The sequence below is a fragment of the Hymenobacter mellowenesis genome (genome assembly GCF_030581005.1).
Classification (GTDB): Bacteria; Bacteroidota; Bacteroidia; order Cytophagales; family Hymenobacteraceae; genus Hymenobacter; species Hymenobacter mellowenesis.
This window is the reverse complement of the sequence record NZ_JAUQSX010000007.1, coordinates 57672-115342: the sequence shown is the minus strand read 5'-3', so window position 1 is coordinate 115342 and position 57671 is coordinate 57672. Positions and strand designations below refer to the sequence as shown.

The window sequence follows — 57671 nt, the reverse complement described above, 5'->3', positions numbered from 1 at the left end:
GGGATGGAAATCCTGGCCGTTGTTCACGCCGCTGGTCCCGCGCTGGGGCTGGAAATTGCGCCAGCTCCAGGCCAGGGTGTAGCCAATCCAACCGGTGGTTTTGCCGGTTTTCTTTTCCAGGTAAATTTCGTTGCCGTAGCTCCAGCTTTTGCCAAAAATGAATTCCGCGTCCAGCTCCGGGTTCACGAAAAGCTGGGCGCCGTCGCGGAAATCAACCTGGTTGCGGCCCCATTTGTAATACACCTCGTTGGTGAGCAGATACTTGCCCTGGCCCAGCAAAAAGCTGCCGCCGGCACTCACCTGCTGCGACTGTTGGGGCTTCACCGACAGGCGCGAAGGGTACCAGATATCGGTGGGTAGCGTGGCGCCGGAGTTCGTCACCAGGTGCACGTATTGGTACATCAGGGCATAGTTCACCTTGAACGACGTGCGGTCGTTGAGGGCGTAGCGGGCGGCGGCGCGGGGCTCCAGACCACCGTACTGGTCGCTGCCGCTGCGGAAACCGGTGAGGCGCAAGCCGCCCTCGAGCTGCAGTTTGTCGGTGGCCTTGTAGTTGTCCGACGCATAAAGCGCGCCTTCCAGGCCGTAATAATTTACGTCGGAACCAAAGTTTACGCGGCCGTCGCCGGAGTTGGCATCGAGGCGCCCCACGCCGAAGCGGTGCTGCGTGGCCAGCGCGCCGGCCTTGATGAGGTGGCGGTCGGAGGGCGTGTACTCGAAATCGGTGCGGGCCGTGTAGTCGCGGATGCTGGACCCCAACCCGAAGGTGAACGTGTCGAGCTTGTTGGTGAGGTTGTACTGGTAATCGGACACCGACACGCTGGTGTTGGCAAACAACTTAGACGAGAAAACGTGGTTCCAGCGCAGCGAGCCGATGGTGTTGCCCCAGTTAAAATTAAAATTGAAGCCGCCCGTGCTGCTGAATCCGAATACGTCGCGCCCTAGGTAGCCGGTCAGAAACAGGTGGTCCTTCTCGCCCAGCGTGTAGTTCGCCTTGGCGTTCATGTCGTAGAAATAGTAGTCGGGAATGGGGCTGTAGTCCTCTTTTCCCTCGTTGGCCTTGTTGAGCGCGCGCGTGAAAATGTCGAAATACGTGCGCCGGCCGCTCACGATGAACGAGCCCTTGCCCTTGTTGATGGGCCCCTCGTAGGTGAGGCGCGACGAAATGAGCCCGATGCCGCCCGTGGCCACGTAGTGCTGCCGGTCGCCTTCGCGCAGCTTCACGTCGACCACCGACGACAGCCGCCCCCCAAACTGCGCCGGAAAGCCCGATTTGTACAGGTCCACGCCTTGCACCGCGTCGGAATTGAACACCGAAAACAGCCCGAATAAGTGGTTGGGGTTGTACACCAGGGCATTGTCCAGCAGCACCAGGTTCTGGTCCGACGAGCCGCCGCGCACAAACAGGCCGCTGGTGCCCTCGCCGCCGCTCTGCACGCCGGGCTTGAGCTGCAGGGTCTTTAGAATATCGACCTCGCCAAACAGCGCCGGCAGCAGCTTGGCCTCGCGCATGCTGATGTGCTCGACGCCCATTTGGGTGGTTTTCAGCTTTTCCCGCAGCGTGACAGCGCCTTCCACCACCACTTCACCCAACTCGTTGCCGCCTTCTTCGAGGGCGAAGCTCAGGCGCTGGTTGCGGGTCAGGTTGAGGTCACGGGTCTGCTGCACGTAGCCGATGAAGGCGATTAGCAACTGGTGGCGGCCGGCGGGCAGGTTCAGGCTGAAATGGCCCAGGGAGTCGGCCGCGGTGCCCGTCCCGAGGGCCGGCACTGCCACGCTGGCCCCGGGCAGGGCCTCACCCCTGGCACTCCGAACGGTGCCGCTGACGGTGAAGCGTGCCGGCTGCTGCGCCCGGGCCAGGTGCGGCCCCGCCCAGCTAAGCAAAACAATAAGAAACAGATAACGCGCAGAATAAGAAAGACCCATAGAGTAGCCGAGAGGATAGCGCAAAAGTAGCCACCTCCCCAACGCTGAGGACAGTCAGATAGTTTGCCGAGGGCCAGGCTGCTGGCCAACGATTAGTTTTTCCCCACGAATGGTTGCAGCGCCTGCGTGATTTGGGCGGCCGGCACCACGCCCGCCTGCCGCCACACCGGCTGCCCCTGATGAAACAAAATCAGCGTTGGAATGCTCTGGACGCGGTATTGCTGGGCCACGGCCTGATTCTTATCCACGTCAATTTTGATGACGCGCAACTTGCCGCCGTGCTGGGCCGCTACCTGCTCCAGAATGGGCGCCATGGTCTTGCACGGACCGCACCAAGTGGCATAAAAATCGACCAGCACCGGCATGCCGGGGCTGTTGATGAGTTCGGGGAAAGACTTGCGGGGCATGGATAAATCAGAAAAAAGAACAGAATAAGACCAGCGCTTTAAACGAAAAAGCCCGGCGCACGGCCAGGCTTTGGGGGAAATTCGACGGTGGATGGCTCTTATTCGGTTTTCTTAATCACCGTCACGTCATTAGCCACTTCCGGAAACACGAAGCGGCCGCTCACGGCTTTCACGCCTTTCACGCGGCATTCCCAGGTGTAGCGGCCGGGCGTGGCGTTGGCCGCTTCGCCGCTCTCGGTCTTGAAATAGTCGGGGTCGGAGGGGTCGGTGGGAAACAGCACGTCGATGCCCGTTTGGTTTTTCACCAACTGCTTCACCAGGAAATAGTCCTTGCCGGTTTTCTCGTTGTGCACCACAAAAGTGGCCGTGTAGGGCCCCAGCTGGCCGTATTTGTCGAGAATGCCCAGCTTGATTTGGGCGGTGGTGCTCACCATCCAGGTTTGGGCATGGGCGGAGTGGCCTGTGCCCAGCAGCCACAGCGCCACCAGCGCACCCACTGCCCGACGGGCCAGGGGCATGGCAAATTGGAAGCGTACAGTTGTTATCATGTAGTAATAAAAAGAAGCGGAAAAATGCAAATGAGCAAACCAAGCTGATTGATTATAGCAATGCAAGTAAGCTCAATACACGCCAAGGTAACGCCCTGACAACAAATCCGCAACTTGTGGCCCGCCGCCGCTGTTCAATTTCGCAAGCGAAGAATCTCCGTTGAATTTGTTTGTTGCACGTCATGGCAAGACAACGCTCCCGGCCCCACGCCTGGCCCACGCCCAATACCAGCCCCCAGCCCCAATGCGGCCTTTGCGAGCGCACCGTGCAAAGCACCTCGCGCCACCACTTGGTGCCGCGCGAGGAAGGCGGCAAGTACGGCCCCACGGTCGACCTGTGCCAGCCCTGCCACAGCAGCGTCCACCGCTTCCTGAGCAACCGGGAACTGGCCCGACTCTATCCCACTGTGGAAGCCCTGCGCGCCGCCGAGGACCTCCAGACCTACCTGAACTGGATTCGCAAGCAGCGCGTGGAACGCATCACCAACCGGCGCGGCCGCCGTTGAGCGTACTCTGAAGCGGTGCTTCGGCTCGGCCGCATCGTCCAACGCGCCGGAGTACAGCTTCGGGGTACAAACCAGTTGTCTACAGCACCGCGCAGTTGGTTTCGTTGCCCATGATGCCCACCAAATGCACCGTGCTATTGCCGCCCGCCCCGGGCCGTACCCGAATCTGGGTGCCAATCCGGTCCTTGAGGTCCGAGACGTGGGAAATGATGCCAATCATCTTGCCCGAATGCTGCAGGCGCTCCAGCGCATCGAGTGCCGTGTTCAGTGCTTCGGGGTCGAGCGTGCCAAAGCCTTCGTCAATAAACAGCGACTCGATGCGGGCCTTGTGGCCGGCCAATTCGCTCAGGCCCAGCGCCAGCGCCAAACTCACCAAGAAGCTTTCGCCGCCCGAGAGCGAGGCCATGGGGCGCACGGTATCGGCTTGGTCGTGGTCGATGATTTGTAGCTCCAGGTTGCGGTTGGGCGTCTTCAGGATGGTGTAGCGGCCCGTGAGCTGGCGCAGGCGCAGGTTGGCCAGCCGGGCCAGGTGCGTGAGGGTGAGACCCTGCGCAAACTGGCTGAACTTGTCGCCCCTCGCCGAACCAATCTGCTCGCTCAGGTCCTGCCAGCGCTGTTCTTCCTGCTGCCGCAAGGTCAGCTCCTGCAAGCCGGCCGACAGCAGCTGGCGGGCGTCGTCGTCCTGTTTCAACTGGTTGCCCACGGCGCCCAGCTTCTGCTGCAGAATGTCGTCGGCCGCCGACAGCGCATTCAGCTGCGCCGCAAGCTCGGCGGCGGTGTGCGGCGTGAGGCCGGATTCGGCATGGTGAGTGAGTTCGGCGGTGAGGTCGTTGAGGCGGCGGGCCGTGGCGGCCCGGGCGGTGAGGTGGTCCTGGCGGCGCTGGGTCAGGCGCTCGGCTTCGGGCGCGGGCAGGAGCAAGGCGCGGGCTTCGGCAGCCGTGGCGATGCCGGTGGCGGCGAGGGCGGCGGCCAGCTCGGTGTGGCGCTGGGCGAGGGTGGCCCGGTGCGTGGCCCGCTGCGCACGCGGGTCGAGCTGCCGGTTTTGCTGAATTTCCAGGGCTTTCTGCTGGTCGGCCAATTGGGTTTGGGCACGCTGGGCGGCATTGGCCAGGCGCTGGGTGGCTTGGCGGAGCTGTTCGGCTTCGGCGGCGGGGTTGGGGCCGGTGTAGTGGGCCTGACGAGCAGCCAGCTGCTGGTCAATAACCTGCTGCTCGGTTTTCAGCGCATCAGCGGCGGCATTGAGCTGGGCGGCCTGCTGCGCCAGCGCTTCGGTGCGGGCTTTGTGCTTGCTGGTTTTCTCCAGCAGCGTTTTGCCGAGCTCGTTCAGCGTAGCTACCTGCGCCTCGTAGTGGTCGGCCCGCTCCCGAAGCGTGGCCAGGATGCCATCGTAGGGCGGCTGGCTGGGCAGCTGCAACCGGTGCGGCGCCAGAAAGTCGCGAATGGTGCTTTGAAAAATATCGGCCTGGTCCTGCCAATACAGCAACTCATCGGCCAGCTTGGCTAGGTCGGTTGCGGTGGTTTCCTGCCGCTCCAGCAGGCGCGGAATCTCGCGCTGAGCCGCCGTGGCGGCCTCACCTTCCTTCAGGTACTGCTCGCGGAGCTTAGCCAACTGCTCGTCCAGCTCCGCCACCCGGCGGCGCGACGCCACGGCAGCAGCCTGCTCACGGGTCGCGGTTTCCAACAGGGCGCGCACGGCGGTGGGGTCGGTGGGCTGGAGCGGGGCGGGGGTGAGTGCGGCGGCCAGCGCAATTGCCTGCTGCCGGGCCAGGTTTGCCGCAGCCAGAGCTTCAGCCCGCAACTTGTGGCGCTGCTGCTGCTCAGTTTGGCAGCGGGCCAGGGCGGTAGTGGCATGGCGCAGCTCTTCATCGAGCTTGGCCAGAGCCTGCTGCTGCTGCGTCACGCGCTGCTCCTGCTCGTCGGCTTCGGCGGCAAAATCGGCGGTGAAAGCGTGTTCCAGCGCGCCGCACAGCGGGCAGGGCTGGCCGGGCTGCAGATGCTGGCGGTGCTGGTTGAGGTCGGCCAGGGCCTGCTGGGCGCGCAGCTCGCGCCGGTAGCTTTCGAGGAGGTTTTGGCCATCGGTCCGGCGGATTTCGAGGTGGCGGGTGGTGGTTTCGGCCGTGGTCAGGGCCGGCGCTTCCTGCTCAATCTGTGCGGCCAGCGTTTCGGCGCGGGTGTGGTGCTCGTGCGCGGCCTCGGCCTTCGGAAGCAGTTGTTGCAGGGCCTGCTGGTGAGCGGTGAGGTCGTCGGCGCGCTGGGCCAGCTCCGCCGCCGTAGTGCCCAGCAGCAAGGCGTCGCGCTCGGTGCGGCAGGGCTTGCCCTCGTCCTCAATGGCCTGTTTGCGGGCTTTGGCGTCGGTTTCGAGGGTTTGCTGGCGGCGCAGGTCGGCGGCGGTCTGGTCCTGGCTTTTGCGTAGCTCGACGCGGCGGGCGTCGCGGGCAGCTATTTCCTTCTGCGCGCCCTGCAGGTCGATGATTTCGCGGTCGAGGGCCAGCACCTGGTTTTTCAGGTCCACCTCGGCGCTGTGCTCAATGAGCCAGCGGTCCAGCGTCGCATTTTGGCTTTGCAGGGCTTCAATTTCCCGGCCCTCCCGGCCCAGGTCGTCAGCCGTTTTCTGATGCGCTAGCTGACTTTGCGCGTGCGCATCACGCTTCAGCTGGAGCTGGTGCCGCGCGGCGGTAATGGCCGCGTCCTGCTGCTGGGCCAGGCTGAGCAGCGGGCGCAGCCGGTCCTCCTCGGCTTGCGCCCGGGTGTGGGCCGCGGTGGCAGCAGTATGGGCGTTGGCGGCCGTTTCGGCGGCCAACGTCAACTGAGGGAGGGCTTCTTCCAGCTCACGGAGCTGCTTTTCGTCGGTGGCTACTTCCTTTTCGGCTGCCTCAGCCAACTCCAACGGCTTGTCGACAGCCGCGGCGCGGAGGTGGCCATCGAGCCGGACAAACTCGGGCTGCAGGGTTTCGTCGTCGCGGCGCAGGCGCTCGGCTTCGCGGGCGGTTTCGGTGAGTTGCCGGTCGAGTTGGTCGAGAATGGTGCGCCAGGTGAGGCACACGGTTAGCTCCTGCTCTTCTTCGTGGTGTTGCTCGGCGGCCTCGTTCAGCACGTCAAGCTGGCGTTCCAGCTCGGCGCGCTCTTCCTCAGTCAGCAGGCGGGTGGCATCCAGCTTGGCGCGCAGAAGCTTGGTTTTCAGCTCCTCTTCCTTCGCTTTCTCGAAGGCCGCCACGCTCAGCCGCGAGTAGATGCCCACGTTGGTCATCTTTTCGAGCAGGGCGCTACGCTCTTTTTCGGGCGCGTGCAGGAAGCGCGCAAACTTGCCCTGGCTCAGCAGCACCGACTGTTCAAACTGCCCAAAATCCAGCCCCGACAGCTCGCCCACCCGTTTCGGCACCGCTTCCTTGCCGCTGATGACGGCCACGTTTGATGGGCTGAGAACCAGCGTCATCGCATCGGGGTTGAGGGCGCCTTTGTCTTCGCCGCGCACTTTGCGCTTCACTTCCCAGCGCGAGCGGTAGCGCACGCGGTCTATCACGCCGGTGTCGGCGTTGGTTTCGTGCACTTCGAACTCTACTTCCGAAAACGCGTCCTTGGCGTGGCGGCTCACCATTTCGCCCACCTGCCGGTCGTGGCGCGGCACCCGGCCGTAGAGGCCCACCGAAATGGCGTCGAGCAGCGTGCTTTTGCCCGCGCCGGTGGGCCCCGTGATGGCAAACAGCCCCGTATCGGCCAGTGGCGTTTCGTCGAAGCGAATCAGAAACGGACCGGGCAGCGAGTTCAGGTTAGCAAAACGGACGCTGATAATTTTCATGCGGATAATTCTCCCAAAATACTTTCCCGAAGGTACGGCAGCCCCCGGCAGCATCGGCCTGCAAAAGGCCGCCCGCCCGGTTTGGGTTCCTGCAAGTCACCTGCCGCTCAGACCAATCATAACTCTGCCCCGCGCCCCACCGTTGAGCAAAGTGGTGGTACTAGCGGCTGGCAACGGGCGACGGGCCGACCGCAAACAAGCCACCAAAACCAACCAAATGATTATGAACTACATCCGACGCGGGGCCGGCAAGCCCCTGCTGCTCCTGCACGGCATTGGGGGCAGCTGGCGCTCCTGGCAAACCATTATCGAAGATTTGGCCGCTGAGCGCGAAGTCATTGCCGTCGATTTGCCAGGCTTTGGCAACACGCCGCCGCTGGCCGGTCCCGTCACCATCGGCACTCTGGCCGATGCCGTGACGGACTTTCTGCGCGCGCAAAACCTGCTCGGTATCGACGCCGTGGGCAGCTCCATGGGTGCTCGACTGGTGCTGGAGCTGGCCCGGCGGGGCGGCGTGCTGGGCGCGGTGGTGTCGCTCGACCCTGGCGGCTTCTGGCAGGGCTGGGAAATTCCGGTCTTCTACCACAGCGTAGCCGTTTCCACCAAGCTGGTGCGGGCCCTGCAGCCCGCCATGCCTTTCCTCACCGGCAACGCCGTGACGCGCACGGCGCTGTTCGCCCAGTTTTCGGCCCACCCGTGGCAGCTGCCCGCCCACGTGGCGCTCGATGAGATGCGCAGCTTCGCGCACGCGCCTTCGTTCGATGAGCTGCTGCGTAATCTGGCCTACGGCGAAGTGCAGCAGGGCGCACCCGCCGGTAGCATGCGTACGCCGCTGGTAATCGGCTGGGGCCGGCAGGACCGGGTTTGCCTCACGCGCCAGGCCCCGCGTGCCCTCGAAAAATTCCCCGACGCCCGCCTCTACTGGTTTGAAAATTGCGGCCATTTTCCGCAGTGGGACCAGCCCGCCGAAACCGTCCGCCTGATTCTGGCCGCTACCTCTGGCGAGGATTTCCGCGATGCAGATATTGTCCGTCAGCCAATGGGCGCCGTAACTAAAAAGCCAATTTCAGTAGTGGCTGTGGCAGCAGGCGTAGCCGCGTTGGTGCTGGGCGGCTTATGGCTGGTGGGGAGGAAACGGACTGAATAGGAACGCACTTGGCACGTCATGCTGAGCGCAGCCGAAGCATCTCTACCACAGTAGTAATCATTTACTCTCGCGGTAGAGATGCTTCGGCTGCGCTCAGCATGACGTTCTTTTTGCGCTTAGGGCTCTAACGAAGACTCTCTCACAACGCCTCGCCGCCCCAGGCTAGCGGGTCGGCCTCGGCCAGCAGCTGACGCAGCTCGCCAAACGTGGCCGTGAGGGCCGCGGCGCGCTCCGGCGGCAGACTGGCTACGCGCCGGCCAAACACCTCGTCCACCGTCAGCTCGTGTAGCAAGGCCAGCGGGATGGCGTTTTCGGCCAGGTCCGGCGCTTCGGTGGCGCGCTGGTGGCGGACGCCTTTCGGGGCCAGCACCTGGGCTTTTTGAAGTTGCAGTACGGCCTGCACGCGGCGCTGCACCTCGGCCGGCGTTTCGTCGGAGCGCACCAGTACATCGGCCCAGGCCACTAGCTGAAACGCCGAGTTGTCGTAGGCCAGAATGTCGGCCTCCACCTCCTCCAGCGTGCCGTGGAAGCGCTGCAGGCGCCGCGTCACGGGCACCGGCAGGCTGGTGATAACCGGCGCGCCCGCGCCCTTGAACTCCAGCAGCAGCACCTGCTGCTTGTCGTTGGCCTCGGTGAACGACAGCGGCACCGGCGAACCTGAATAGCGGATGTGCGCCTGCCCGCCCACCAGCTGCGGGCGGTGCAGGTGGCCCAGCGCCACGTAGTCGAACGCCACTGGGAAATGCTCGGCCCCAATCAAACCCAGTCCGCCGATGTGCACGTCGCGCTCGGCACCTTCGCGGGCCTCGCCGCCGGCCGCGTAGAGGTGGCCGGTAGCCAGCACGGGCACGTCCTGCTCGCGCAGCCGGAGCACCGAGTCATGGTTGGCCAAGGCGGCGTAGTGGTCGGCAATGCTCTGGCGGATACGGATTTGGCGGTCGTCGAGGGTTTCGCCGGCCACGGCCAGCCGGATGTCGCGGTCGCGCAGAAAGGGCACGGCGCACACCACCAGTCCCGGCCGGCCGTCGGCCGCGTTCAGGTGCAGAATCTGCTCCGTGGGGTCGGTGGGCACGCCGCCTACAACGTGGATGCGCAACTGCCGTAGCAACTGCCGCGAAGCGTTGAGCATGGTGGGCGAGTCGTGGTTGCCGCCCACCACCACGATGTCGCGGCAGCCGGTGGCCTGCATCTTCACTAAAAAGGTGTAATACAGCTCCTGCGCCGTGTACGACGGCGTTTGGGTATCGAAAATGTCGCCGGCAATGACCAGCACGTCGATGGCTTGCGTTTGCACCGTGAGCAGCAGCCAATCGAGAAAAGCCTGCTGCTCGGTGGTGCGCTCCTGCCCGGTGAGGAAGTGCTGGCCGAGGTGCCAATCGGCGGTGTGAAGGACGCGCATAAGGTAGAGTGAATCTCAAAGATACCCACGCGGCTAGCAATGAAAAAGCCCCGGCACCTCCTTGGGCCAGTGCTTTTTCAAGCACTCTCAACGGAATGGTTACTCATTCAATCCTTTGCCTTTGAGAATTTGGGGCGTGCATTTTTCAACTCTGGCCGCACGGGTCTGGGCTTGCTTGGGAGCGGCAAAGTGCAGCAGGTAAGCCCGCTGCCGACCCGGCGTCAGCGCCCGGAAGGCGGTTGTTAGAGCTGGTGTTTCTTCCAGTTTCTGTTGGAACTCCGCTGGAATCTGGAGTTCGGAGGCATCCTTCAAGGGTACTTTCAAACCTGCTTTTTCTATTTCAATGGCTTCCCGGATGTAGGCTTTGATGCTGAATTCCCGGTCAGCAATTTCCTGCAAACCGGTAAAGCGAATCTGGCGCGCGGCTTGCGTATTTTCCGTTTGCTGAATCAGGATGCCATTGGGGTCCTTCAGCAGGGCACCTTTGGGAAACAGTACCGCGCAGTAGCCCTTGAATGCGTGAATCAATACCACATTGCTGTCCTGAAAAGTGTAGCAGGGGACGCCCCATTTCAACTCCTCGCTCAGCCCGCAATCGAGAACAATTGTTCGCAGGATTTCTAATTCGGCCTGCCACTTTTCGGCTTTATTAAAATAGAAATCAACTTTGGGATTGGTGCTACTCGCTTCCATTGTCTGTGCTACGGTTCAATGTGGTTCAAACTAACTCGGTTTATAGCCAAATTCCCCATTGGCAGCCTGCCAATGGGGAATGAGCCGGAATCAGGCAGCCGGAATCTTGCTTTTTTGAATCCACTTAATCGTGAAATACAGCAAGGTGGAAACGACGGCGTACAACAGCAGCCAGTCCAGATTGTAGGGATTGGCTCTGATTAAAAGCAGTGTCAGTCCTGCGAAAAGCAAAAAGGTAATGACAATTACTGCTTTTCGGACCGAGGCCGGAAAGCTGTTCAACGCCGCCAGCTTCGCTAAAATTTTGACCGTGATAAAGGGTAAGTAAAATAGCAGGATGATGGCCAGCACCAGCAGAATGCCTAAGCCGGGGACGCCTATCATGCTAATGCACGGCCGCCTTCTGAAACTCCGTGATGGCCTCGCCCAAATCCAGCACCTCGGCACCCGGCAGCGCCGCTTGCACAATGCTAGCGCCGGCCGCTGAACGGTAGCCGCCGGCGCAGTGAATGAGCACGGGCTTGTCGGTGGGGATTTCGTGGGCGCGCTCGCGCAGCTCGGGCAGCGGGATGACTAGAGCGTTGTCGAAAACCTGATTTTTGGCCTCGGCGTGGTTGCGGATGTCGACGATGGTGAATTGCTCCGGGTGCTGGCGTACGGCTTCCACATCCACGGCCGGCGCGGTTTCGGGCAAGGTGGAGGGGGCCAGAAGGGCGCCTTTGATGTTGGCCTCGTAGCCGATTTTGGCGGTTTTGCGCACCACCGTGTCGAGCGCAATCTGCGAGTCGGCCAGCAGGTAGAACTTCTCGGTGGGGCCCACAACCGAGCCCAGCCAGGTTTCGAACTTGCCGCCGTCCTGCAGGTTGATGGCGCCGGGCAGGTGGCCTGCGCGGAACTTGGCGGCCGGGCGCGCGTCGATAATCAGCACGCCGGGCTCGAGGGCGGCGGTGCTGCCGGGGTGCGGCACGGCCCGGATGCTGTCCTCGAAACTGGGGGCGCCCAGCTTGTTGAGCTTCACATCGTGGCCAAAGTATTTGGGCACAAAGGGCTGGTCTTCGAGCAGCACTTTGATGAACTCGTCCTGCGACATAGGTTGCAGGGCGTAGTTGGTTTTCAGTTCCTTGGCAATGGTGCTGTCGAGGTCGGTGCTGGTGGTTTTGCCACAGAGGCTGCCGGGGCCGTGGGCTGGGTACACCTTGGTGCTGCCGGGCAGGGTCATCAGCTTGTTGCGGGTGCTTTTGTACATCTGCGCGGCCAGCTCTTCGCGTTTGTGGCCGCCCACGGCCTCTTCTTCGCGCAGGTCGGGCCGGCCCACGTCGCCCACAAAGAGTGTGTCGCCGGTGAACACGGCGCGGCTCTGGGCCAGCTCGTCCAGCAGCAGGATGCTGATGCTGTCGGGCGAGTGGCCGGGCGTGTTGATGGCGTGCAGTTCGTAGGCGCCCAATTTCAGGCGGTCGCCGTCGTCGAAGGTTTTGTGAGGGTATTTGGCGCCCACCAGCTTGCTGCAGTAGATGGGGGCCTCGGTTTCCTGGGCTATTTCCAGGTGCGACGACACGAAATCGGCGTGCGGGTGCGTCTCAATCACGGCGATGATGCGCGCCTCGTGCTCGTCGGCAAAGTCGTAGTAGGGCTGGGGGTCGCGGCCCGGGTCGATGATGGCGACCTGGCGGCCGCAGCGCACGGCGTAGCTGGCGTGGGCCAGGCCCTTGTCGTAAAACTGCTGGATTTGCACAGCCGAGGCCGTGCTACTGGGGAGGGGAGGCATAGCGAGGGGATTTGGTAACCGGGTGGTTTGGCCAAATATAAGCAGGCCGCGCAATGTACGGTCCTGCCCCGGCGGGCATTTCAAACCAAAAAAGCCCCGACCGGTTTGGTCGGGGCTTTGGGAAGTGCCTAAAGGCGAGCGGAATTAAGCTTTGGCTTTCACTTTGGTTTTGCCGCCGCCCTGCATCTTGCCGTGGCCGCGGTGCTCGTCCTTCATTTTGTCGAACTTGGCGTACTGGTCGGGCGTGAGGATGCTTTTGAGCTGGGCTTCGTACTTCTCGTGCGAAGCTTTCATCTCGGTGCGGGCGGCATTGCGGTCAGCGCCGTATTTGGCTTTCAGGGCTTGGTTTTCTTGCTGGCGGGCCAGAAAAAGCTGCTCCACTTTGGCTTCCTGGTCGGCGTTGAGGCCGAGCTCCTTAGCCATTTTGCCAGCTTTGTGGTCGGCCATCTTGGCGGGGTCTTTGGGGCCGTGGCCGCCTTTGCCGCCGTGCATTTTTACTTTGGTGGTAGTGGTAGCCGGCGCGGTTTGGGCAAAGCTGGTGCCGGCGGTGGTGAAGGCCAGGGCAGCAAGCAACATCAGGGTCTTTTTCATGATAATGTTAGAAGAAGGGATGAAGGGGGGGGGTTGGAGGGAAATGAGCAACCAAAACGGTTGCGGCGTTTGCTTGCCAGGGTATTTGCAAGCAGTATGCCAAGAGTATGACGCCAGCTGAGCCGGCCTTTATTCATCGATAAACGGCCTTTTTTCGCAGATGAAGCCGGCGAATCAGGGCCTCGCGCCTAGGCCCTGGCTGCCGGCGCGGCGCTCGCGCAGCTTGTCGCGCTGCTCGTCTTTCAATTGCTCAAACCGGGCAAACTGCTCGGGCGTGAGCACGGCCCGGATTTGCTCGGTGTATTTGCCTTGGGAGGCTTTCAGTTCCTGGCCCATGCCGCGCTGGCGGCCGTTGGTCTGCACCCGGTCGCGCATGGCTTGCATATCCTGGCGCTGGGCCAGCAGGATGGGTTCCAGTCGGGCCTGCTGGTCGGCGGTGAGGCCAAGCTCTTTGGCGAGGTACTGGGCGCGCCGCTGGGCTTGCTGGTCGGGCGATTTTTGGGTGGCGGCAGGGCCGGGAATGGCTGGCGCCTGGGCCGAGGCGGCACCACCGGCAAGGAGCAGGGCCGAAAGCAGAACGAGGGTCTTGTTCATCAGATTAACGATAGGGGTGATACATGGGCTTGGATGCGGCGAAGCAAAGCGGGTTTAAGCGGCGGCGGGCAAGCTGGAAACCCGGGCGGCACCGGCCAGTCGGGGCGGCCCCGCCAAATCGAAGGGAATTTGCTGCCTATATTTCGGGCCCGCCGCTGTTGCCGTGGCCAAAATCATGGGCAAATAGCGTCGGAACATCTTGTTTCAACCTCATTTTATTTCACACTTCTTCCTCCTTTACACCTAACACATGGCAAGTATTTTCGCCAAAAAACCGTTGGCCGTGCTCCTGGGCGAGGCCAACTCCACCGGGCACGGCACCCTGCAGCGCACGCTGGGCGCCGGCAACCTCGTGGCCCTGGGCGTGGGCGCCATCATCGGGGCGGGCCTGTTTGTGCGCACCGCCGCCGCCGCCGCCCAAGCCTCCGGCCCGGGCGTGACGCTGGCCTTCATCGTGGCCGCCATCGGCTGCGTGTTCGCGGGCTTGTGCTACGCCGAGTTCGCGGCCATGATTCCCATTGCCGGCTCGGCCTACACCTACGCCTACACCACCATGGGCGAGTTCGTGGCCTGGGTTATCGGCTGGGCCCTGATTATGGAATACGCACTGGGCGCGGCCACCGTCAGCATTGCCTGGAGCGAGTATCTGAACAAGCTGCTGGAGGCCGTCCATACAAAGGTTGATTTCGTTAATACGATTCCTTACAACCTCAGCCACTCGCCCTTCGAGAGCGCCGTGGTGAACGGCACGCTGGAGCACGGCCTCATCAACCTGCCGGCTTTGTTCATCATCGTCATGCTGAGCCTACTGCTTATCAAGGGCACGCAGGAATCGGCCATGTTCAACGCCATTGTGGTGGTGTTGAAAGTGGCTATCGTGCTGGTATTCATTGCCGTGGGTTGGCAGTTTATCAACCCCGCCAACCACACGCCCTACCTGATTCCCGAAAACGCCGCGCCCGTGAAAAACGCGGCCGGCGTGGTGGTGCGCGAATACACGGCCTGGAACAAGCACGGTTGGGGCGGCGTCCTCGGCGGGGCGGCCATCGTGTTTTTCGCCTTCATCGGGTTTGATGCCGTGAGCACGGCCGCACAGGAGGCCAAGAACCCCAAGCGCGACATGCCCATCGGTATTCTCGGCTCGCTGGCGGTATGCACGGTGCTCTACATCCTGTTCGGCCACGTGCTGACGGGGGTGGCCAACTGGCGTGAATTTGCCGACCCGGCCCTGGGCGGCGAGGCTTCCGTAACCTACGCCATCAAGGCGCACATGCCCGGCTACGAGTGGCTCGGCACGGCCGTGACGCTGGCCATTCTGCTCGGTTTTTCGTCGGTAATTCTGGTGATGCTCATGGGCCAGAGCCGCGTATTTTTCTCGATGGCCAAGGACGGTTTGATGCCCAAAGCCTTCTCGGAACTGCACCCCAAGTTCAATACGCCTTATAAGTCGAACCTGGCGCTGCTGGTGTTCGTGGGCGCGTTTGCGGCCTTCGTGCCCGGCTCGCTGGCCGGCGATTTGACCTCGTTCGGCACGCTGCTGGCCTTTGTGCTGGTGAGCCTGGGCGTGTGGATTATGCGCCGCTCCGACCCCGACCAGCCCCGGCCGTTCCGCTCGCCGCTCTCGTCGGCCAGCTTCCCGCTGGTGCCCATCCTGGGCGCGGCCATCTGCACGCTCATGATTCTGGCCCTCGACTCGAACACCCTGAAACTGGCCCTGGGCTGGATGCTGCTCGGCTTTGTGGTGTACTTCCTCTACGGCAAGCGCAACTCCATGCTCCAGAAGGGCGTGGTGGTGGTGCCCACCGAGATGGACGAGGAGGCCTTCATCAAGCCCGATAAAAACAACCTGTAAGCCCACCGCCTGCGGCAGGTCGCTTACTTAGAAATCCCCGTCAGCTGATGTTGGCGGGGATTTTTTGTGTTAAGTATAACGCAACTTTACGCGGCGGCCAGCGGTCAGCTGAACGATATTAACATTCCTCCTTCCTGCCGCTATGAAGCAATTTTACTATCGCACAAAATTTGCCGCTTCGGTACTGGCTACCTCGCTGGGCATCAACCTGGCCAGCTGCGGTGAAAATTGTGAAAACTACAATTGCACGCCCTGCACGGAAACCGAAAACCTGGTGGTACGCATTGAAACTGATAGCCGGACGGCAGGTAGTTTCACCAGCGCCGAGGTGGCAGGTGCTTACCTGGTTCGATACGCCCGGCCCGGCTTTGCTACGCCGCTCGACACCATTCGCACCGGCATTTGCGGCCCGAATCTGTTTTGCGCCGTCAACTTGCAGTATTTGCCCTTACCCGTGGCCAACGGCGCGGGGCCTGCGCTGGTTTACCTCAACTACAACTACCGCTTTGTGCTGCCGCGGGTCAACCGCTCCTACGACCTTACCGACCTCGACGTGGCCGACCGGCCCGGAGGCCCGGGCTGCTGCAGCTGCGCCATGAATCTGCGCCGCCGGGCCGTGCTCAATGGCGTGGCCGTGGCCGATGACGGCGCTGGGGCGGGCAACGGCATTGTGCTGCGGCGCTGAGTGGCCGTTTGGGTTAGCCAACCGCCGCTACCAGCGGCGTGGCCCGGCGCAACGGCTGCCACTGTCGGTAGGTGAGGCTGCGCCATAGCCATTCCACGGGCCCGAAGCGGAAACGCGCCAGCCACCAGCGGCAGGCCAGCAGTTGCGCGGCAATAATGGCCACGGCCAGCGGCCACAACAGGGTGGGGCCCACGTGGCCCATCCAGCCCAGCCCGATGCCGTAGAAAAGGAAAACGCCTATCAAGCTTTGGGTCAGGTAGCAGGTGAGCGCCATGCGGCCCATCGGCGCCAGCTGGCGCAGTACGGCCCGGCCCCGGCCCAGCCAGGCCAGCGCAAAAAGCGCTGCAAAGGCCAGCGCCAGTGGCCCTACGCCCAGCGCATAGAGCCCGGCGTGGGCCAGCCCCAGGGCCTCGCCATTGTCATAAGCACTGCCGGCGTTGAGGTAGGCGCTGAGCAGGCTGGCGGGGAGGCCCAGGGCGAGGCCCCACCCGGCCACGCGGCGCAGTAGCGGCAGGTGAGCCGCCGGGCTGCGGAAAATCTGATGCCGGCCCACCCAAAGCCCCAAGAGAAACATGGCCAGCACCTTGCAAATCCGCCATTGAAACAGCAAGCCGCCATATCGGAAGAAAATACTGCCCTGCAGAATGCGCAGATAAGTCCCCCAGTTTTCAGTGGCCACGGCCTGGTAAAAGGTGGTCATCTTCATCGACTCGGCAATGGCCCCGCCAATGGCGTAAAACGGTAAGCCGGGGGTGAGCGGCACAGACGCCTTCCACCCGCCTCCCAGCCAGAAAATAGCCCAAAGCGGAATGGGTAGCAACAGCAGCACCACGACCCAGCGCAGGAGCGCCCGGTCCGAAATCCCCCGTAAGCGCACCAGCAACAGGCCAGCCAAGGCGTAGAACGCCAAAATATCGCCGCTCCAGATGAGCAGCGAGTGCGCCAGCCCAATGCCCAGCAGCACCCACAAGCGCCGCCGGTAGGTGCCCAGCTTGGCGTCGCCGCGGGCCTGCGACCGTTGGAGCTGCACCGCGAAGCCAATGCCAAACAGCAGCGAAAACAAGGAGTAGAACTTGCCGTCAATCAGGGCGCGGATGAGAAAGGCGGCGGCGGGGTCGGTGGCCGCGGTGGCGAGGCTGGCCGGCGCGGGCGCCCCGGTTTCTCCCCACAGCGAGAACGAGGTGAACAGATTGGCTAAGCAAACGCCGAAAAGGGCGAACCCCCGCAAGGCATCCAGTAGGTCGGAACGGTCTGACTCTTCCAGCGGCGCGGCAGCTGATTGGGTAGCGGTGTTATCCATTCAAAAAAAAAAGCAAGGTGATAATTAATCTGTAATAATAGCAGAAAATGCATATTATTTAGACTTTTCTCGACTTTGCCCTTTTTTCCTCGCCAGTAATCGGGTCAGGTACGTCTTTTCGCCTAACTGCTTAATGGAGGAGAAGGAATGCGCTTCCCAACTGTGATGTCACCTTATGGCATACTTAGCTGGCGGCTTTCACTTCGCTTTTAAGCTTTAGCACCCGGTCGCCGTTGTCCTGTACGATGACGAGGGCTGGATTGTCGGCCGTGCCGTTGCGGTGGATTTCGGCGCCCTTGATGGTGCGCGTAACGGGCTCTTTATGGACGGATTCAATCTTGCCAGTGGCCGTGCCGGTGCCGTATTTCCAGTTGACTTTGGTGCCTTTGCGCATGGGGATGGGAGGGAAGGATGGAAAAGAACTGCGGGCAAAATCCGCGTCAGATAATTATTACTTGCATTTTGCCCGCGCCGTTGCCAGCCCGCCGCACACGGGCCTACATTTGACAGAAAGTGAGAAGGAAAGCTGGGTTTTCTGGCGAAATTCTCAATGTCTGCTTCTTTACGCTGCATGAAAATTTCTACATCGAAACTGCCGCTGGCGGCGCTGCTGGTGCTGGCGGCCCCGGCGGCCTGGGCCCAGCCCGGCACCTTCCCGCGCAACGGCGTGTACGACCAGCGCCCGGGCGTGTTTGCCTTCACCCACGCCACGCTCTACACCGATTACCAGACCCGCATCAACGACGGCACGCTGCTGATTCGGGACGGGAAAGTAGTGGCCGCCGGGCCGGCCGGCGCCGTGAAAATTCCGGCCGGAGCCGTGGTGCAGGACGTGGCCGGCAAGTTCATCTACCCCGGTTTGGTGGATGTGTACACCAGCTACGGCGTACCCGACCTCACGGCTGCGCAGCGCCAGGGCCGCCGCGCCGGCCCGCAATTCGAGAGCCTGAAAACCGGCGCCTACGACTGGAACCAGGCTATTCATCCGGAAGTGAATGCGGCCGAGCTGTTCAAAATCAACAACGACCAGGCCACGGCCTACCGGGCGCTGGGCTTCGGAGCGGTGCTCACGCAGCAGGCCGATGGCATCATGCGCGGCACGGCGGCGCTGGTCAGCCTCAACACCAACCGCCGGGAGCAGGAGGTGCTGCTGCTGGACCGGGCCGCCGCGGGCCTTTCGTTCGACAAGGGCACGAGCACGCAGGACTACCCGGGCTCGCTGATGGGCAGCATCGCGCTGCTGTGCCAAACCTACCTCGACGCCGCCTGGAACCAGCGCAACCCGCGCCGCGAGCAGAACCTGTCATTGCAGGCTTTGACGCAGCAGAAAGGGCTGCCGGCCATTTTTCAGGTGAATGACAAGCTCTCGGCCCTGCGCGCCGACCGGCTGGGCGACGAGGCCGGCCAGCAGTACATCATCAAGGGCCGCGGCGACGAGTACCAGCGCCTCGACGACCTGAAAAAGACCGGGGCCGCCTTCATCGTGCCGCTCAACTTCCCCGACGCCTACGACGTGGCCGACGTGTACGACGCCCTGCGCATCCCTCTCGAAGACCTGAAGCACTGGGAACTGGCCCCGGCCAACGCCGCCCGGCTGGCCCAGGCCGGCGTGCCCTTCGCCCTCACGGCGGCCGACCTCAAGGACAAGAAAAAATTTCTGCCTAACCTGCGCAAAGCCGCCCAGTACGGCCTGAGCGAAGCCGCTGCCCTGCGCGCCCTCACCGAAACGCCGGCCCGCCTGCTGCGCGCCCAGGACCGCCTCGGGGCCCTGCGCCCGGGCATGGAAGCCAACTTCATCGTGTGCTCGGCCCACTTCCTGGCCGACGATAACGTGCTGCTCGACAACTGGGTGCAGGGTGAGCGGTACCAGCTCAGCACCGTGCCGGCCGACTACCGCGGCGTGTACAAGCTCAGCCTGACTTCGGCCGAGAAAATCCTGAAAAACGAGTTTCGGGTGGGCTCCGATATGTCCATGCTCATCCAGGGCAAGCCCGAAGCGCCGGAGTTGAAAATTGTGCCCACGGCTGGTGACACCATTAAAGGCACAATTAACGTGACCAATGACCTGGCCACGATTGTGTTTAATCTTAACGACAAACCCAAAGGCAAAGGAGGAAAGGCTGGGGAGGCCAAGCCCAAACCCGCTGCTGCTGACGCCGGCTACACGCGCCTGAGTGGCTACTACACCCAGGAAGGCCGCGTGTTTCAGGGCGATGGGCTGCTGGCGGGATTATCAGCTGAAGGCCTGCCGGTGAAGTGGCGAGCCGTGCGGCAGGAGGAAGCCACCCGCGCCGCCAAGCGTGACTCGGCCAAGGTGCTGCCGCCTCCCGTGCTGGGCAACGTCATCTACCCCTTTGCCGCTTATGGCCGGACCGCCATGCCCGACCAAACGCCTACGCTCATCAAAAACGCTACGGTGTGGACCAGCGAGGCCGCGGGCAAGCTCGAAAACACCGACGTGCTGCTGGAAAACGGCCGCATAGCGCGCATTGGCAAGAATCTGACGCTGCCCAAAGGCGGCCGCAGCATCGACGGCACGGGTAAGCACCTGGCGCCGGGCATCATTGACGAGCATTCGCACTTGGCCATTTCGGGCGGTGTGAACGAGGGCACCCAGGCCGTGACCAGCGAGGTACGGATTGGCGACGTGGTGGACAACGAGGACGTGGGCATTTACCGCGACCTGGCTGGCGGGGTGGTGGCCGCGCAGCTGCTGCACGGCTCGGCCAACCCCATCGGCGGGCAGTCGGCGCTGGTGAAAATGCGCTGGGGCGGCACCCCCGACGAGATGAAAATCAGCGGCGCGCCGGGCTTCATCAAGTTTGCGCTGGGCGAAAACGTGAAGCAAAGCAACTGGGGCGAGCTGAACGTGCTGCGCTTCCCCCAAACGCGCATGGGCACCGAGCAGGTGTTTGTGGACGCCTTCACCCGCGCTAAGGAGTATGAGCAGGAGTGGAGCGCGTGGAATAAGCTGGGCAAGAGCAAGCAGCAGAAAGGCGAGGCCCCGCGCCGCGACCTGGAGCTGGAGGCGCTGGTTGAAATCCTGAACCGCCAGCGCTTTATCACCTGCCACAGCTACGTGCAAAGCGAAATCAACATGCTGATGGGCGTGGCCGACCGCATGGGCTTTAAGGTGAACACCTTCACCCACATTCTGGAAGGCTACAAGGTGGCTGACAAGATGAAAGCCCACGGCGCCAACGCCAGCACGTTCTCGGACTGGTGGGCTTATAAAAACGAGGTGAAGGACGCCATCCCGTACAACGCGGCCATCATGACGCGGGCCGGCCTGAACGTGGCCATCAACTCCGACGACGCCGAAATGAGCCGCCGCCTCAACCAGGAAGCCGCCAAAACCGTGAAATACGGCGGCCTCACCGAGGAAGAAGCCCTGCGTCTGGTCACCATCAACCCGGCCAAAATGCTGCATTTGGATGCTAAAATGGGCTCCATCAAGGAAGGCAAGGATGCGGACGTGGTGCTCTGGTCCGACAACCCGCTCAGCGTGTACGCCCACCCCGAATACACCTTTGTGGACGGCCGCGAAATGTTCAGCCTCACCGCTGATGCCGCCCTGCGCGCCGATATTCAAAAGGAGCGGCAGCGCCTGGTACAGGCCATGCTGGCCGCCAAAAAAGGCGGCGCGCCCACCCAGGCCGCCCCCGGCAAAGCCCAGGGCCTGTGGCACTGCGACACGCTGGGCGAAGAAAAAGAAACCGCGCAGTAACATTTCACCCCCTGCCCCCCTCTCCAAGAAAGAGGGGGTAGGGGGTGAGGTTTCGCCCGCGCCGCCAACCAAATAATTAGCCCTATCCCATGCGCTTCTTCCTCTCCGCCACCTTCGCCCTCACCACCTGCGCCGCCCTGGCCCAGGTGCCCACGCCAGCCCCGGGCCAAGTGAAACCAATGCTCATCACCGGTGCCACGCTGCACGTGGGCAACGGCACCGTGGTGCCCAATGCCGCGGTGGCTTTCGACAAAGGCCGCTTGACGTATGCTGGCCCCGCCGCCGGTTTCACCCAGGACAAGGGCGGCTACGAAACCATTGATGCCACCGGCCAGCAGCTGTATCCGGGCCTGATTTTGCCCAATACCACGCTGGGCCTCACCGAAGTAGAATCCATTCGGGCCACGGTGGATGAAGAGGAAGTGGGCACGCTGAACCCCAACGTGCGCGCCCTCATCGCCTACAACACCGACTCCGACATCCTGCCCACAGTGCGCACCAACGGCGTGCTGCTGGCCCAGCCCACCCCACGTGGCGGCCTGCTGGCCGGCCAGAGCAGCGTGGTGCAGCTCGACGCCTGGAACTGGCAGGACGCCGTGGTGCGCGCCGACGACGGCCAGCACCTGACCTGGCCCGCTATGGTGTTTCGCAACAACCCCAACGAGGAAGCCGCCGCGCTCGAAAAGCGCCAGAAGGCCCGCGAAGCCCAGCTGCGCGACCTGGAGCAGCTCCTGGGTGAGGCCAGCGCCTACCGCCAGCTGCCCGCCGGCCGCCGCGAAAACCTGCGCCTCTCGTCGCTGGCCGGCATTTTCGATGGCTCCAAAACCCTGTACCTGCACGCCGACTACGGCAAGGAAATTATTGAAGCCGTGCGCTTCGCCAAGCGGATGGGCGCGCAGAAGGTGGCCGTGGTGGGCGCCCGCGACGCCTGGATGGTGCTCGATTTCCTGAAGCAGAACGACGTGAGCGTGGTGGTGTCGCGCATCCACGCCCTGCCCCGGCGCGATGCCGACGACTACGACCAACCCTACAAGCTGCCCGCCCAGCTGCAGGCCGCCGGCGTGCGCTTCTGCCTCGACTACCAGGGCTCGATGGAAACGGCGGGCTCGCGCAACTTGGCCTTCATCGCCGGCACGGCGGCCAGCTTCGGCCTCACCAAAGAGCAGGCCCTGACCGCCGTCACGCTCACGCCGGCCCAGATGATGGGCATCGACAAAGACTACGGCTCGCTGGAAGCGGGCAAGAGCGCCACCTTCGTGCTCAGCCAGGGCGACCTGCTCGACATGCGCACCAACGCCGTGACGCGCGCCTTCATCGACGGCCGCAGCATCTCGCTCGATAGCAAGCAGACCTACCTGGCCAAGAAATTTCGCAGCAAGTACGGGCTGTAGCCGGGCTAAAGCGTTGCGGGTACGGGCTTTCTGAAAATCAGAAAATAAGCGCCGCTGAGTATGGCATAATTGCTTTACTTAGCGGCGCTAATATTTTCGGGTTATTCAAACGTAAAACCGTGGTCAGGATGCGAGGCGTTTATCGGGCTTTTCGATTTTGTTGGTGGCTGGGATTGGGAGCCGGCGCGATGGAGGTTGCGTGGGTAGGGCGCGCCGCCGCGCAGCCGGCCCCGGCGACGGCCCAGGCCACTTCCCCGCTGGTTGACAGCCTGAACCAGCGCCGCGCCCAGGCCCCCGACACCGCCCGGCTGCGCCTGCTGCTGGCCGATGCCACCGCCCTGCGCACCACCGAACCGGCCGAAGCCAAACGTCTGGCTGCGCTGGCCTTGCAACAGGCTAAGGCCGCGCCCGCGTACCTCGCCCAGCAGCAAGCAGCCCTGCTGCTCCTGGGCCGGCTAGGCAACGCGGAGGGCGACTTCGCCGCCGCCGCCCAACACCTGCTGTCGGCCCTGCGCCTGGCCGAGCAGCGCCACGACCTGCTGGGCCAGGGCAGTGCTTACCTGAACCTGGCCAGCACCAACAAAAACCTGCAGCAATACGCCCAGAGCCTGCAATACGCCCGCCGCGCCCAGGCCCTGCTGAGCCAGGCCGCTCAGGCCGGCGACGCCCGCGCCGCCAAGCCGCTGGCCGTGGCCTTCAACAACAGCGGCACGGTGCTGATGGAACAAAACCAACTGCCCGCCGCCCGCGCCGACTTCCGGACCTCGCTGCAAAAGTCCCGCGCCCTCGGCGATTCCAGCGTGGCCGTGCTGGCCCTCTACAACCTCGGCGGCTTGGCCTTGAAGCAGAAAAACGGCGCCGAAGCCTACCGCTACTACCGCCAAACGCTGGCCATCGACCAGGCCGACGGCAACGAGCAGGGCCAGGCCGAGTCGTGGCTGAATCTGGGCGACGCCCTGGCCCTGCTGCACCGCACTCCCGAGGCCGAAGACGCCTATCAGCACGCCCTGCGCCTGGCCCGGGGCCTGCACGCGCTGCCCATTGTGCGGGTGATATACAATGGTTTTGCCTCGCTTTATGAAGATAACGGGCAGCCGGCGAAGGCTTTGCAGTGGCAGAAGCGTTTTCAGTTTCTGAACGACTCTATCTTTCAGCAGGAAAGCGCCCAGCAGGTGGCCGAACTGCAAACCAAGTACGACACCGAGAAAAAAGACGCCCGGAACCGCCTGCAAGCGCAGCAGCTGCAGACGCAGCAGCAAGTCATCCGGCGGCGCACCACGCTGCTGTGGGCCGGGGCGCTGGTGGCGCTGCTGCTGGCGGGCCTGGCTTATTCCTGGGTGGCCAGGCGGCGTCTGCGCCGCGAGGTGGAGTTTGCCGAGGAGCGCCAGGCCTTGCAGCAGCTGCGCGCCCAGGCCGTGCTCGATGCCGAGGAAACCGAGCGCCGCCGCATCGGGTCCGACCTGCACGACGGCGTGGGCCAGCTCCTGACGGCTGCTAAAATGAACCTGCAGGCGCTGGGCAGCGAGCTGCACCTGAACACTACCGGCCAGCAGGCCATGTTTCAGAACGCGCTGGACGTGGTGGACGAGAGCTTCCGGGAGGTGCGCAGCATTTCGCACAACCTGCTGCCCAACGCCCTCATTAAGCGTGGCCTGGCCCAGGCCGTGCGCGATTTCCTGAACAAAATTGCGCCCGACGGCCGCCTCAAAGTGCAGCTCGAAGTGGTGGGGCTGGACCAGGGCGGGCGCCTGCCGCCCACGGTGGAGAACGTGCTGTTTCGCGTCATTCAGGAGTTGGTGCAGAACATTCTCAAGCACGCGCAGGCCACCGAAATCACCCTGCAAATCATCCGCAACACCGATGAGCTGACGGTGATGGTGGAAGACAACGGCGTGGGTTTCGACCCCGCCGACCTGGGCGAGGACGCCGGTATCGGCCTGAAAAACATTGAAAGCCGCATGGCCTACCTGGGCGGGCGAGCCGATTTTGACGCCGCGCCGGGCCGGGGCACTACCGTCACGCTGGAAGTGCCGCTGAGCGCGGTGCCGGCCTGACGGGGGCAATGATGAATGCTTCGGGCCGGCCCGCCCACCGGCGCTACAAGGGCCACGGGAATGATTTAATGCTGATTTCATGATAAAAATCCGTGGCCTAATGGGCGGCACTCTGGTTATGCTGGCCCTGGCCGGCGCGGCCCACGCCCAGCCCAAGGCGCAAATCCTGCCGCCCGCCCGCGACACCCGCGAGGTGGATAGCCTGCGCCGCGTGCTGGCCCAGCACCCGCACGACACCTTCGGCACCAAGGCGCTGGTGACGCTGATGTTCAACTTCCAGTACAACGACACGGCCCAGGCCGGCCGCTACGGTCGCCAGGCCGCGCGCCTGGCCACCGCCATCGGCGACCGGAAGCGGCTGGCGCGCGTGGGCTACAACCTGGCCACGCTGGCGGCCCAGGGCGGGCACAACGACGAATCGGTGCAGCTGCACCTGCGGTCGGCCCGGGAGTTTGCCGCGCTGGGCAACCCGCTGTGGGCCGGCCACAACTTCGCCAACGCCGCCAAGCGCCGCATCAACCAGGGCCGTTTTGCCGAGGCCATGCGCCTGAGCTTGCGCGGCCTGCGCCTGCGCCAGGCCGCCCACGACACGGCCGCCGTGGCCGATTCGTACGGGGCCATTGGCCAGATTTACCTGGAGCAGCAAAACCTGCCCGCCGCCCAGACCGCCTACGAGCAGAGCCTGCGCGGCTGGCAGCAGGCGCGGGTGCCGGCCTACGTCATCCACTGCCTCAACCACTTGGCCATCATTCACCGCGACGCGGGCCGCTTCGCGCGGGCGCGGGCCTACGTAGCCAAAGGGCTGGCCGTGGTGCGCACCCAGCCCGATACCACGGCCAACGACGGCCTGCTGCTCACGCTGGCCGTGCTGGAGCAGCACCAAGGCCACTGGGCCGCCTCGCTGCCGCTGCTGCGCCGGGTGGAGGCGGCCTTCAACCGCCGCGTGGCCGGCAACCTGACGCCCGGCGCCCGCGCCGACCTGTATTCCATCCTGGGCGAGTCGCTGGTGCAAACCGGGCAGGCCGCCGCCGCCGCGCCCTACCTCGCCCAGGCCCTGGCCCTGGCCCGCTCCAACCGCGACCTGCAGGAGGAAGCCGACGCCCTCGAAGGCCTGGCCGACTTGGCCGCCGCCCGCGCCGACTACCGCGCCGCCTTCGCTTACCGCCGCGACATGGAGCTGCTGCGCGACACCCTGCGCCTGGCTGCCACCACCCGCACCGTGGCCGAGCTGCAAACCCAGTACGAAACCGAACAGAAGGAAGCCCGCAACCGTGTGCAGGCCGCCCGGCTGCGCACCCAGCAGCAGGTCATCCGGCGGCGCAGCGTGCAGCTGTGGGCGGGGCTGGCCATTGCGGCGCTGCTGGCCGGCGTGGGCTACCTGCTGCTGAACCGCCGCCGCCTGCGCCGCGAAGTAGAGTTTGCCGAAGAGCGCCAGGCTCTGCAGCAGCGCCGCGCCGCCGCCGTGCTCGAAGCCGAGGAGGCCGAACGCCGCCGCATCGGGGCCGACCTGCACGACGGCGTGGGCCAGTTACTGAGCGTAGTGAAGCTGAACGTGCACGCCTTGAGCGAGGAACTGGCCCCGCGCCTGAGCCCCGACGAGCAGCGCCGCTTCGGCGACGCCCTGGGGCTGGTGGACGAGAGCGTGTGCGAAGTGCGCGACATTTCGCACAACCTGCTGCCCAACGCCCTCATCAAGCGCGGGCTGGCCCGGGCCGTGCGCGAGTTTCTGGACAAGATGCAGCAGCCCGGCCGCCTGCGCATTCGCCTCGAAACCCTGGGGCTCGACGACGTGCGGCTGGCGGCAAACGTGGAAAGCACGCTCTACCGGGTGGTGCAGGAAGCGGTGCAGAACATTGTGAAGCACGCCCGGGCCACCGAAATCAACCTGCAGCTCATCCGCCATGCCCACGAGTTGACCCTGCTGGTGGAAGACAACGGCGTGGGCTTCGACCCCGCCGCCCTGGGCCCCGACGCCGGCCTGGGCCTGCGCAACATGGCCAGCCGGGTGGCCTACCTCGGCGGCGCGCTCGACATCGACAGCCGCCCTGGCCACGGCACCACCGTTGCGGCCACCGTGCCGCTGCCGGCCTGAGGCCCCGATATTGTGCGGTAAATTCTTTTGAAATTGATGCGAAGCCCGGCTAAATTGAAGTATGTTTGAATTAATGTATTAGCAGGAGAAGCGGGTTGGCCTGAGCCGGTCAATCAATCCCGCGTTGCTTGCTGGTCGACTCCTTCTATAATTTCTGCAAACATCCCTTCCATGTCCGACGCACAAGCTGCCCCGGCCCGCACCAACCTGCTGCTGGTAGATGACCACCAGATGGTGATTGAAGGCATTAAAACCCTGCTCAAATCCGACGGTACGGTGCGCGTGGTGGCCCAGGCCAATTCCGGCGCCGATGCCCTGCGCTGCCTGCACGACCACCCCAGCATCAACGTGGCCCTCGTGGACCTGAACATGCCCCAGATGAGTGGCGTGGAGCTCACCCGGCACATCTGCGCCAGCTACCCGGCGGTGCGAGTGCTGGCCCTGAGCATGTTTCACGACCACACGTCGGTGATGGAAGTGCTGGAGGCGGGCGGGGCCGGCTACCTGCTCAAAAACACCACCCGCGCCGAGCTCAGCGCCGCCATTGCCAACGTGGCCGCCGGCCGCACCCATTTCAGCCAGGAAGTGGGCCAGACGCTGCTTCAGCACCTCGATGTGCCAGCCCAGCGCCCCAGCGCCGCCCCAGTGGCCGAGCTGACCGCCCGCGAAAAGGAGATTCTGCGCCTCGTGGCGGCCGAAAAATCCAACCAAGACATTGCCACGGCCCTCTTCATCTCGGAGCGCACCGTGGAAACGCACCGCAAAAACATCCTCACCAAAACCAGCTGCAAGTCGGTGGTGGGGCTGATTCAGTACGCCATCAAGCACAAACTGCTGGCGTGAGGGGGGAAGCCTAGGAGATGTACTGGAACGTCATGCTGAGCGCAGCCGAAGCATCTCTACCGCGCGAGTAATCCATTTACTATGGCGGTAGAGATGCTTCGGCTGCGCTCAGCATGACGTTCAGGGTGCACCCATCCCTTCCTCATCCTGCCCGTTCCCATCATTTCGGCGTTCTTTTGCGTTATGCACCCACGCGCCCTTTTCCGCGCCCCCGCTGATGATTCGATTGCTGTCGCTGATACTGTTGCTGCCTGTTTTTGCCCACGCCCAAGCTTCCTTCGTGCCCGATGAGCGGGCGTATTACGGCCTGATTGACCGCGGCAGCGGACGCTGCCTTGACGTGGCCGGCGCCAGCACTACCAGCGGCGCGGCCGCTGTGCAGTGGGAATTCACGCACGCCAACAGCCAACAGTGGCGCTTTGTGCCCATCCGTCAGGGCAGCGAGTATTACCGAATTGAATCCAAAAACAGCAGCTTGTGCCTGACCGCCGACAAGCCCGGCGAGAACCAGCCGCTGGTGCAGCGCCCGTACCAGGGCGGCGAGCAGCAGCAGTGGCGGCTGGTGCCGGCCGGCCCAGCCGGCAGCTTCCAGCTTGAAAACCGCAGCGAAACCCGGGTGGCGGCGCTGGCCGCCTCGGATAAGTTCAACGGGACGCCGGTGGTGGCTCAGAAGGGCAACGGCCGGGCCAGCCAGCAATGGCGCCTGTTTCGGCTCCGCCTGAATGTGTTGGAAGGCCCGTCGTCCTTCGGCGCGCCCAAGCCGCTGGCCGGCCTCAACTCGCCGGGCAACGAACTGCATCCTGTGCTCAGCCCCGATGGCAGCACGCTGTATTTTGCCCGCACCAAATTTGCCGGCAACACCGAAGGCAACACCGATTCGGGCGATGCCTGGGTGAGCCAGAGCGCCGACAAGGGCCAGACCTGGGGCGCCCCCACGCGCCTCGACGCCGTAAATACCGCCCAGAATAACGAGGTAGTGGCCGCCACCGGCTCGGATGGCCGCACGTTGTTTGTGCGCGGCACGTATGATTCCAACGGGTTTCGGGACGAGGGCGTGAGCAAGGTGAGCAGCGCGGCGGTCGGCAGTGGCCCAGCGAAAGGCTCCCGGCCTTCGCCGGTGGGTATCAGTAATTTCTACACAGCGGTGCCCGGGGCGGGCTATTTTGTAAGCAACGATGGCCAAATCCTGCTGCTTTCGCTGGAGCGCGGCGACTCGGAGGGCGGCAACGACATCTACCTGAGCCGGCCCGACGGCAAGGGCGGCTTCGGCGAGCCCACCAGCCTGGGGCCGGTGCTGAACTCGCCGGGCTTTGACTTCGCGCCCTGGCTTACGCCTGACGGCAAAACCTTGTATTTTGCCTCCTACGGGCACATGGGCTATGGCTCGGCCGATATTTTCGTCAGCCAGCGTCTTGATGACAGTTGGAGCAAGTGGAGCGAGCCCCGCAACCTGGGCCCCGCCCTAAACGGCCCCGGCTTCAACGCCTACCTCAGCCTGACGCCCGACGGCAAAACGGCCTACTACTCGTCGTCGCCCGCGCCCAACGCCACCAGCGACATCTGGCGCACCGGCCGCGCCGTGCCTACCGATTCGCTCCCGGCCGCGCCCGTCGCAGCCGTTGACTTCGACCCCAACGTGCGGGCCTTTTTGAGCGGGCGCGTGCTGGATTCGCGCACCAAGCAGCCTGTGGCCAGCGCCGTGGTAAAAGCCAACCTGCTGGCCAATGCGGCCGGTGTGCAGTACAACGCCACCAGCCGTTCCGATAACACCGGTGGCTACCAGCTGTCCTTGCTGCCGGGCAAATACTACCTCACGGCCACCGGCGGCGGTTTCCTCACGGTGGGCGACACGGTGGTCATCGCCGGCTCGCCCCGCCGCGACCTGCTGCTATTGCCCGCCGCTGTGGGCGCTAAAATCGACCTGCCCAGCATCCTCTTCGCCCAGGGCAAAGCCACGTTGCTCGGCACGGCCTACGCCGAGCTGAACCGCCTGGCCATTGCCCTGCAAGCCAGCCCCGCCACCGAAATCCGCCTCGAAGGCCACACCTCCAACGAGCCGCCCGCCGACAAGAACCAGCAGCTCTCCGAAGACCGGGTGACCGAGGTGAAGCGCTACCTCGTGGGCCGCGGCGTGGCCGAAAGCCGCATTACCACCGTCGGCTTTGGCGGCTCGAAGCCCAAGTACAGCAACGACCGCGAGGAAACCCGCCGCCTCAACCGCCGCGTGGAGTTGGTAATAGTGAAGTAGCTTGGACGCTGCGAGTCCGAGCAGCGAGCAGAGCGAGCAACTTGCGTCAGGAAGCTTGCAATTCCGCCTGCTCGCTTTGCTCACTACTCGGACTCGCAGCGTCCAAGCTACTTCGGCCGGCGCCAGATGAAGCCGTCGAGCACGTAATGAGTTGATTGGGGCAGGGCCAACAGCGGTACCAGCCACATGAGCAACACCGGGCTGGCCACCGTCGGCAGCTGCTGAAACCAGCCGAACACGGCGCCGTGCTCGCGCCACACCAGCCCGTCCCACAGCCCTTCTTCCAGAAAAGCGAATAGGGCCACGGCCCCCAGAAACACCAGCAGGCCGTAGCGGCCGGCCCAGGCGCCCCGCCGGGGCGGCGCGGGCGCCTGCCGCGACGACGGCCCGCCGTTCCAGACCAGCGCCAGGTAAGGAATGCCGTGCGACACCACGTTGAGCAGCGTGAAGGCCAGGTCGCCGTTGAACCAGACAATGCCGGCGTACCACGATGCCAGCGTGCCGCCCAGTAGCAGATTGCGGGGCACATTAAAAGTGCGGGTGCGCCGCCAAAGCAGCGCCTCCCGAACGGTATAGGCTATGATTAAGGCCACGTATAGCACCGTGGCTACTAGCCGGCCGGCCGGCCAGTCCGTTTGCACAAACTCCCCATCGATGAACCAGTTGAAGTTCCGCCCCGGCGAGAGGTGCCAGTACAGGAGTGGGTAGATGGTGGCGTAGTAAATCAGCACCGTGGCCAGCCAGGCGCCTTTGGTGCGCGGCTCCTGCCGCCCATACAGCCGCAGAAACCCATACTGCTGCCGGATGAAATGAAACACCGCCAGGTACGCCAGCACCCGCCAGAACACCAGCCCGCCCAAGCTGTGCAGGGCCACGCCGGCCGCGTAGCAGGCCAGCGGCACCACCCACAGCAGGGTGCGCCGCTGCCGCCGCTTCAGCGGGTCGAAATAGGTCTGGAACAGGGTGCCGTACACATGAGCCACGTCGATGAGCACCACCAGCGCCACCCAGGCCAGCAGCGGCATCTCGGCCGTGCTGCGGTAGGCGGGGGGGAGCAGCAGCACCAGCCCCAGCGCCAGAAACGGCGGCGCCAGAATCAGCAGCCCGTCATAGCGGGCCGAGCGAATCCAGGGTTGGGGCATAAGCGGATAGAATGAGGATAGAAAAATCGATGGCCCGTCATGCTGAGCGCAGTCGAAGCATCTGTACCGCGAGAGTAAATGATTACGTTGCGCGGTAGAGATGCTTCGACTGCGCTCAGCATGACGTTCCTTTTATCAGACACCGGCCGTTTCAAGCATCTCCCGCGCCGCCCGGATGCCTTGGTAAAAGCCTTCCTCAAAAATAGAAATACCGCTGAAATCCGTGTGCGCGAAGTAGATGCGGTCCCGCACGGGCTGCATAGCGGCCTGCCGGGCGCCCCCCCACACCAGGCCAGGCGTGGGGGCTACCATGCCGTGGCCCCACACCCAGAGGTCGGCGTTTTTGAGGTAGGGCGTCACGCCGGGGTGGTAAGTTTCGAGCTCGGCCACCACGCGGGGCAGCCACTCGGCGTAGGGCGTTTGGTAGGCGCGGCGACGGGCGGGGCCGGGCGCCTCGTCGGTGAGGGGCCAGTAGAGGGTGATGACCTTGGGCGCGCCGCTTTCCTGCCGCACCGACTGCTGGCTTGCATTAATGTAGCCCAGCGAGGCGCTGCCGTAGCGAACATTGTCCCAGCTAAGGGGGCGGCCGGGACCTTGCGGCAGGCCCTCCACGGTGAGGTTGGCGATGAGCCAGGGGGCGTGATGCAGGGCATCGGGCGGGGGAAGGGCGTGGCCGGGAATGCCGGCCAGCAGCCGGTGGGCCACGTGCTGAGGCGTGGCCAGCAGCACACGCCGGGCCCGCACGCGGGTGCCCTGGCGGGTGGCCACGTTGTAGGTGAGCACCTCGACGCCGCTGGCGGTTTCGCGCAGGTCGTAAGCCAGCGTGTGGTTTTGAATGGCCCCGCCACCCCAGCGGCGGAGGTGTTCGGTGAGAAAATGGTTGCCCTCGGGCCAGGTCAGCACGTCGCCGCCGGTGGCGTTATGGGCGCGGCCCTTGCGGCTGGCGAAGTAGTGCAGCCCCGCCCAAGCCGAAACTTGAGTTGCCAGGGCGCCATAGTCGTCGCGGCAGGCGTAGTCCAGGTACCAGCGCAACGGCGCGGCTGTGAAGCCTTCGCGAGTTAGGTAATCGGCAAAGGAAATTTGGTCGAGCTGGCGGTATTCCGCATCGGCCGAGGCGTGGTCGAGCGGGATGCAGAAGGCGTCGCGGCCATCGTGTCCCTTTGCCGTTTTCAGGATTTCAATCAGCTTGAAGAAGCGGGCAAACTGTGCCTGCTCGTCGGCCGAAAGATTGAGGCTGGGCACCAGCCCGTCCTGCCAGTGGCCGTCGATGCTCAACCGCTCGTCGGGGTCGTGGCAAAGGTGATAGTCGCTGTAAATGGGTAATCCGTCGGGCGCGTAGCCGGTAAGCGTGCCAGTTTCCTGCAGAAACTCCAGCAGCTCCACGTTGCGTACGTCGGGCACGGGCAGGTAGTGCGCCCCCCAGGGGTAGGCCGATGCGGCGTTGCGGCCGGCGGCGGCGTTGCCCCCGGTTTCGGCGGCCAGCTCCATCAGCAGCGTATTGGTGAGACCGTGGCGGTGCAGCCAGCGTCGAGCCGAGAGCCCCGCCACGCCCCCGCCGATGATGAGTACCTCGGTTTCGAAGGTTTCGGTGGGGGCGGGAATGCGGCTGGGGTCGCGCAGCAGGTGGCCGGTGGTGGCGTCCTGCCCCTGCATCCGGCCTTTAATGTGGGCCAGCGAGTTAGTAGGTGCGCAGCCGGGCAGGGCCGGCAGCAGCAGCGCGCCGGTGAGCGCCGCGCCGCCTTGGGCCAGAAAAGTGCGACGGTTGGGCATGGGGAGAGGCGGGGAGGTAGGAAGAAGGGGAGATGGAAAGTGGGAAGAGGGGCGATTTGAAGAAGGGCGTTTTTATTTCAGCACGTCATGCCGAGCGCAGCCGAGGCATCTCGCATGTGGTAGTTATCCAATCGTAAGAATTACTCCGGCACGCGTCATGTCTCGACTGCGCTCGGCATGACGTACTGGGATGAAAATGCCTGAGTTATCAATGCACATACGGCCCCCAGTCCTCCTCAAAATACCGCACCAGGGCCTGGTTATTCAGCTGATTTACCTCGGTTGGTACCTCGCTCATGTCGGGTGGGAAGCGGAGCATGTCGTGAATAGTGCCGGGGGTGATGTAGCGCAGGCCCGATGGCAGCGGCCCGGCATCGCCGCGCCAGTGGGCGTCGGGGCCGGCCAGCACGTAGCCCCACTCGCCGAAGGAAGGCACGTAGAGGTGATAGGGCAACGTGTGCAGGCCCACGGCCGCCAGCGTGTGGGCCACGCACCAGAACGACTGCCGCGCCAGATACGGCGAGGTGCTTTGCACCACCATGCGCCCGCCGGGTGCCAGCCGCTTGGCTAGCGCCGTGTAGAACGCGGCTGAGTAAAGCTTGCCAATGGAGTAATTGCCAGGGTCAGGAAAGTCGACGATAACAGCATCATAATGCGCCGTGTCCTGGCGCACCCACTGGTAGGCATCAGCATTGATAACCTGCACTTTTGGATTGTTTAGCGAGCCTTTGTTCAGGGCCAGTAGCAGCTCGTTGTGCTGGAAAATACTAGTCATGCCCTGGTCAAGGTCGACTAGCTTAATGCTTTGAATGTGAGGATATTTTAGTAGCTCACGCACGGCCAAGCCATCGCCGCCGCCCATCACGAGCACCCGGCGGGCCTGGGGCAGCGCCTGCAGCAATGGGTGCACCAGTGCCTCGTGGTAGCGGTATTCATCGGCGGAGCTGAACTGCAGGTTGCCGTTGAGAAACAGGCGCAGCTCGCGCGGGTTGCGGGTGAGGACGATGCGCTGGTAAGGCGTCGACTTCGAGTAAATGACCTGGTCCTGAAACGCCAACGTTTCGGTGTAAGCCAGCAGCCGGTTGGCGAAGCCAAACAGCACCGCCAGCCCCAGCAGCGCCACCGCGATGCCCACGCCAAAGCGCCGCCGGTAAGGCCGCGTTTCGGGGAAGCGGGCCAGTACCACGGCGGCCACGGCTAGGTTCAAAGCCCCAAACAAGAGCGAGGTCCGAATCAGCCCGAGCTGTGGAACCAGCACGAGCGGGAATATGAGCGAAGCCAGCAGCGCCCCTACGTAATCGACGGCAAACACCCGCGCCACCAAGTCCTTGAACTGGTAGCGGTTTTCCAGAATGCGCATCAGCAGCGGGATTTCGAGCCCCACCAGCACGCCCGTGAGGCCCACCAGCACATACAGTAGCAGCCGAAACGAGGCGACGTACTCGAACGACACGAACAGCAGCGGCGCCATGCACCCGCCCACGATGCCCACCAGAATTTCGAGCCGGATAAACCAGCGCAGCAGCGAACCTTCCAGGAATTTTGATAGCCACGAGCCGATGCCCATGGCAAAGAGGTAGGCCCCGATGATGGTCGAGAACTGCGTCACCGAGTCGCCCAGCAAATACGAGGCTAAGGTGCCGGCAATCAGCTCATAAATCAGCCCGCAGGTGGCAATGACGGCCACCGCCAGCAGCAGCAAGCCCGGCGACTGCTGCCGCCGGGCCGCTGGGGCCACCACCGGCTCCAAGTCGGTTTCAACCATGAATGGCGGCGCTGATGATGAGGGCCACGGCCAGCATAAACGCCGCGCCCAGAATGGCCAGCGCCGTGTTGTGGTCCTCTATTATTTCCTTGCGCAAGGTGCCCGGCGTCAGCTTGTTGAACACGTAAAAGCTGACCACCAGAATGAAGATGCCGAGCAGCGAATACACGATGGAGGCCGTGAACGCCTTGGGGTTGAGGTATTCCATAAACTGAAAAATTACTTGTGATAAAAGCGGGCGTGGCCGACGGTGCTGCGCCCGCCCCCGGAGCCGGCGGTGAGTGTTTCGGTGCTTTCGTTGTCGTCGCCGAGCAGGCGGGTGCCGGTGGCCGTGCCCCAGGCAAACCAGCCCAGCGGCAGGAGCAGCAGCAGCGCGTAGAGGCGCACGGGGCGCAGGGAAATTAGCAGGCGTTCGAGCATGGCGGCGGTTTATTCGGCGTCGTAGGGGTTGTAGTCGCTGTTGGCCCAGCGGTTGCGCTCGTGGAAGTGCTGGCGCAGGGCCTGCAGCATCGGCAGCAGCAGCACCAGCCCGACCACCACGAAAAAGTTTGACGGCAGGGCCGGGTCGGCCCATACCTGCACGCTGATTTCGGGCGAAACACCCTTCTCGGTGAAGGGGTAAAAATTGAGGTGGTAGCGGCCGGCCGGCACCCGCGAGAGTACGGCGTCGACGTCGCGGCTGCCTTCGCTCCAGCTTTCGCCGCCTTCCACGCCGCTGTAAAACTCGATGTTTTTGGTGAACTCGAAGCCCCGGCCGGTTTGCTCGTCCACGAGGCTCACGGGCAGCTCCAGCCACTGGTTGCTGAGCGTGGCTTTCAGGTCGATTTCGAGGGCGGTTTGGTGGTCGAGCGTGAAAGAGGGCGATACCAGTACGCGCCCGGTGCCGGGCGGCGCCGACGCTGTGGTATCGGCCTCCACCTGAATGGTTTGGCTCAGTATCGGCTGGGTGCTCCAAAACGCCAGCACCAGCTGCGTGAGCAAGAGCAGCGCGACCACAATGCCCGTCAGGCTCCACAGGGCCGACGAGCTTTCGCTGCCGGGGGCCGGCTGCACGGCGCCTGTGCCTTCCTGGTGGGGCAACGCGCTGCGGCTGAGGTGGAAGGCTTCGGCCAGCTCATTGGGCGCCACGTGGTGGCCCCGGTACCAGTTTTGCTCCTTGCCGCGCTGTTCCTGCACCAGCAGGCGGGGCGGGTTGATGTATTCGGTGACGTGCAGCGTGTCGTCGCGTTCAATGTCCCAGTCAAACTCGCCCAGCGCCCAGTTCACGCGCGACTGGTATTTGTTAAATATTTTGAAATCACCCAGCTTGTACTCCTCCCGGTCGGCATCGAGCTTGCTGGCTGCCCAAATAAAAGTCCAGTGCCCGTCGAACTCGGCCAGCTGCGCATATTGCTGGGTATCGGCCTGATACAGCTGGTACTCGCGCCAGCTGTATTGCGGGTGGTTGGCCTCGCGGCGCGACACCACGCCCAACACCCGGAACGTGCGCCCCCGAAGCGTGCCCACCGCGCCAATGGGCAGGGCCGGGGCGGTGGGCGGCGCCTGGTCGTATTTGCCGAACACCTTGGGCTGCGCCTCGCCCGACCACCGAAAGTAGGCGTGGCAGTGCGGGCAGGCGTAGTATTCGCTGCCTTCCACGTCGTAGTACGTGATGCTGGTGCCACACTTGGGGCAGTTCAGCTGGGCCGACTCGGGCCGGGGAGTAGCGGTTTCGCTCATCGGCGGACTTCGGTTTTGCTGTGTTCGGTGCCCCCGAAAAAGGCCAGCGTGGCGGCGTAGATGCCGCGCACCGTGGCCGCGTTGTCGCGCCGGAAGTTCGACAGAAACACGTCGAACGTGGCCAGCCCGTGCTCGGGCCAGGTGTGGATGCTCAGGTGCGACTCGGTGAGGGCCAGCACGGCCGTGAAGCCGCCCGCGCCGTTTTCATCGGCCGGGAAGCTGTGGTAGGCTTCGCCCACCTTTTCCAGCCCGAAGGCCAGCACCTGGGCATCGAAAAAGGCGCGGCAGGCGTCCGCGTCGTGCAGGGCGGCTGGCGGGGCGGCAAACGTGGCAAGAATGTGGAGGCCGGGTAAATAAGGAGGCATAACGTGGGCGCGGGGCATCGCGGTGGCAAGATAGCAAAATGCCTTTGTTCGATTTATCGCGGCGCCCCCGGAAGCATTACACCGATGCCCAGCGCAATGGTTGGGCACTGGCCGCCGCCCGGCCGGGGCGCACCAGCTAGGCGAAACCCTTTTCGCGGAAACCGGGCCTTTTGCGCTTTGCCGAAATTTATTTCGGGCGGCAACCCGCTCCACGGGCTGGAAACGGCATTGGCACAGTTGGCACTGCGATTGAAAACAGGGGAGGCATCAACCCATTATTCCCCAGTCAGCCATGCACAACATCGACCGAACCCTTCAGGAATTTGAATCCGGGGCCGCCGTCAACGGCGAATACGAGAACTACGAAACCACCGGCGAATACGGCCAGGAACTGGGCCAGGAATTCGAGTATGGCCAGGAGCTGGGCCAGGAGTTCGAAAGCGAATTCAACGGCGAGTTCAGCAACGAATACAACGGCGAGGCCTACGAAATGAACAACGAGGAAGAGCTGGTGGGCGAACTGCTGGAAGTAACCAACGAACAGGAGCTGAACCAGTTTCTGGGCAACCTGGTGAGCCAGGTGGCGGGTGCGGCCTCGCAGCTGGCCAAGTCGCCGGCCGGGCAAAGCGTGGGCCGTTACCTTGTCGATTTCGGCAAGAAAACCCTGCCGCAGCTGGCCGGCCAGTACGGCGGGCAGGCCGGCGCCGCCTTGGGCGGGCGGGCCGGGGCCGCGCTGGGCGGCCGGCTGGGGCCGCTGGGCGCCCGCGCCGGGCAGTGGGCCGGCCGCAAGGCGGGCGGCTACGCGGGCTCGGCGGCCGGCAACTGGGTGGGCACCCAGGCCGGCAACCTGCTGGCCGACAACGCCAAAAAGGTGTTTGGCCTGGAACTGGAAGCCCTCAGCCCCGAAAACCAGGAGCTGGAAATTGCCCGCGCCTACGTGCGCTTTGCCCGCGACGTGGCCCGGCGCTCGCACCGCGCCCTGCGCCGCAACCCGCGCCTGCGCCCCGGCGCCCTGGGCCGGCAGGTGCTCACCGCCTCGGCGCCCTATTACGCCCCCGGCCTGCTCGATGGCGGCCTGCAGCTCAGCGGCCCGGCGCGGCGCGCCCGCTGCGGCCAGTGGGAGCGGGGAGCCGACGGCACGGTGGTCCTCTACGGCTTGTAGCCAGCGATGAAACGCATTCAAACCGCTTTTTCACCTCCTTCACTTTACCCCCAATGTCATGTACAACAACGAATTTTCTCAGGAATTTGAGCAAGCCATCGGCCAGGAACTGGAAGCCGGCGGCTACTCCATGGAAACCTTTGAGTTTAACCCCGAGTACCTGGGCGAAACCAGCGGTGCGACTCAGGGTGAGTCGTTCGAGATGAGCGGCGAATACGCCAACGAATACAGCCAGGAATTCAGCAACGAGTACGGCAACGAGTACAGCGGCGAGCTGAACGAAACGCTGGAAATGGAGCTGGCCCACGAGCTGCTGGAAGTCACCAACGAGCAGGAGCTGAACATGTTCCTGGGCAAGCTCATCAAGGGCGCGGGCAAGGCCATTGGCAATTTTGCTAAGTCGGGCGTGGGCAGGGCCATTGGCGGCGTGCTCAAAACGGTGGCCAAAAAAGCCCTGCCCATTGCGGGCGGCGCGTTGGGCACCTTTTTCGGCGGCCCGTTGGGCGGCATGATTGGCAACAAGCTGGGCTCGGCCGCCGGCAACCTCTTTGAGCTGGAGCTCGAAGGCCTGAGCCCGGAGGACCAGGAATTTGAAACCGCCCGCGCCTACGTGCGCTTCGCCAACTCGGCCGCCAGCCGGGCGGCGGCATTGCAAAGCCAGCGCCGCGGCGCACCGGCCTCGGCGGTGGTGCGGCAGGCGCTGGCGGGGGCCGCGCGCCAGCACGCGCCCGGCCTGCTGCGCCCGCGCAACCCCAACGGCACCTTCCGCAGCCTGAATGGCCGGCCCGGCCAGCGCCAAGGCGCCCGGCGGCCGGCGCGGCCCGGTTTCGGCGGCTTCCGGCGTCCGGCGGTGCCCGGCCCCGGCTATGCTTCGAACGACTATAGCCAGGTGAACAACTACGGCCAAGCCCAGCCCGACGGCAACGGCTACGACCCTTCGGGCTACGACGGGCCCGAGGCTGGCGACATGGGCGAGCCGGGCGGAGGCGGCGCCACGCGCGGCACCTGGTTGCGCCGCGGCAACACGCTGGTTATCCAGCTGTAAAGGGCTTTTGGCTTTTGACGAAATGTCCTTTATGTCGTCATGCTGAGCGCCGCCGAAGCATCTCTGCCGCGCAACTAATCAACGGTGTAATAACGAAGCAGTAGAGATGCTTCGGCGGCGCTCAGCATGACGGCCAATGCGATAGGTCCGCCTTCACTTCTGCCATCCCTTCAACCCCCAACCCCCATGCGAACCGCTGCCGATACCCGGTTTTTGGTGAACGAAACGCTGGCGCTGTTCAGCCGCTTGCAAACCGTGCGCTCGTTCTCGCTGAGTACGCCCATGGTGCTGGCCGCCGCCGTGTCGGCGCCGGCGCAGGCGGCCATCAACGCGCACCTGGCGCACGTGGCGTTCGATTTACGGCGCAAGCTGCTGGCCTTTGTGAAGTGGCTGCACAGCCCCGAAAGCCGCCGGCTGAGCGCCGCCAAAACCCAGGCCCGCTACGTGCTGCTGAAACTGCGCTTCAACAATTTGCTCGACCAGGTCGACATCTTCGCCGACGTCCTGGGGCAGCGCTCCGAGCACGGCACCGGCACTTGGGTGGCGGGGCTGGATGTGCTGGCCGAAGACGCCCTGTGCCTGCCCGGCAACTACTACACGGCGCCGCCGCTGGTGTGCTTTCTGGAGCGGGGGCACGGGGCGGCCATTCGGCGGGCCCGCACCCGCCTGCCGGGCGGCGACCTGAGCCCGGTGGGCGTGATTCAGATTCCGCGCGAGCGCATGATTGGCTCGGGCATTGCCGCCTCGCTCATCCACGAAGTGGGCCACCAGGGCTCCGAACTGCTGGATTTGACTACTTCCCTCAAGCAGGCCATCGAGAAGGTGATAGCCGAAGGCCACAAGGAAGATGCCCTGCCGTGGCAGCTGTATAGCCGCTGGCTGAACGAGATTTTGTCCGACTGCTGGGCCATGGGCCACCTGGGCATCACGGCCACCTACGGGCTGCTGAGCGTGGTGAGTTTGCCCAGCTACTTCGTGTTCCGCATTGGAACCGACGGGCCGCACCCTTTTCCTTGGATTCGGGTGAAAATAAGCCTGGCGTTTGGCGCCCTGCTATTTCCCGGTCCGCAGTGGGCCGCCCTGAGCCAGCAATGGGAAGATTTGTACCCCCTCGACGAGCTGAGCGCCGACAAGCGCGACCTTATTCACCGGCTCGAAACCGTGCTGCCCATTTTTGCCGAGCTGGTGCTAAGCCACCGGCCTAAGTCGTTGCAAGGCAAGCAGGTGGCCGATATCTTCCCGGTGGCCGAGCGCCAGCCCGACCAGCTGCGTGCCCTTTATGACACCTGGCAGCAGCACCCGCACCTGCGCGAGCTGGTGGCCCCGTCGCTGGTGTTTGCGGTGGTGGGCCAGGCCAAGGCCGACGGCCGCATCACGACCAACGACGAAGGGCGCGTGCTCTCGCACATGCTCAACCGCTGGGCCCTGAACCGGGCCCGCAACTACTGCGCCGTGCCGGCCGCCCCGGCGCCGGCCATTCCCTCACTTCAAACCGCATAATTCATCATGGAATCCAACCAACCCACTTCCAAATCAGGCTTCCCGTTGCAAGGGGCGCTGGCTTTTACCAGCCCGGCCATCAAGCTGGGAGACGACACGGCGCTGGAGCTGAAGCTGTCGGCCGCGGGCAACGCCTCGCTCGCCACCTTGCTGGGCAGCGGCGGCAGCCTCACCCTGGAATTCAAGCCCGAGGGCGACCCCGGCCCCCGTCTGGAGCAAAGCTTTACCTACAGCATCAAAAACCGGCAGATTGAGCTGCAGCGCGACCCCAGCGACCCCGACCTGCCGTACTGCTCCCCGATGCAAACCGACGGCAACCGCTTCGCCATCAGCAACAACGTGGCGGTGTTGAAGTGGCGCCTGAACAACTGGCGCGAGGCCGGCGGCTTTGTGGTGCGCGGCCGGCTGCTGGCCGACCGCCCCCTGAAGAACGAGGAATACGCCGTGGGGCTGGAAATCAGCGAGGTTCGGCTGCGGGTGCGCAGCAAGGTCATTGATGTGCCTGCGCCCGCGCCGACCCCGACGCCCACCCCAAACCCGCCACCGCCGCCGGCTTCCGGGCCGGCAGTGGTGGCCCCGCTGCCGCTGCCCGTCACGCTGTTTCAGGCCCAGCGCGAGCCCAGCGACGACCAGTTTTTGTGGGGCCTTATCCGGCGCCGCACGGTGAACTTCAACAAGTATTGCAACTTCATCGACAACGTGCTGACCGACCGCAACTCGGCGCTGGGGGCGCAGGCGCGGGCCAGCATTGCCTCGCGCCAGCTGCCGTTCAGCCGGTCGGCGTCGTACACCCTGCTCAAATACGCCACCGAGTTTTACCTGATGCAGGAGGCCGGCCTGGCCCCCGGCACCGGCTTCGGCGACCCCAACCCGCAGTGGGCCGCCGATGAGCTGCGCCGCACCGGCGGCGTGCCCTTCGACCTGGAAGAGCTGCGCGATGACTACCTCGAAAACCTGGGCACCGAGGAAAGCAAGGTGCTGGTGGTGCCCTACTTCGAAAGCATCCGCGAGAAGCTGAAGGAAGTGCCCCTCAAAGACCCCGACGACCTCATCACGGGCGGCACGCTCACCTACGGCATCCTCAAATCGCGGGTGCAGGGCGCCCCGCTCATGGAGCTGATTTGGTCGTATTGGCACGAGGAGGGCGGCCTGGTGCAAACCATGAACGCGCTGAGCTTGCGCTTTCAGAACGTGCGCCGGCCCGGCCCCGGCCCCGACCCGCTGGCCAACCTGGCCATCGACCCGCTGCGGCCCCTGAACAACATCATCTGGGGCTACATCGAGGACGAGCGTAACCGCCTCACCCTGAACCGCCGCAACCTGGAATACCAGTACGAATACGGCTTTGGGCTGATTGGGCGCGGCGTGCAGAACATTGCCGTGGCCGAGCACCGCACTTTCTTCCTGCGGGGCTTTCACAGCCTGCTGCGCGCCTGCACCGAGTTTTATCAGCAGGCCAATTTCACGACGGTCATTCCCGACGGTTTCCCCATTCTCAACCACTTGCGCGAGGTGCACCTCACCCTGGCCGAAGGCGCCCACAACCAGTACGGCGACCTGCCCTGGACGGCCCGCGCCGAGATGCTCACCCAGCAATGGATTCTGGCCCGGCCCGAGGTGCGCGAGTTTCTGGGCGGCCGCGTGATGGTGCCCTACACCGAGCCCTGGATGGACCGCGTGGACAACATGAAAAGCCTGCAGGGCTGGAACCCGACCAACATCACCCACTTCCGCGACTTGGGCGCGTTTGGCGAGCAGCTGCTGCTCAGCATCCGCTACGGCTCCTGGAACAGCCCCACCGTGGGCGCCACCAGCGCCGCCAACTGGGCCCACTACTGGCGCGAGGAAATCCAGCGCTACATCCACGCCTACAAGGCCGTGACGGGCATCGACCTCGCCACCGACCTCGGCGACATCCGCCAGAACACGCCCGATAACGAGGAGCGGTTTCTGCAGCCCGCGCAGCTCATTGAGCGGCAAAATGCGCTGAACCAGGGCCAACTCCGCCGCAGCCGCCAGCTCAACGGCCCGCTGGCTCCGCGCCGGCCGTATGCCGTGCCCGCACCCCGGCGGCGGCTGTTGGACGAGTAAGGGAAAGCCTCCGTCGGAACGAAGCAGCACAGCTGCTTCGACGGCACTTAGCCTTGCCGTTTCATATAAGAACAACCTCCACCGTCCGGCCCATGCTCGATTTCACCTCGGCGCTGTACCTGGGCCCCCAAGCATTGCCGCCGCCGCCGCCGGGCCTGGCCCTGACCACCGGGCGCCCGGCCGTCTTAACCCAGGACGACCGGGCGCACTGGGCGGCCCATACCGTGGCGCAGCGCCAGGGGCTCGAAGCCGGCGAAATGGCACCCTCGACCCTGCATCTGTTTTGGGATGTGCTGGCGCTGGTGCCGCCGCGCGGCGTGGTGCTGCTCGATGAGCGGCTCTACCCCGTAGGCCAATGGGGCAGCCTGCGCGCCCGGCTGCGGGGGCTGCCGGTGGTGAAGTTTCAATCCGATAATCTGCCCGGGCTGGCGGGTTTGCTGCACACCTACCGGCAGCAGGGCCGCACCCCCTGGCTGCTGACCGACGGCTGGCTGCCCGGCCGCGGGCCCGCTCCGCTGGCGCAGTACCACGCTTTGCTGGCGCCCTGCCCTGGCGCCGTGCTGCTGGTTGATGATACCCAGGCGTTTGGGGTGTTGGGCGGCCGGCCCTGCCCCAGCCGGCCGCTGGGGCAGGGCGGGGGCGGCCTGCTGCCGTGGGCGGGGGTGGCCCCCCATGCGCCCGGGCCGGAGCTGCTCACCATCAGCTCGCTGGCCAAGGGGCTGGGCGTGCCGGTGGCGGTGCTGGCCGGGTGCGCGGCGCGCATTGCCCAGTTTCGCCGGCGGGCCGAAACGCGGGTGCACACCAGCCCGGTTTCGGCCTGGCACGCCTGGGCCGCGGCCGCGGCGCTCCGCCACGATGCCCGCCACGGCGAGGCCGCCCGCCAGCGCCTGTGCAGCCGCATCGGACGGTTTCGGGGCGCGTTGAAGCGGGTGGGCCTGACGCCGCGCGGCGGGTTTTTCCCCGTGCAGAAGTTGGTGCTGGCCCGCACCACGGCCGCCCTGGGCCTGCACCAGCAGCTGCGCCGGGCCGGCCTCAATACCCTGTTGCTGGCCGGCGAAACCCGGCCCGGCGTGCCCGAAGTAGCCTTCTGCCTGCGGGCCGACCATACGGACGCCGACCTCGGCCGGGCCACCGCGGCCCTGGCCCAACTGGCCCGCCGCACCCATTGGTTTTCTCCACCATCCATTGCCTTTCGCCATGAATTCGACCCTGACGCTTTCGCCCCGTAGCCGCACTGCCGCGCCGGCGGCCGTGGCCATCATCTACCCCAAAGTGGGCACCGTGCTCCGGGTGCCTCTCCCAAGCCCGCCAGCCGGCCGTTTCCCCGACCACCAGCAGCACCCCGAGCGCCAGTTCATCACCTGGTTCAACCGCATGTCGGGCGCCCGGCCGGGCTTTGCCATGCAGATTCGGCGCATCCAGCTCATTACCGCGGCCCCGCTTTGCCAGAGTTGCTACCAGGTGCTAACCCGCTTTCTGAGCTGCTACCACCTGGCCGACAGCCTGCAGCTCCACTCCCTGGCTTCGGCCCCGCCGGTGCGAACAGCAGCGGCGGGTGCTTCCTGCAGCTGTGGGTGCGGTTATTGTGGGCACCAGGATGGCAGAGGGCCGCTTGATGACCCCAACAGCAACGCGCTCAATGCCCTGCTGCTGGATGATTTTATCTCCGATTCCGAGTTGGAGGAAGAAGGCTGGTGGCGCCGCCTCAAGCAAGCCGGTCAGGCCGCGGCCCTCACCGGCGCCCTCGTGCTGGGGCCGCAGGGCGCTTTTAAACCCGTGTACGACGCGGCCAAAGCCGTGGCCAGTGTCTACGAGCGGCGCAACAAGATGCAGCGCACCGTGGAGGCCGCCACGCCGCCCAGCCTGCGCCCGCCGGGCCAGCAGGAACTGGGCTACGCGCAGGAGTTGGGCTACGAATTTGCCGATGTTCTGCCCGCTTGCGCCAGCCCCGGCAGCGCCCGGCCCACGCTCCGGCTCGGCGCCCGCGGCGAGTACGTGCGCTACCTACAGTGCCGGCTCAACTACCACCGAGTGAGCCTGTTACAGCCGCTTTTGCTCGACGGGGTGTGGGGGCCCAAAACCCAGGCCGCCGTGCGGAGCTTCCAGCAGGGGCGGGGGCTGGTGGTCGATGCCGTGGTGGGCCCGCTCACCTGGGGCCAGCTCGATGCCGGCCGCCCGGTGGTACCCACGGTGCCGCCCAAAAAGGTGCCCGGCGGCAACCCGCCCCTTGGAGGGACCGACGTAAACACGGTCCGCTTCCGCAACGCGGCCGATATCAACGCCTTTTTCCTGGCCAAAACCGGGCAGGACTTCGTAGACTGGTTCCGGAGCAAAGTGGGCGGGCGCGGGGCGTGGGCGGGGCGCAACCTGGGCGCGGCCGGCGTGAAAACCAGCTTCCAGCAGCTCTGGGATAATATTCCGGCCATCTTCGATTCTTTCGACATCAACTTTGCCCAGTTTGCGGCCCTGCAAAGCATTGCCACCAACGAAACCGGCAACATGCGGCCCATTTCTGAAAACGTTGGCCCCATGGGCCTGGCCTACCCGTTCAACGTGGTGAAACTGAAGAACGGACGCACGAAGGGCAGCTACAACCGGAAACCTAACTTCACGGCTTACGACCTGTTCAGCAACCGCGACTACGTGCGGGCCCACAGCCAGAAGGCCCTGGCCAACCGCCTGACCGGCACCCAGGACAAGCGGTGGGAAGCCAATGTGTACCCAACTGATTTCCCCGCCGACCCGGCGATGAACGTCACGGGCTTCATCGGCGAAGCCGATTTTTACAAGTTTCGCGGGCGCGGCTTCATCCAAACCACCTGGCGCAGCAACTACCTCAACCTGGTGCGCTACGTGCAGGCCTATGAGGGGGCCGACCCCGTCATTCGGCGCTTCCGGCAGGCCTGGCAAGGCCTGACGCCCGACGTGGCCGCCACCGTGTCGTCGAACCTGGACTGGGACGCCTTGTTTCAGCAGAGCCAGGAATTTGCGCTCAAAGCCCTGAAAATATACTTCGACCGGGCCAGAGGCCAGCGCCGCGCGACCAGTATCGACAGCGTGCAGGTCGGCAATTGGCCGAGCGTGCGCGCCGTGGCCATTGATGTGGCGGGTGGCCATGACCCCATTTACCACGACCTGTTCGAGCGCCGCGTACGCCAGATTTTCGACACCCTGGGCGCTACGCCGACACCGGTGGGCCCCGGGCCGGGCGCCTTGGCCGGCGGGGTGGGCCCGCTGCCCGGCCCCGCCACCAGCGCCACCGAAACCGCCCGGCGCGAAGCCATTGTGGCCAATGCGCTGGGCATGATGGCCGAGCCCACCATCGAAGCCAAAGTGCGCGGTGCCGACGGCTTGCGCAAGGGCTGGCAGAAGCTCAAGGTCATGTTCGAAACCGCCGCCCCCGTTTATTTCCAGCCCGGTTGGGAAGAAAACAACCTCAAGCGGAGCACCGCCGTGAGCAACACGGCCGGCATCCCGCACTGGTGCGGCATCTTCGCGCTGTGGGCCCACCGCGCGGCTGGCCTGAACGTGGGCACCTGGATAATCAGCAAAGGCATTGGCTCCAACCCGGCCTTCCGCAGCATTCCAGCGGCGCAAGTGAAGAAGGGCGACGTGGGGTATTACAACCTCGACCCCGCCACCAAGCAGCCGTTCCGCCACCACTTCCTGGTGCGCGAAGTGTACCCCGACGGTACGATGGACACCATCGAAGGCAACTCGGGCGCCACCAGCACGGTGCGCAGCAGAAGCCGGGTGCCCATGCGCGGCGTCGATTTGTTCTTCACCGCGTTCTAGCCGAACCTCGTCATGCTCATCATTGACTGCCATTGCCACGCCGGCCGCGGCGACGGCCTCACGGGCCCCTGGGACACCGACGCGCCGCTGCGGCCCTACCTGGCCTGGGCCGACGAAGCCGGCATTGCGCGCACGGTGTTGTTTGCCGCCTTTCATTCCGACTACGCCGTGGCCAACCGCCAGGTGGCCCAGCTGGTGCACCAGAACCCGGCGCGCTTCTACGGTTTCGCCTTTGTGCACGCCCAGCGCGACCGGGGCCGGGTGCTGGAAATGGTGCGCACCGCCGTGGAGGAATACGGTTTCGTGGGCATCAAGCTGCACCGCTACGACGCCCGCATCAGCCGCGAGGTGTGCGACGTGGCCCGGGCCTTCCGCCTGCCCGTGCTCTACGACGTGGTGGGCGAAACCTCGGTGGTCGACCTGTTGGCCACCCAATATCCCGACGTGAATTTCATCATTCCGCACCTGGGCTCATTTTCCGACGATTGGCGGGCCCAAACGTCCCTCGTCGACTACCTCGTGCGCTGCCCCAACATCTACACCGACACCTCCGGCGTGCGTCGTTTCGACATTCTGCAGCGCGCCGTGGAGCGCGCCGGCCCCGCCAAGTTCCTCTTCGGCTCCGATGGTCCCTGGCTGCACCCGGGCGTGGAATTAAGCAAAATCAAGGCCCTGCACCTCGCGCCCGAAGAGGCCCAAAACGTGCTGGCCGGCAACTTGCTTCGGCTAATCGGCCGGGTGCGCCAAGCCGTGGGAGCGGGCGCCCGCCAGCGCGTGTCCGTGGTAGCGGAGCCGCTTGATAACGCGTGGCGCGACCCCTGGCTGATTGGGAAAGACTGAACAAAAACCCTGTCATCCCGAGCGCAGCGGAGGACTTTTTCATAGCTAAACAATTAGCATTCGAATATGAGAAGGTCCTTCGCTATGCTCGGGATGACAGGGTTTTCTAAGCCAGGCGCAGCTGCGTTTCGGGCTCGTCGCGACGGTGCATCTGCAGGATTCGCTCGCTGCAGCGCAGGCGCAGGGCGGCCATTTTCAGGTTGCCGCTTTCGTGGGTGATGGCCACTTTCTTGGCAATTTCCGTCACCTGGTCCTTGATTTCTTTTAGGCCGAGGCCCTGGTGGAGCAGGGTGGTCACGCCGGCTTCCAATTCGTCGCCAACGGGAGCGGCGGCCCCGAGTTGGGCAAAATCCGGCCAGTCGGTGCGCGGAATGTCGCCGATGGTGATGGGGCCTTCGCCGAGGTGCTTGCTGGCAATGCGGGTGATGAGCTGCTGCAGCTCGCGCACGTTGCCGGGGTAGTCGCGCAGTTTCAGGAAGTCGTACACCTGCCGGTCCACGGGTTGGCGCACGCCGTGCTGCTGTGTGAAAAAATATTCCGCCAGGGGCACAATGTCCTCCTTGCGTTCGCGCAGGGGCGGCAAGTGGCAAGTCCAGCCCGAGACGCGGTAGTACAGGTCTTGCCGGAACGTGCCCTTCTGCACCTCAGCCAGCAGGTCGCGGTTGGTGGCGCTCACCAGCCGGAAGCGGGCCTGCCGCCAGGTGTTGCTGCCCACCCGCTTATAGGTGCCCTCCTGCAGGGCCCGCAAAAATTCGGCTTGCAACGGCAGGGGCAGCTCGCCCAGCTCATCCAGAAACAGGGTGCCTTCGTGCGCCAGCGCCACGGCCCCATCGCGGGCGCTGATGGCGTTGGTGAAAGCCCCCTTTTCGTGCCCGAACAGCTCGCTGCCCGACAGCCCTGGAATCAGGTTAGTGCAGTCCACCACCACGCAGTCGCGCTTGCCCGGGCGCGCGTCGAGCCGGTGGATTTCCTGGGCCACCAGCTCTTTGCCCGTGCCGCTTTCGCCCGTTATCAGCACCTGGCAGTTCGAGAGGGCCATGTCGACCACCTGGCGCAAGGTGTCGCGCCAGCGCTGGCTGCGGCCCACCAGGCAGCGCTGCAGGTCGGTGACGGTGGCGTCCAGCGTTTGCCAGTAGCGCAGGCGCGAGGTCACAATTTCCACCGGTTGGTCCACCTCAAACCACGAAAAAACATCGGCTACGCCGCTGCGCAGCAGCGCCCAGGTACTCAGGCTGGGCAGGGCGCCCACACTCACTGCCAGCACGTTGGCGTCAGGCATGTGGCGCAGCTCAGCAATGGCTTCCTCCACGGCGGGCAGCGCCGATTGCGCGTCCAGAAACAGCATGCCGGGGCCGCGGGCGCCGTCGGGGGCGCGCAGCGGGAGCAGGGCCAGCCCGCCTTTTTCTAGTTGAATGATGATTTCGGCGAGGCGGGCGGTTTGGCGCGTGAATGATAGAAACCACACCGGGTATGGGGTAGCCATTGCAAAACAAAAAAGGTGATGGGAAGAGGGCGGCGCGTGTGGAAGGGAGGTAAATATAAGTTAAATAATTAATAAATTGAATATTTGATTTAAATTAAAAAATGGCGGATGAGCGTACAAATTCTTGGACGCACGTACACCCCATTTCTGCTTCTCATCGGCGGGTATTTCACTGCTTTCATGACGGCCACCATCCTTTCCGAAACCTCCGTGCCCGGCCTTCCCTCCGCCTCAGGAGTCGAAATCATCGGCGGCACGGCCTACATCATTGGCGACGACGCCCCGCTGCTTTACCAGCTCGATGCCCACACCTTAGCCGTCACCGGCCGGGTGCCGCTGTTTGAAACCACCGCCTTCGGCACCGGCCGCCTGCCCAAAGCCGACAAGCCCGACCTCGAATGCATGGCCGCCCTCATCTGGCCCGACGGCCGCCCTGGCCTGCTGCTGCTGGGCTCGGGTAGCTTGCCCACCCGCACCCGCGGCTGGTTTGTGCCCACCGCCGGGGCCAGTCAGCCGCCCGAAGTTGTCAACCTGGCCCCGCTTTACGACCTGCTACGGCCCCAGCTGCCGGCCGGCACGGTGCTCAACCTCGAAGCTGCCGCCACCACCGAAACCGAGCTGCTGCTGTTTCAGCGCACCGTGGGGCGGGCCGACGCAGCGCTGCTGTTCCGGCTGCCGCTGGCCGCCACGCTGGCGTTTATGGCCAGCGGGGGCGCGGCACCGGCCGTGGGCCGGCTATCGTTCGAGCTGCCCGAAATTGCCGGCAGCCCGGCGGGTTTTTCGGGCGCCACGTTTGTCGATGGCTTGCTGTTTGTCACGGCCTCCGTGGAAAACACGACGGATGCCGTGCTTGATGGCGAAGTGTTGGGTTCGTTCGTTGGGCTGGTCAACTTAGACACGCAAGAGGCGGCATTTGCCCGGCTGGCGTGGCGCGATGGCCGCGCCTACCGCGGCAAAGTAGAAGGCCTGGCCGTGCGGCGGAGCATGGGCCGGCACCATTGGGAACTGCTGCTGGTGACCGACGACGACCAGGGCGGCAGCACGGCCGTCGTGGCCGATGTCACGATGGTCTAACCCTGGGTCTCCGGCAACTGCCGTAGCCATTCCAAGGCTTCGGGTTCGCCGTCGAACATGCGGTAGGTGAGGGCCGACTGTTGCGAATCACTCATCACTTGGTTGACCGAAAGCTGGGCAAAAACGTCGGCCGGCAGCAGGATGGCCCCAAACATTTCGTAGCCTTCGCTGGCGCTACGGGCCAGCCAGAAATCCCGAATCCAGGCGCGTTCCTCGTCGGTGTAGGGTGCCATCTGGCGCTGGTCGGCCAGCATTTTGTGCCAATGGTGGCGGCGCAACAGTTGGCTGGTGTGGGTGAGAAAAGCCTGAAACGTGGGAAAGTCGCGGCGCCCGGGGGCATACTCCACCAGGGCGTAGCCGTCGGGGTGTTCGAGCAAACGCCCGACGGGGTTCTCAAAATACAAACGCATGTGCTAATTAACGGCGGATAATCCCGTGATAATAAATAAAATAATAGCTCAAACGACGAGCTGTGGCCGGAATCAAGCCCGCAACCGGCCCGGTGTACGAAAGCGGGTCGGTTTCGTTGAGAAATAAAATGCCAACATTGCGCCCCGGACCTTAATTTTGTAGGCCGCGTTCGTGGAATCAGCAGCGCCCACCGGACTTCTCTACCCTTCTTCTTCGCATGAATTCGCTGCCCCGCGCCCAGGAAACCCTTTATTTTCAGAACGCTGCCGGGAAGGTTTTTCACAACCCATCGGGCTATGCGCGCCTGGCCTGGAGCGCCGAACGTCCCACGCTGGACCACATCAAAGCCTTCTACGAACAAGTGCTGGCCCTGCTGCTGAACACCGGCACCCGCAAAATCCTGTCCGACCACGGCCAGCGGGCGCCGTTGCCCGTGGCGGCGCAGGAGTGGCTCACCACCAACTGGATTCCGCGCGCCATGAGTCAGGCGCGCACCCGGCACTGCGCCATCGTGGAAGGTGCCGACCCGCTGCACCGGCTGTCCACCCAGTCGGTGGTGTCGGCGTCGCCGACCGGGTTCGTCTTTCAGCGGTTTTCCAACGTCGAAGCCGCCGAAACTTGGCTGCGAAGCGTCGCGGTATAAAAGGTTTTCTGAGGGAAATTCCTTACGTGATGAAATCCTGCGCTGCGCTCAGGATGAGAGGAGTTGAAGTTTAATACCTTCAATAAAAGCGCGCCCGGGCTGTACGAAAACCACGAAATCTCCCGCTAAACTTGCCGGTTTGGCAAACGCCCGTACCTTTGCCCCACAATGAATGCACCCGCCAACCCCTTTTTGCTGACTGTGCTGCCTGCTCCGGCCGGCACGGCTATGCACGGGGTTCAGGGCCACCACCACCATCTGTGGGGGGCCGGGCTGTGCGCCGGGTGCTAGGCTAGCACCGGCCACCCGCGCCTCCACCGCCGTGCTCCGGGGTGCTGTGCGCCGGGGTGATTGTCCTTAATTTTTTTGCGGGAATTTCTGCCATCCGGCCATTTGTGCCGTAGTAGGGCTGCCGCGAGCCCCTGGGGCGCCGCGTCCCGTTTTTTACTCCATTCATGCTCCGTTTAGCCATTCAGAAGTCCGGTCGCCTGAGCGAGGATTCCCTCACGCTCATTCGCGAATGCGGCATCAACTTCATCAGCAGCTCCTACAAGCTCAAGACCGAAGCCACCAATTTCCCGCTCGAAATCCTGTTTTTGCGCGACGACGACATTCCCGGCTATGTGCAGGACGGCGTGGCTGACCTCGGCATTGTGGGCCAGAACGTGTTGGTCGAAGCCGGTTTTCCTGACCTGGAAGTCGAAGCTTTGGGTTTCAGCAAATGCCGGTTGAGCCTAGCCGTGCCCCGGGCCGATGCCTATGGCTCGGTCGAATCACTGCAGGGTAAGAACATTGCGACGTCGTATCCCAGCATTCTGGGCCGCTATCTGGCCGGCCACGGCGTGCAGGCCAACCTGCACACTATCAGCGGCTCGGTGGAGATTGCGCCCAGCATTGGCTTGGCCGAGGCGATTTGCGACATCGTGAGCAGCGGCTCGACCTTGCTCGGCAATGGCCTGCGCGAGGTCGAAACCGTGTTTCGCTCCGAAGCCGTGCTCATCGCCCAGCCCAATCTGACGGCTGAGCAGACTGACTTGCTGGACCAACTGCGCTTCCGCATGCAGGCCGTGCGCCGCGCCAAGCGCAGCAAGTACATTTTGCTGAATGCCCCAATTACGGCCCTCGACGAAGTGCGCCGTCTATTGCCCGGCATCAAGTCGCCCACCGTCACGCCGCTGGCCGAGGCCGGCTGGGTATCGGTGCAGTCGGTGGTGCAGGAAGACGAGTTCTGGCACATCACCAGCCAGCTCAAAGCCGTGGGTGCCGAGGGCATTCTGGTGCTGCCCATTGAGAAGATGATTGCCTAGCCCCGCCCAGCCATGCAAGTGTATTCCTATCCCGACCCCGGCACCTGGCCCGCGCTGCAACAGCGCCCCGCCGCGGCCGAGGCCCCGCAGGTTGCCGCCCGGGTGCGGGCCATCTTTGCCCAAGTTCAAGCCAGCGGCGATGAGGCACTGCTGACTCTGGCTGCGGAGCTGGATAAAGCCACCCTGACCAGCTTGTTGGTGTCGGACGCCGAATTTGCCGCTGCCGCCCATCAGGTTCCGGCCGAACTGCAAGCCGCCATCCGCCAAGCCAAAACCAATATTGAAACCTTCCACGCCGCCCAGCGCGAGTCCGAACTGCGGGTGGAAACCATGCCCGGCGTGGTGTGCTCTCGCCGGGCCGTGCCCGTGCAGCGCGTGGGCCTCTACGTGCCCGGGGGCTCGGCCCCGCTATTCAGCACTTTGCTGATGCTGGGCGTGCCCGCCCGCCTGGCGGGTTGTCCCGAAATCGTCGTGTGCACGCCGCCCCAGGCCAACGGCACCGTCAGCCCGGTGATTCTGTTTGTGGCCCAGCTGCTGGGAATTAATAAAGTGGTGAAGGCTGGCGGTGCGCAGGCCATTGCCGCGCTGGCCTTGGGCACTGCCAGCGTGCCGGCGGTAGATAAGATTTTCGGGCCTGGCAACCGGTATGTGACGGCCGCCAAGCAGCTGGCCGCCGCCGAGTACGGTGTGGCCATCGACATGCCGGCGGGCCCTTCCGAAGTGCTGGTTATTGCCGATGACAGTGCCAACCCTGCCTTCGTGGCGGCCGATTTGCTCTCGCAGGCCGAGCACGGGCCTGATTCGCAGGTGGTGTTGTTAAGTACTTCGCAGAATATTATCGAGAAGGTTCAAATCGAGCTGGTCCGCCAACTGGCGGAGTTGCCGCGCCGCGCCGTGGCAGCCCAGGCTTTGGATAACAGCCGCGCCGTGCTGTTGGCCGACGCCAAAACCATGCTGGCGTTTTCCAACCAATACGCCCCGGAACACCTCATCTTGGCCACCAATGACGCCGATGCGCTGGCGGCCGACGTCACCAACGCGGGCTCGGTCTTTCTTGGCCACCTCACGCCGGAAGCCGTGGGCGACTATGCCTCGGGCACCAACCACACCTTGCCCACCGGCGGCTACGCCCGTCAGTATAGTGGGGTCTCGCTCGATTCGTTCGTGAAAAAAATCACGTTCCAGCGGCTCACGGTTCCGGGGTTGCAGGCCTTGGCTCCGGTGGTGGAAACCATGGCCGAAGCCGAGGGGCTGGCCGCGCACGTCCGGGCCGTCAGCCTACGTATGGCGGCTTTGCCGGCTGACCAGGCAGCGGCGCCGATGACGGCGAGCCCAGAGCCGGCTGCTTCTGCGGGTGTTTATGCCGGCCTCATTCGGCCAAGCGTGGAGCGAATGCAGCCGTATTCCTCCGCCCGCGACGAATTTGAAGGCATGGCCCCGGTGATGCTCGACGCCAATGAAAACAGCTTGGGTTCGGTCGGGCCCGATGATTTCAGCCGTTACCCCGACCCGCACCAGCGGGCCATTAAGGAGGAATTGGCGCAGCTAAAAGGCGTGGCGCCGGACAATATTTTCCTCGGCAACGGTTCCGACGAAGCTATCGACCTGCTGGTACGCCTCACCTGCACGCCGGGCCAGGACCGCATCGTGGTGTGCCCGCCAACCTATGGCATGTACGAAGTGGCGGCCAACCTGAACGATGTGCGCGTAGAACGGCTGCCGCTCAACGCTAATTTCCAGCTGCCGGCCGATGCGGCCGACCAACTGGCACGGTCCACCGCCAAGCTGGTGTTTCTGTGCTCACCCAATAATCCAACCGGGAATCTATTGGCCCGGGAAGCTATTGAAAGCATCCTGCGCCATTTCAAGGGTTTGGTGGTAGTCGATGAGGCCTACGGCGATTTCGCCGCAGCCCCCAGCTGGACCACACGGCTAGCCGAATTTCCTCGCCTGGTTGTGCTCCAAACGTTTTCCAAGGCCTGGGGTCTGGCCGGGCTGCGTCTGGGCGTGGCGTATGCATCAGCCACGCTCATCGGTTACCTCAATAAAATCAAGCCGCCCTACAACATTTCGGCCGCCACCCAGCAGCACGCGCTGGCCGCGCTGGCCGCGGCTCCGCAGCTCCTCGAGATGCAGGCCGACCTGCTGCGCGGCAGGTCATATCTGGTTGAGCAGTTGCCCACGTTGCCCATTGTCGAGCACGTTTTCCCATCGGACGCCAACTTTCTACTCGTTCGGTTCAATATAGATGCCACGGCGGTGTACGACCAGTTGCGCGCACGCGGCATCGTGGTTCGCAACCGAACCTCCCAGCCCGGCTGCGCTGGATGCCTGCGCCTCACCGTCGGCACGGCCACCGAAAACGACACTTTGCTCCAGGCACTCACCGAAATAGGTGCCGGAGGATTGCAGGTGCCCGCTGCTGCTGCCATCAAGTAAAAACGGCCCCTCTATAAAAGCTTTCCACCGATAAGTACATATTAATTTGAAAAAGGCCCTTTTCATCGACCGCGACGGCACTATTCTCGTTGAGCCACAGCCCAGCCAGCAGGTCGACAGCCTCGAAAAATTTGCTTTTCTACCCGGCTGCATCAGCAACCTGGCGCGCATCGCGCGCGACTTGCCGGAGTATGAGCTGGTGCTGGTGACCAATCAGGACGGTCTGGGCACTGCCAGTTTCCCGGAAGATACTTTCTGGCCCCCTCATCGGCTCATGCAAGAAATCCTGGGCGGCGAAGGCGTTCACTTCGCCGCCGAGCACATCGACCGCAGTTTCCCGCACGAAGGCTTGGCCACGCGCAAACCCGGCCTGGGCCTGCTGGGTCGTTACATCAACCCGGCCAATGGGTACGACCTGGCCAACTCCTACGTCATCGGCGACCGCCTCACCGACGTAGAACTGGCCGTCAACCTGGGCGCTCAGGCAATCCTGATAGGAGAGGAGCCCGACTCCCGCGCTGCCCTCACTACCACGAGTTGGGATGCTATTTATCATTTCCTGCGTTACCCGGCTCGTGTGGCGACAATTGAGCGTAACACCAACGAAACCCAAATTTCGGTTCGACTAAACCTCGACGGCAACGGCCAGACAGATATCAAAACCGGCTTGGGCTTTTTCGACCACATGCTGGAACAGCTTGGGCGTCATAGCGGAGTGGATTTATACATAAGTGTAAATGGGGATTTACACATTGATGAACACCACACCGTCGAAGATACGGCCTTAGCCTTGGGAACGGCCTTTTCGCAAGCCCTCGGTGACAAGCGCGGCCTTGCGCGCTACGGGTTCCTGTTGCCCATGGATGAAGCTTTGGCCCAGGCGGCGATTGACTTTTCGGGCCGGCCCTGGCTAGTGTGGGACGCGGACTTTCGACGTGAGCGGGTAGGGGACTTGCCCACGGAATTGTTTTTCCACTTCTTCAAGTCCTTCACTGACAACGCCCGTGCGACACTCAATATCTCCTGCACGGGCGATAATGAACATCATAAAATTGAGGCCATTTTCAAGGCAGTTGCCAAAGCAATAAAGATGGCTTTGCAGCGAGATGAGTCAGCTAGCATTCCAAGCACCAAAGGAATTCTCTAACCATATGCGCTAGTGACAAATGGATAAATGAGAATTAGTGTGTTATTCAAATGAATAAACAATTTGCAAATGGAAATTGCAGTAGTAGATTACAAAGGGGGGAATGTACAGTCGGTGCTGTTTGCGCTGGAACGGCTTGGTGCAACGGCGACGCTGACCTCTGACCCGGAGGTATTGCGCAAAGCCGATAAGGTGCTTTTCCCCGGCGAAGGCGAAGCGGCATCCGCCATGGAAGCACTGCGGGCCGCGGGTCTGGACAAGGTGCTCCCAACCCTGACGCAGCCTTTTCTGGGTATATGCTTGGGTATGCAGCTGCTGGGCGAACACAGCGAGGAAAACGACACCACCATGCTCGGGCTGTTGCCGTTCCGGGTGCGCCGCTTTGTGCCCGATGCCACGCATAAAGTCCCCCACATGGGTTGGAACAACCTGCAGGCCCTGCAAGGGCCGCTGTTTGCCGGGCTCACGGAGGCCGACCACGTTTACTTTGTGCACAGCTATTACGCGCCGGTGGGCGACTACACCACGGCCCAATCGGCCCATCCGTTACCCTTTAGCGCCGCGGTGCAGCACGCCAATTTTCATGGCGTCCAGTTTCATACCGAAAAAAGCAGCACAGCCGGTACGCGCATCCTCGCCAACTTTCTGGCTCTCTAATCCTCAATTGTTTTCAAGTTGGAAATCATCCCCGCCATTGATTTGCTGAACGGCCAGTGCGTCCGCCTCAGCGCCGGTGATTTTGCGCGCCAGACCACCTACGATGCCAACCCTGTTGCCGTTGCCCAGCGTTTTGCCGATGCCGGCCTGCGTCGCCTGCACCTTGTCGACCTCGACGGGGCGCGGGCCGGCCGGCCGGTAAATCTTGGCGTGCTCGAAGCCATTGCGCGGCACACAGTATTGGACATTGATGCGGGGGGAGGCATTCAGACCGACGAGGCGTTGAAGCAGGTGCTGGCTGCTGGCGCCGCGCACGCCACCGCGGGCAGTCTGGCCGTGCGAGAGCCTGCCACGGTTCAGCGCTGGCTTGCCCATCACGGGGCCGATACGGTTTTCCTAGGGGCTGATTTTAAAGGTGACCACATCATGATTAACGCATGGGTTGAGCAAAGTGCGCTGACGCTGCGTGGGTTTATCGCGGATTTTCTCAATGTCGGCGGGTCCACTTTTATCTGCACCGACGTTAGTAAAGACGGTTTATTGCAAGGGCCTGCGCTCACGACGTATCAAACTTTGATTCAGGAATTCCCTGCGGCCCGGTTCATTGCCAGCGGGGGCGTCACCACGGTCAACGATTTGGAGTTGTTGGCCGAAGCCGGGATGCACGGGGCCATCATCGGCAAAGCGCTCTACGAAGGCACCATTGCATTGCCCGATTTGCGGCGATTCCTATAAATTCCTACTGTTGGCGATTCGAGGCAGTAATATGATGTACCGTAATGATTAAAAAGCGTTTGATTCCCTGCCTTGATGTGCGCGACGGGCGCACCGTAAAAGGCATTCAGTTTGAAGGCTTGCGCGATGCTGGCGACCCGATTGCTCTGGCAGCCCGCTACGCCCAAGGAGGAGCCGATGAGCTTGTTTTCCTGGACATTACGGCCACCAACCAACGCCGCCAGCCACTCACCGAACTGGTTCGGGAAGTAGCCCGTGTGCTCGACATTCCCTTCACAGTGGGCGGTGGTATTGGCAGTATCGCCGATGTGGAAGCCCTGCTGTTAAGCGGTGCCGACAAGGTTTCCATCAATTCAGCTGCACTGGCTCGGCCTGGTTTTATCCGAGAGCTAGCCCAGCGTTTCGGCTCCCAGTGCATTGTAGTGGCGGTGGATGCCCGCTTGGTTGGCACGGAATGGCAGGTGATGACCCGGGCGGGTACGCAGCCCACTGGGCGCGTAGCGGTGGACTGGTGCCGGGAAGCTGCCGACCTGGGCGCCGGCGAACTTCTGCTAACCTCCATGAGCCATGACGGCACGAAATCGGGTTTTGCCCTGGAATTGACGCGGGCAGTGAGTGATGCCGTTCCGGTGCCCGTTATTGCTTCGGGTGGTGCGGGGCAGCCCGCTGATTTCGCGGCCGTATTCCGCGCAGGAGGGGCTGATGCGGCGCTCGCAGCCAGTATTTTTCACTTCAATGAAACGGCCCTTCCGGCCTTGAAGCAGTATCTACACGAAGCGGGTATTCCCGTCCGTCAATAGGCTTGGTTCACCCTAAGCGCTTTTGTTACTCTATTGTAAGAAAATATGATTCCTGTACCCGATTCAATCCAATTGACATTTGACCCAGCCACCGGGCTGGCGCCGGCCATCATCCAGGATGCCGACACCGGCCAGGTCTTGATGTTGGGTTACCTCAACGAAGCTGCTTGGCTAAAAACGCAGCAGGAGGGACGGGTTACGTTCTTCTCACGTTCAA

At 63.8% G+C, this 57671-nt stretch carries 47 protein-coding genes (2 of these 47 cut by a window edge); 26 read left to right on the top strand and 21 right to left on the bottom strand.

Annotation, left to right across the window (positions count from 1 at the left end; genetic code table 11):
• The 3 genes from Q5H92_RS14390 to Q5H92_RS14380 form a co-directional block, all read right to left on the bottom strand.
• A protein-coding gene (locus Q5H92_RS14390) for a TonB-dependent receptor (RefSeq protein WP_305012234.1) crosses the window boundary here: on the bottom strand, window positions 1-1884 show its 5' portion. It extends 432 nt beyond the left edge of the window; only the first 1884 of its 2316 coding nucleotides appear in the window; it begins with the start codon at window positions 1882-1884; its stop codon lies off the left edge, out of view.
• A 134-nt stretch (window positions 1885-2018) separates the two neighbouring features.
• A complete protein-coding gene (gene trxA, locus Q5H92_RS14385; RefSeq protein ID WP_305012233.1) occupies window positions 2019-2333 on the bottom strand; it encodes a thioredoxin in 315 nt (104 codons plus the stop codon).
• 98 nt (window positions 2334-2431) lie between these two features.
• Window positions 2432-2881, bottom strand: a complete 450-nt coding sequence (locus tag Q5H92_RS14380) for a hypothetical protein (protein ID WP_305012231.1) — start codon at window positions 2879-2881, stop codon at window positions 2432-2434.
• Window positions 2882-3063: 182 nt separating this feature from the next.
• Here Q5H92_RS14380 and Q5H92_RS14375 point away from each other — a divergent pair, with 182 nt between their 5' ends.
• Window positions 3064-3387, top strand: coding sequence for an HNH endonuclease (locus Q5H92_RS14375; protein ID WP_305012230.1), 324 nt, complete (start codon window positions 3064-3066; stop codon window positions 3385-3387).
• Between the two features lie 79 nt (window positions 3388-3466).
• Here the strand turns inward: Q5H92_RS14375 and Q5H92_RS14370 are convergent, their stop codons facing one another.
• Window positions 3467-7183: an AAA family ATPase gene (locus Q5H92_RS14370; RefSeq protein ID WP_305012229.1), complete on the bottom strand. Its 3717-nt coding sequence runs from the start codon at window positions 7181-7183 to the stop codon at window positions 3467-3469.
• A gap of 223 nt (window positions 7184-7406) precedes the next feature.
• On the opposite strand from Q5H92_RS14370, the gene Q5H92_RS14365 reads away from it, so the two are divergent.
• Entirely contained in the window at window positions 7407-8330 is a 924-nt protein-coding gene (locus Q5H92_RS14365) for an alpha/beta fold hydrolase (protein WP_305012228.1), read from the top strand.
• 139 nt (window positions 8331-8469) lie between these two features.
• On the opposite strand, the gene Q5H92_RS14360 is transcribed toward Q5H92_RS14365, so the two are convergent.
• From Q5H92_RS14360 to Q5H92_RS14335, 6 genes are all read right to left on the bottom strand, one after another.
• The gene (locus Q5H92_RS14360; protein WP_305012227.1) at window positions 8470-9729 is read right to left on the bottom strand and encodes an exonuclease SbcCD subunit D C-terminal domain-containing protein; all 1260 of its coding nucleotides are present in this window, start codon (window positions 9727-9729) and stop codon (window positions 8470-8472) included.
• A 99-nt stretch (window positions 9730-9828) separates the two neighbouring features.
• The gene (locus Q5H92_RS14355; protein WP_305012226.1) at window positions 9829-10422 is read right to left on the bottom strand and encodes a YdeI/OmpD-associated family protein; all 594 of its coding nucleotides are present in this window, start codon (window positions 10420-10422) and stop codon (window positions 9829-9831) included.
• Window positions 10423-10512: 90 nt separating this feature from the next.
• Window positions 10513-10806, bottom strand: a complete 294-nt coding sequence (locus Q5H92_RS14350; protein ID WP_305012225.1) for a hypothetical protein — start codon at window positions 10804-10806, stop codon at window positions 10513-10515.
• Window position 10807: 1 nt separating this feature from the next.
• The gene (locus Q5H92_RS14345) at window positions 10808-12187 is read right to left on the bottom strand and encodes an MBL fold metallo-hydrolase (protein ID WP_305012224.1); all 1380 of its coding nucleotides are present in this window, start codon (window positions 12185-12187) and stop codon (window positions 10808-10810) included.
• Window positions 12188-12331: 144 nt separating this feature from the next.
• Window positions 12332-12778, bottom strand: coding sequence for a DUF4890 domain-containing protein (locus Q5H92_RS14340; protein ID WP_305012223.1), 447 nt, complete (start codon window positions 12776-12778; stop codon window positions 12332-12334).
• A gap of 174 nt (window positions 12779-12952) precedes the next feature.
• Window positions 12953-13372, bottom strand: a complete 420-nt coding sequence (locus tag Q5H92_RS14335; RefSeq protein ID WP_305012222.1) for a DUF4890 domain-containing protein — start codon at window positions 13370-13372, stop codon at window positions 12953-12955.
• Window positions 13373-13622: 250 nt separating this feature from the next.
• Here Q5H92_RS14335 and Q5H92_RS14330 point away from each other — a divergent pair, with 250 nt between their 5' ends.
• Entirely contained in the window at window positions 13623-15224 is a 1602-nt protein-coding gene (locus Q5H92_RS14330; RefSeq protein WP_305012221.1) for an amino acid permease, read from the top strand.
• A 142-nt stretch (window positions 15225-15366) separates the two neighbouring features.
• On the top strand, window positions 15367-15909 hold the full coding sequence (locus Q5H92_RS14325) for a hypothetical protein (RefSeq protein ID WP_305012220.1): 543 nt from the start codon (window positions 15367-15369) through the stop codon (window positions 15907-15909).
• Between the two features lie 13 nt (window positions 15910-15922).
• On the opposite strand, the gene Q5H92_RS14320 is transcribed toward Q5H92_RS14325, so the two are convergent.
• Both Q5H92_RS14320 and Q5H92_RS14315 read right to left on the bottom strand, forming a co-directional pair.
• Entirely contained in the window at window positions 15923-17209 is a 1287-nt protein-coding gene (locus Q5H92_RS14320; protein WP_305012219.1) for a DUF418 domain-containing protein, read from the bottom strand.
• Between the two features lie 184 nt (window positions 17210-17393).
• Window positions 17394-17603: a hypervirulence associated TUDOR domain-containing protein gene (locus tag Q5H92_RS14315; RefSeq protein ID WP_305012218.1), complete on the bottom strand. Its 210-nt coding sequence runs from the start codon at window positions 17601-17603 to the stop codon at window positions 17394-17396.
• 177 nt (window positions 17604-17780) lie between these two features.
• Between Q5H92_RS14315 and Q5H92_RS14310 the strand changes: the two genes are divergently transcribed.
• From Q5H92_RS14310 to Q5H92_RS14285, 6 genes are all read left to right on the top strand, one after another.
• The gene (locus tag Q5H92_RS14310) at window positions 17781-20936 is read left to right on the top strand and encodes an amidohydrolase family protein (protein ID WP_305012217.1); all 3156 of its coding nucleotides are present in this window, start codon (window positions 17781-17783) and stop codon (window positions 20934-20936) included.
• 89 nt (window positions 20937-21025) lie between these two features.
• On the top strand, window positions 21026-22327 hold the full coding sequence (locus tag Q5H92_RS14305) for an amidohydrolase family protein (RefSeq protein WP_305012216.1): 1302 nt from the start codon (window positions 21026-21028) through the stop codon (window positions 22325-22327).
• 188 nt (window positions 22328-22515) lie between these two features.
• The gene (locus Q5H92_RS14300; protein ID WP_305012215.1) at window positions 22516-24381 is read left to right on the top strand and encodes a tetratricopeptide repeat-containing sensor histidine kinase; all 1866 of its coding nucleotides are present in this window, start codon (window positions 22516-22518) and stop codon (window positions 24379-24381) included.
• Between the two features lie 79 nt (window positions 24382-24460).
• Window positions 24461-26473 (top strand): tetratricopeptide repeat-containing sensor histidine kinase, encoded by a 2013-nt coding sequence (locus tag Q5H92_RS14295; protein WP_305012214.1) that lies wholly within the window; start codon window positions 24461-24463, stop codon window positions 26471-26473.
• Between the two features lie 171 nt (window positions 26474-26644).
• Complete coding sequence (locus Q5H92_RS14290; protein ID WP_305012213.1) at window positions 26645-27316, top strand: response regulator; 672 nt, start codon at window positions 26645-26647, stop codon at window positions 27314-27316.
• A 217-nt stretch (window positions 27317-27533) separates the two neighbouring features.
• Complete coding sequence (locus Q5H92_RS14285) at window positions 27534-29564, top strand: RICIN domain-containing protein (RefSeq protein WP_305012212.1); 2031 nt, start codon at window positions 27534-27536, stop codon at window positions 29562-29564.
• A 107-nt stretch (window positions 29565-29671) separates the two neighbouring features.
• Here Q5H92_RS14285 and Q5H92_RS14280 read toward each other — a convergent pair whose 3' ends face one another.
• The 7 genes from Q5H92_RS14280 to Q5H92_RS14250 form a co-directional block, all read right to left on the bottom strand.
• Complete coding sequence (locus Q5H92_RS14280; protein ID WP_305012211.1) at window positions 29672-30706, bottom strand: hypothetical protein; 1035 nt, start codon at window positions 30704-30706, stop codon at window positions 29672-29674.
• A 135-nt stretch (window positions 30707-30841) separates the two neighbouring features.
• Window positions 30842-32476 carry an NAD(P)-binding protein gene (locus tag Q5H92_RS14275; protein ID WP_305012210.1) on the bottom strand — a complete coding sequence of 545 codons (1635 nt, stop codon included), beginning with the start codon at window positions 32474-32476 and terminating at the stop codon, window positions 30842-30844.
• A 208-nt stretch (window positions 32477-32684) separates the two neighbouring features.
• Entirely contained in the window at window positions 32685-34241 is a 1557-nt protein-coding gene (locus tag Q5H92_RS14270; protein WP_305012209.1) for a polyamine aminopropyltransferase, read from the bottom strand.
• Complete coding sequence (locus Q5H92_RS14265) at window positions 34234-34449, bottom strand: DUF350 domain-containing protein (protein ID WP_196294974.1); 216 nt, start codon at window positions 34447-34449, stop codon at window positions 34234-34236. The genes Q5H92_RS14270 and Q5H92_RS14265 overlap by 8 nt, the downstream gene beginning before the upstream one ends.
• 11 nt (window positions 34450-34460) lie before the next feature.
• Window positions 34461-34661 carry a hypothetical protein gene (locus Q5H92_RS14260; RefSeq protein WP_305012208.1) on the bottom strand — a complete coding sequence of 67 codons (201 nt, stop codon included), beginning with the start codon at window positions 34659-34661 and terminating at the stop codon, window positions 34461-34463.
• Window positions 34662-34670: 9 nt separating this feature from the next.
• Window positions 34671-35960 carry a DUF4178 domain-containing protein gene (locus Q5H92_RS14255; protein ID WP_305012207.1) on the bottom strand — a complete coding sequence of 430 codons (1290 nt, stop codon included), beginning with the start codon at window positions 35958-35960 and terminating at the stop codon, window positions 34671-34673.
• Window positions 35957-36325 (bottom strand): S-adenosylmethionine decarboxylase family protein, encoded by a 369-nt coding sequence (locus tag Q5H92_RS14250; protein WP_305012206.1) that lies wholly within the window; start codon window positions 36323-36325, stop codon window positions 35957-35959. Before Q5H92_RS14250 ends, Q5H92_RS14255 begins: the two co-directional genes overlap by 4 nt.
• A gap of 292 nt (window positions 36326-36617) precedes the next feature.
• On the opposite strand from Q5H92_RS14250, the gene Q5H92_RS14245 reads away from it, so the two are divergent.
• The 7 genes from Q5H92_RS14245 to Q5H92_RS14215 all read left to right on the top strand — a co-directional run bounded on the left by Q5H92_RS14245 (window position 36618) and on the right by Q5H92_RS14215 (window position 46758).
• A complete protein-coding gene (locus Q5H92_RS14245; RefSeq protein WP_305012205.1) occupies window positions 36618-37487 on the top strand; it encodes a hypothetical protein in 870 nt (289 codons plus the stop codon).
• Window positions 37488-37545: 58 nt separating this feature from the next.
• Window positions 37546-38532, top strand: a complete 987-nt coding sequence (locus tag Q5H92_RS14240) for a hypothetical protein (protein WP_305012204.1) — start codon at window positions 37546-37548, stop codon at window positions 38530-38532.
• 186 nt (window positions 38533-38718) lie between these two features.
• Window positions 38719-40032 carry a hypothetical protein gene (locus Q5H92_RS14235; protein WP_305012203.1) on the top strand — a complete coding sequence of 438 codons (1314 nt, stop codon included), beginning with the start codon at window positions 38719-38721 and terminating at the stop codon, window positions 40030-40032.
• A 6-nt stretch (window positions 40033-40038) separates the two neighbouring features.
• Window positions 40039-42123: a hypothetical protein gene (locus Q5H92_RS14230; RefSeq protein ID WP_305012202.1), complete on the top strand. Its 2085-nt coding sequence runs from the start codon at window positions 40039-40041 to the stop codon at window positions 42121-42123.
• A 92-nt stretch (window positions 42124-42215) separates the two neighbouring features.
• Window positions 42216-43352 carry an aminotransferase class I/II-fold pyridoxal phosphate-dependent enzyme gene (locus Q5H92_RS14225; protein ID WP_305012201.1) on the top strand — a complete coding sequence of 379 codons (1137 nt, stop codon included), beginning with the start codon at window positions 42216-42218 and terminating at the stop codon, window positions 43350-43352.
• The gene (locus tag Q5H92_RS14220; protein WP_305012200.1) at window positions 43321-45918 is read left to right on the top strand and encodes a peptidoglycan-binding domain-containing protein; all 2598 of its coding nucleotides are present in this window, start codon (window positions 43321-43323) and stop codon (window positions 45916-45918) included. The genes Q5H92_RS14225 and Q5H92_RS14220 overlap by 32 nt, the downstream gene beginning before the upstream one ends.
• A gap of 12 nt (window positions 45919-45930) precedes the next feature.
• Window positions 45931-46758: an amidohydrolase family protein gene (locus tag Q5H92_RS14215; RefSeq protein WP_305012199.1), complete on the top strand. Its 828-nt coding sequence runs from the start codon at window positions 45931-45933 to the stop codon at window positions 46756-46758.
• A 106-nt stretch (window positions 46759-46864) separates the two neighbouring features.
• Here the strand turns inward: Q5H92_RS14215 and Q5H92_RS14210 are convergent, their stop codons facing one another.
• On the bottom strand, window positions 46865-48241 hold the full coding sequence (locus Q5H92_RS14210) for a sigma 54-interacting transcriptional regulator (RefSeq protein WP_305012198.1): 1377 nt from the start codon (window positions 48239-48241) through the stop codon (window positions 46865-46867).
• A gap of 180 nt (window positions 48242-48421) precedes the next feature.
• Here Q5H92_RS14210 and Q5H92_RS14205 point away from each other — a divergent pair, with 180 nt between their 5' ends.
• Window positions 48422-49315, top strand: coding sequence for a DUF6929 family protein (locus Q5H92_RS14205; protein ID WP_305012197.1), 894 nt, complete (start codon window positions 48422-48424; stop codon window positions 49313-49315).
• Here Q5H92_RS14205 and Q5H92_RS14200 read toward each other — a convergent pair.
• Window positions 49312-49725 carry a hypothetical protein gene (locus tag Q5H92_RS14200; protein WP_305012196.1) on the bottom strand — a complete coding sequence of 138 codons (414 nt, stop codon included), beginning with the start codon at window positions 49723-49725 and terminating at the stop codon, window positions 49312-49314. The two genes, Q5H92_RS14205 and Q5H92_RS14200, sit on opposite strands and share 4 nt — an antisense overlap.
• A 218-nt stretch (window positions 49726-49943) precedes the next feature.
• Between Q5H92_RS14200 and Q5H92_RS14195 the strand changes: the two genes are divergently transcribed.
• The 8 genes from Q5H92_RS14195 to hisIE form a co-directional block, all read left to right on the top strand.
• Window positions 49944-50369, top strand: coding sequence for a hypothetical protein (locus tag Q5H92_RS14195; RefSeq protein ID WP_305012195.1), 426 nt, complete (start codon window positions 49944-49946; stop codon window positions 50367-50369).
• Between the two features lie 455 nt (window positions 50370-50824).
• Complete coding sequence (hisG, locus tag Q5H92_RS14190; protein ID WP_305012194.1) at window positions 50825-51676, top strand: ATP phosphoribosyltransferase; 852 nt, start codon at window positions 50825-50827, stop codon at window positions 51674-51676.
• 12 nt (window positions 51677-51688) lie between these two features.
• Window positions 51689-54115, top strand: coding sequence for a histidinol dehydrogenase (gene hisD / locus Q5H92_RS26655; protein ID WP_369811147.1), 2427 nt, complete (start codon window positions 51689-51691; stop codon window positions 54113-54115).
• Between the two features lie 46 nt (window positions 54116-54161).
• Window positions 54162-55262, top strand: coding sequence for a bifunctional histidinol-phosphatase/imidazoleglycerol-phosphate dehydratase HisB (hisB, locus tag Q5H92_RS14175; RefSeq protein ID WP_305012193.1), 1101 nt, complete (start codon window positions 54162-54164; stop codon window positions 55260-55262).
• 69 nt (window positions 55263-55331) lie between these two features.
• Window positions 55332-55919, top strand: a complete 588-nt coding sequence (hisH, locus tag Q5H92_RS14170; RefSeq protein WP_305012192.1) for an imidazole glycerol phosphate synthase subunit HisH — start codon at window positions 55332-55334, stop codon at window positions 55917-55919.
• Window positions 55920-55937: 18 nt separating this feature from the next.
• Window positions 55938-56654, top strand: a complete 717-nt coding sequence (locus tag Q5H92_RS14165) for a 1-(5-phosphoribosyl)-5-[(5-phosphoribosylamino)methylideneamino]imidazole-4-carboxamide isomerase (protein WP_305012191.1) — start codon at window positions 55938-55940, stop codon at window positions 56652-56654.
• Between the two features lie 44 nt (window positions 56655-56698).
• Window positions 56699-57454, top strand: a complete 756-nt coding sequence (gene hisF, locus Q5H92_RS14160) for an imidazole glycerol phosphate synthase subunit HisF (RefSeq protein ID WP_305012190.1) — start codon at window positions 56699-56701, stop codon at window positions 57452-57454.
• A 45-nt stretch (window positions 57455-57499) separates the two neighbouring features.
• Window positions 57500-57671, top strand: the beginning of a protein-coding gene (gene hisIE / locus Q5H92_RS14155; protein WP_305012189.1) for a bifunctional phosphoribosyl-AMP cyclohydrolase/phosphoribosyl-ATP diphosphatase HisIE. It continues 494 nt past the right edge of the window; 172 of the gene's 666 nt are visible here — the first part of the coding sequence; it begins with the start codon at window positions 57500-57502; the stop codon falls past the right edge of the window.

Coding starts and splice junctions, on each gene's coding strand:
- trxA (WP_305012233.1), bottom strand. CDS start 2,333: ATGCCCCGCAAGTCTTTCCCCGAACTCATCAACAGCCCCGGCATGCCG.
- Q5H92_RS14380 (WP_305012231.1), bottom strand. CDS start 2,881: ATGATAACAACTGTACGCTTCCAATTTGCCATGCCCCTGGCCCGTCGG.
- Q5H92_RS14375 (WP_305012230.1), top strand. CDS start 3,064: ATGGCAAGACAACGCTCCCGGCCCCACGCCTGGCCCACGCCCAATACC.
- Q5H92_RS14370 (WP_305012229.1), bottom strand. CDS start 7,183: ATGAAAATTATCAGCGTCCGTTTTGCTAACCTGAACTCGCTGCCCGGT.
- Q5H92_RS14365 (WP_305012228.1), top strand. CDS start 7,407: ATGAACTACATCCGACGCGGGGCCGGCAAGCCCCTGCTGCTCCTGCAC.
- Q5H92_RS14360 (WP_305012227.1), bottom strand. CDS start 9,729: ATGCGCGTCCTTCACACCGCCGATTGGCACCTCGGCCAGCACTTCCTC.
- Q5H92_RS14355 (WP_305012226.1), bottom strand. CDS start 10,422: ATGGAAGCGAGTAGCACCAATCCCAAAGTTGATTTCTATTTTAATAAA.
- Q5H92_RS14350 (WP_305012225.1), bottom strand. CDS start 10,806: ATGATAGGCGTCCCCGGCTTAGGCATTCTGCTGGTGCTGGCCATCATC.
- Q5H92_RS14345 (WP_305012224.1), bottom strand. CDS start 12,187: ATGCCTCCCCTCCCCAGTAGCACGGCCTCGGCTGTGCAAATCCAGCAG.
- Q5H92_RS14340 (WP_305012223.1), bottom strand. CDS start 12,778: ATGAAAAAGACCCTGATGTTGCTTGCTGCCCTGGCCTTCACCACCGCC.
- Q5H92_RS14335 (WP_305012222.1), bottom strand. CDS start 13,372: ATGAACAAGACCCTCGTTCTGCTTTCGGCCCTGCTCCTTGCCGGTGGT.
- Q5H92_RS14330 (WP_305012221.1), top strand. CDS start 13,623: ATGGCAAGTATTTTCGCCAAAAAACCGTTGGCCGTGCTCCTGGGCGAG.
- Q5H92_RS14325 (WP_305012220.1), top strand. CDS start 15,367: ATGAAGCAATTTTACTATCGCACAAAATTTGCCGCTTCGGTACTGGCT.
- Q5H92_RS14320 (WP_305012219.1), bottom strand. CDS start 17,209: ATGGATAACACCGCTACCCAATCAGCTGCCGCGCCGCTGGAAGAGTCA.
- Q5H92_RS14315 (WP_305012218.1), bottom strand. CDS start 17,603: ATGCGCAAAGGCACCAAAGTCAACTGGAAATACGGCACCGGCACGGCC.
- Q5H92_RS14310 (WP_305012217.1), top strand. CDS start 17,781: ATGAAAATTTCTACATCGAAACTGCCGCTGGCGGCGCTGCTGGTGCTG.
- Q5H92_RS14305 (WP_305012216.1), top strand. CDS start 21,026: ATGCGCTTCTTCCTCTCCGCCACCTTCGCCCTCACCACCTGCGCCGCC.
- Q5H92_RS14300 (WP_305012215.1), top strand. CDS start 22,516: ATGGAGGTTGCGTGGGTAGGGCGCGCCGCCGCGCAGCCGGCCCCGGCG.
- Q5H92_RS14295 (WP_305012214.1), top strand. CDS start 24,461: ATGATAAAAATCCGTGGCCTAATGGGCGGCACTCTGGTTATGCTGGCC.
- Q5H92_RS14290 (WP_305012213.1), top strand. CDS start 26,645: ATGTCCGACGCACAAGCTGCCCCGGCCCGCACCAACCTGCTGCTGGTA.
- Q5H92_RS14285 (WP_305012212.1), top strand. CDS start 27,534: ATGATTCGATTGCTGTCGCTGATACTGTTGCTGCCTGTTTTTGCCCAC.
- Q5H92_RS14280 (WP_305012211.1), bottom strand. CDS start 30,706: ATGCCCCAACCCTGGATTCGCTCGGCCCGCTATGACGGGCTGCTGATT.
- Q5H92_RS14275 (WP_305012210.1), bottom strand. CDS start 32,476: ATGCCCAACCGTCGCACTTTTCTGGCCCAAGGCGGCGCGGCGCTCACC.
- Q5H92_RS14270 (WP_305012209.1), bottom strand. CDS start 34,241: ATGGTTGAAACCGACTTGGAGCCGGTGGTGGCCCCAGCGGCCCGGCGG.
- Q5H92_RS14265 (WP_196294974.1), bottom strand. CDS start 34,449: ATGGAATACCTCAACCCCAAGGCGTTCACGGCCTCCATCGTGTATTCG.
- Q5H92_RS14260 (WP_305012208.1), bottom strand. CDS start 34,661: ATGCTCGAACGCCTGCTAATTTCCCTGCGCCCCGTGCGCCTCTACGCG.
- Q5H92_RS14255 (WP_305012207.1), bottom strand. CDS start 35,960: ATGAGCGAAACCGCTACTCCCCGGCCCGAGTCGGCCCAGCTGAACTGC.
- Q5H92_RS14250 (WP_305012206.1), bottom strand. CDS start 36,325: ATGCCTCCTTATTTACCCGGCCTCCACATTCTTGCCACGTTTGCCGCC.
- Q5H92_RS14245 (WP_305012205.1), top strand. CDS start 36,618: ATGCACAACATCGACCGAACCCTTCAGGAATTTGAATCCGGGGCCGCC.
- Q5H92_RS14240 (WP_305012204.1), top strand. CDS start 37,546: ATGTACAACAACGAATTTTCTCAGGAATTTGAGCAAGCCATCGGCCAG.
- Q5H92_RS14235 (WP_305012203.1), top strand. CDS start 38,719: ATGCGAACCGCTGCCGATACCCGGTTTTTGGTGAACGAAACGCTGGCG.
- Q5H92_RS14230 (WP_305012202.1), top strand. CDS start 40,039: ATGGAATCCAACCAACCCACTTCCAAATCAGGCTTCCCGTTGCAAGGG.
- Q5H92_RS14225 (WP_305012201.1), top strand. CDS start 42,216: ATGCTCGATTTCACCTCGGCGCTGTACCTGGGCCCCCAAGCATTGCCG.
- Q5H92_RS14220 (WP_305012200.1), top strand. CDS start 43,321: ATGAATTCGACCCTGACGCTTTCGCCCCGTAGCCGCACTGCCGCGCCG.
- Q5H92_RS14215 (WP_305012199.1), top strand. CDS start 45,931: ATGCTCATCATTGACTGCCATTGCCACGCCGGCCGCGGCGACGGCCTC.
- Q5H92_RS14210 (WP_305012198.1), bottom strand. CDS start 48,241: ATGGCTACCCCATACCCGGTGTGGTTTCTATCATTCACGCGCCAAACC.
- Q5H92_RS14205 (WP_305012197.1), top strand. CDS start 48,422: ATGACGGCCACCATCCTTTCCGAAACCTCCGTGCCCGGCCTTCCCTCC.
- Q5H92_RS14200 (WP_305012196.1), bottom strand. CDS start 49,725: ATGCGTTTGTATTTTGAGAACCCCGTCGGGCGTTTGCTCGAACACCCC.
- Q5H92_RS14195 (WP_305012195.1), top strand. CDS start 49,944: ATGAATTCGCTGCCCCGCGCCCAGGAAACCCTTTATTTTCAGAACGCT.
- hisG (WP_305012194.1), top strand. CDS start 50,825: ATGCTCCGTTTAGCCATTCAGAAGTCCGGTCGCCTGAGCGAGGATTCC.
- hisD (WP_369811147.1), top strand. CDS start 51,689: ATGCAAGTGTATTCCTATCCCGACCCCGGCACCTGGCCCGCGCTGCAA.
- hisH (WP_305012192.1), top strand. CDS start 55,332: ATGGAAATTGCAGTAGTAGATTACAAAGGGGGGAATGTACAGTCGGTG.
- hisF (WP_305012190.1), top strand. CDS start 56,699: ATGATTAAAAAGCGTTTGATTCCCTGCCTTGATGTGCGCGACGGGCGC.